The organism is Roseofilum sp. Guam (assembly GCF_017746735.1).
GTDB classification, from domain to species: domain Bacteria; phylum Cyanobacteriota; class Cyanobacteriia; order Cyanobacteriales; family Desertifilaceae; genus Roseofilum; species Roseofilum reptotaenium.
Window position 1 is genome coordinate 1 of sequence record NZ_JAGHZN010000038.1, and the last position, 48939, is coordinate 48939.

Consider the following 48939-nt stretch of genomic DNA (forward strand, 5'->3'; position numbering starts at 1 on the left):
GGGGGGTGGGAGTTGGAACGGGTGCGGGGGTAGGTACGGGGGCAGGTGCGGGTGTTGGTGTGGGCGAGGGCGTGGGTTTAGGTGGGGGTTTGGGTGAAGGTGCTGGTGTCGGAGTGGGCGAGGGTGGAGGTTTGGGTGTCGGAGTGGGCGAGGGTGATGGAGAAGGTTGTGGCGTTGGAGTGGGTGATGGAGAGGGTTGGGGACTGGGGGACGCAATGGGTTCAGAGGGACGGTTAGCCCGTTGTAGGGTGGCGGTTACTCCTCCGATTAAACCAGCGATCGCCACTAAAATCACTATCGGCAGCCAAAGCCATGGCCGAGGTTCAGTCGTACTACTCGGTTTCACAGTTCCCGATGTACCTGTAGTACTCGGACGAGGCACAGACGGCGGAACCAGGGCAATAGTGGCGGCTTGGCTGGTGGATGAAGGGGTGGGGGTAGTGGCTTGAGGAGTAGTTGGAATAGCCGTAAGTGATGTTTGGGGCAATAAATCCAGCCATTCCCGAATAGTTTGGGGTCGGTCTTCAGCATTCAGCGCCATGCCCCGTAACACCGCTTGGTTCACCGCAGGACTCAGATGGGGTTGGAGGTCTCTGGGGCTTGGCATTTGGTGGCGATCGCGTAAAATAGAAGCCACGGGTATTCTGGCCGTCAGTATCGTATACAGGGTAGCCGCCAGTCCATAAACATCACTGGCAGCACTGCGACGCTGCGATCGCATATACTGCTCGATAGGAGCATAGCCTTCTGAAACTAAACTGGTATGGGTTTGGGTTAAATTCTGCTCATATTCTCGGGCAATACCAAAATCAATCAGCACCACGTCCTGAGTGCCTTCGTGCAACAGAATATTTTGGGGCTTAATATCTCGATGCAACACGCCCTTCTGATGGACAACCTCTAGCGCTGCTCCAATTTGATGGATATAATGAATCGCGAGATCCTCATTTAAGGGGCGATCGGGATACACCAACTCAGCTAACGTTGGCCCTGGAATATAATCCATCACCATATAGGGCATCCCATCTTCCGTAAAGAAATCGCTCACCCGCACAATATGGGGATGCACGCACAACGCCAAGCGGCGAGCCTCATCCTGAAACTTCTGCTCAAACTCCTGAAAATTAGGCTGTTTCCGAATCGACTCATTCAAAGTTTTAATCACCACTATCTGATGTAGATAATGATGGGTCGCCTTAAACGTTAATCCAAACCCACCTTGACCCAGCTCTTCATCAAGGGTATATTTTCCTCCTTGCAGTGTTTTGACCATAGTTTCAGATATGTCGCTGTTGTCTAAAAAGGATTTCAAGGTGAGATAGTTCGATTGTAATCCAAAGAAAGAGTTGATTAGAGAGGGGAAAACCACGGCCCATTCCCAACCCCCCCATTCCCATTTAGCACCCTCTCAACCAAAGCTTAACCTGAAGATTACCTGTTTATGAATGTAACGTCCTAGACTAGCAAGGGAACCGACATTAACTCATACACTAGGACTTTTGTATGGTTTCCTCACTTCTGCCTACCCGTGATTCTCAAATCCAATTCCGTGAACTGCTTGAAGACCTCTATCAAGGTCGGAGTTTAGTAGACTTTGTTGGTGGGCAAATGATTCCCCTCAATTCTAGTGATATTTGGGTGGTCTGTCGGGGTGTAGTGAGTTTAAGTTCCATTCAGACCAATGGTGAAGAATCCTTATTAGGCTTCGCAGTCCCTTCTATGCCCTTTGGTTTACCCTTAACTCGGATTGAAAGTTATCAAGCTATTGCTCTATCGAATGTGGGGTTAATGCGCTTTACCCTGACCGAAATTGAAACATCTCCCATCTTATGCAGCAGTTTATGGGAGCAATTGAGTCGTCGTTTACGGCAAACTGAATCAATTCTGGCTTTAGTCAGTTATCGACGTGTAAAAGAGCGCTTAGAACAATTATTGTTATTATTAGCTCACGAAATGGGCCAATCCACCGAAGACGGTCGAGGAATACGCTTACCGGTGAAGTTAACCCATCAGAATTTAGCCAAAACCATTGGTACAACTCGGGTAACCGTCACTCGGTTAATGAAAGAGCTGCGCCAAGATGAGTGGTTAACCCTAGACCCGGAGCGTCATATTACTCTCCAGAAGGATTAGTTGTGCTTGAGTTCTGGAGTTGGGCAAGAAACCAAGTGCCGACCGTGGTATTATCGGAAGTGCGATCGCGCTCCAAACCCATTTCCAGCAGTCCAATTGCTAACCCCGGTAACCGCATCGATTCTCGGATTCTTCGACTCCCACCATTGCTCATCATTTCAAAAGCAATAATTTCAGTTTTTTTCACATCCACTATCCAATTACCCATTACCGCGCGAAGCACTATATTGCCCAGAAGGTTGATAATCAAACAACCACTTAAACTGTAAATCTCCTAACCAAGTCGGTGTTAACCGGTAAATCCAGTTCCGCACCTGACAACTCAGAGGATTTTCTAATTGACCCAAAGAACTGATTTGGCGCGAAGATTCAAACACTTGGGTAATGCGTGGTGTACGGTATTGCTCAAATTGTCGTAGAGTTTGAGCAAGTTGGGATAAATCTGCACAAGTTTTAATTGAGTACACTAATTCATAGGCATCTTCAATGGCCATGCATCCCCCTTGACCAATACTCGGTTGCACAGGATGGGCAGCATCTCCGATTAAGGTAACTCGATTTTTGCCCCAAACTGGGGTTAGAGGTAAACGGTCATAAATGTTATCTTCATAAATATCGGTTTCTTCAAGGGCTTCAATAATTTGAGGCACTGGTGAACTGTAGTGTTTAAACAGTTGGCGCAAGAGCGATTTTCGGGTTCCGGGTTGACTCCTAGGACTTTCTAGAGGCACATTATCAAAGGCATAAAAAGAGCGTTGACCGTCACCTATGGTAAAATAAGCGAGGCGATCGCCTTTTCCCCAATATTCCATCCAAGTATACTCTGGATTAAAATTAATTCCTTCTGGGTTAAAATATCCACGCCAACATCGCATCCCACTATACACAGGGGGGTCTAGCACCTCGTCTGCATTCAAAGATACTCGAACTTGAGAATAGAGTCCATCCGCACCAACCAAAACATCACCCCAGGTTGTATCCCCATCCTCAAAACAAACCTCGATTTTTTCCTCCTTTTCCTTAACCTCCACAAACTTCTTGTTGGTTTGCACAATACCTGACGGCAGTGCATCATATAACAGTTTCTGTAAGACAGGACGACCCAGACAAACCCCTAAATCCGAGCAATTAACAAACTCAGGAGAGTTAATATATAAAGGCTTTCCTTGTGCATTGCTAAAGCCCCCTTTCTTAATTTTCCCCCCTTTTTCATACAGTGCTTTAGCCAAGCCCAATTTCTCATAGACACTCATGGCATTGCGTTGGATAAAAATACCTCCCGGCCCCGATACCATGCCTTCCCATGTCCGTTTTTCATAGAGTTCTACCTCTAATCCAGCTTGCACACAGGCAATAGCACAGGTTAATCCACCAATACCACCACCAATAATAATTACTTTTGGGGTCATGACTGATACCCTATAGATTTAAGGAATAAAATAATTGTAAATCACAATCCGATCGCCGTCTAAACCCCATGAATCCCACTCCCTTACCTCCTATCTGTGGCTCAGAAGCAGAAATTACCGCCATTGTCCAAGAACAAACCCCCATTTATCGCTCTAAAACCTGGAATATCAACCAGATTAGTGCTGCCTTTGCTTGTGCCCTGCATATGCACCAACCTACAATTCCGGCAGGAGAAAATGATGCATTAATCAGCAATTTACAATATATGTTTGAGCATCTCCAAGAAGGAGATAATCACAATGCAGCTCCCTTTGCTTGGTGTTATCAACGGATGGGAGAATTTATCCCAGAATTGATTAATCAAGGCTGTCATCCACGCATCATGTTGGATTATTCCGGTAACCTGCTTTGGGGATTACAACAAATGGGGCGCGAGGATATTCTAGACTCTCTAAAAAACTTGACAAAATCCCCTTATTCTGATTGTGTAGAATGGTTGGGAACGATGTGGAGTCATGCCGTAGTTCCCTCTACGCCCATTCCCGATCTTAAATTGCATATTCTAGCATGGCAGCATCAATTTAGAGCAATTTTTGGTACAGAAGCTCTAAAGCAAGTTAAGGGATTTTCGCCACCAGAAATGCATCTTCCCAACCATCCAGATACCCTCTATGAATATATTAAAGCCTTAAAAGAATGTGGCTATCGCTGGTTATTAGTGCAGGAACATTCAGTTGAGCGTTTAGATGGCAGCCCTCTGCATCAGGACGATAAATATGTGCCCAATTGTTTAATCGCTCGCAATTCCCAAGGGCAAGAAATCAGTATTATCGCTTTGATTAAAACTCAAGGTTCAGATACGAAGTTAGTCGCACAAATGCAACCGTATCATGAAGCGAAAACGCGCTCTAGAAGAACCTTGGGAAATGTAGATCTGCCCAGTTGTGTCACTCAAATTGCCGATGGTGAAAATGGGGGCGTGATGATGAATGAGTATCCCCGTGATTTTAATCCAGTATGGCATCAGATTAAAGGCAATGGTCAAGAAAGTAATGGAGTTGTTGGCTTAAATGGGACAGAATATTTAGAATTACTCGAAAGCGCCGGAGTAAAGCCGGACGATTATCCCGTTTGTCAAGCTGTAGAGCAACATAAAATCTGGCACAAATTGGGGGATGATATGACTCCAGAGAAAGTGCAAGGGGTGTTAACTCAATTAAAGGAAAATGACCCCAATTTTCATCTGGATGGAGCCTCTTGGACAAACGATCTGAGTTGGGTAAAAGGGTATGAAAATGTGTTGGAGCCGATGCATCATTTAAGTGCTTTGTTTCATCAAAAGTATGAGGGTTTAGTAGCCCAAGATTCAACCGTTACTCAACAGGAAGATTATCAACAGGCGCTGCTCTATGTTCTACTGCTGGAAACCAGTTGTTTTCGCTATTGGGGACAGGGAACTTGGACGGATTATGCAAAGATGTTGTACGAGCGGGGAATGGAGATCCTACATGATTAAGAGCGATCGCACTTTTCTGAACAGATGTTAATATCAAAGCAGTATAACCCGATCGCTTGTAAGAATAGAGATTGCCTATGAGTTCTTTTGCCATCTCTCCTTCTATCCTCCCCACTGCCGAACAACGCCTAGTTTTGTCAGGAGTCAGTTGGCGGCAATATGAACTCTTGTTAGCCACTCTGGGAAATGATTTTCCTAACTTGCGACTGAGTTACCTAGAAGGAGTCCTCGAAATTATGGCGACTTCACGAGAGCATGAAGAACTGAAAACGATGATTGGAATGCTTTTGGAGGCCTACTTTCAAGAAGTGCGGATTCGTTTTCATGCTATCGGTTCAGCGACGTTTCGTAGGGAGATGGCGCAAAGAGGACTGGAACCCGATGAGTGTTACTGTCTGGATCATAAGAAAGAATTCCCGGATCTAGCGATCGAAGTGGTCGTCACAAGCGGTATGGTGGATAAATTGCAGATTTATCAAGGTTTGGGAGTCCAGGAAGTGTGGCAATGGAAAGAGGGGAAGTTTTCGTTGTATCGCTTGCGTTCTACAGGATATGAGGCGATCGCCAAAAGTGAGCTTCTCCCCAACTTAGATGTATCTCTCTTAGTCAGTTATGTCAAACCTAGCGAACAATTCGATGCCGTAATGGATTTTCGCGATCGCCTTCGCCCATCGAGTTAAAGCCTAGTCTACCACTAAAAAACCCGCCGTAGCGGGCAAAACAAACAACAGAGAACAGACAGAGATGAATGATCTTAACTCATACTCAACACCATACCCATCAAGGTCTCTAAATGACCGGTACAAGCTTGTACCATCTGATGGGTCATGGGGAGGCTATCGATCACCATTCCCGTACACAATACCATCATATACAAAATCGAATACTTAAACATGGACTTGGCTAACGGCAGATCCTTGGGATTTTGGTATAAAACCCAAGCTTTTTGGAGGAAAATTCCTCCTAAAACCAAAGCAAACCCGCCATAGACTGCTCCACAGACTCCCAAGGGATAAATCAACATCAACGAAACGGGAACCACCAATAAAGAATAGATCCAAATTTGCTCGGTGGTCACTTCTTCCCCTTCTACCACAGGTAACATGGGCACGTTTACGCTGGCATAATCTTCCCGAATCATCAGAGCTAAGGCCCAGAAATGGGGTGGAGTCCAAAGGAAAATTAAGGCAAATAATAACCAAGCAGCCCAACTTAATTCCCCAGTAACTGCGGCCCAACCGACTAAGGGGGGGATTGATCCAGCCGCTCCACCAATCACAATATTTTGGGGGGTATTACGCTTGAGCATGTGGGTATAGACGACCATGTAAAAGACAATGCCCATCATGGCCAAAAGAGCAGCTTGCAGATTAGCAAATCGGGTTAATAATCCAAAGGATAATCCAGCCAAAATTAAGGCAAAAATTAGTGCATGTCGCGGTTGAACTTTTCCAGAAGGAAGGGGACGCTTGCGCGTGCGTATCATCGCATAATCAATATCCAGGTCATAAATGCAGTTGAGGGTTTGGGCGGACGCAGCAGCTAAGGTTCCCCCAGTAAGGGTAACGAGTAAGAGGATGGGATCGATTTTGCCTTCTGAAGCAATCCACATACTGGCGGCTGTGGTAATCAGGAGTAGGGGGATAATACGAGGTTTAGTGAGTTGATAGTAATTGCGCCAGGTCTCCAGAAGAGCATGTTGAACAGAAGAGATGGAAAGTCTTGCGGTGTCTTGCATAGATCAATATGGCGCTTTGCGCTGATATAGGGCATTAGTGATCGAAGAAATGTTTTTCCTACTGGAGATCGGGGAGAATGCGGCGATCGCGAAGCGAAACGGAGTTTTATCGCCTCAGTGATTCGGAACATTATCGCGCCATGCTAAAACTGAAAAGGCAGTTAAAATCCCCAATAAACATGCGCCAATAGTTTGATGAGCAACGGTTAGGGGTTCCACTTGTAGATGTAACCACAACGTCCCCACTCCCAGCAGAATTTGTAAGACTAAAAGACCTGCTGCATAGTGAATTAAGCGCCGTAGCAAGGGGTGCAGCGCAGGAGTGCGCCGGGCCCAGATAATCAGAATAGCAGTGGTAATCAGGGGAGGAAGTACGCCAGCAATATGGCTATGCATAATTGTACAGAGCTGATTTCCGCCTAAGCATTGATGAACGGCCCATTGGGACGCGACGAGCGCTCCTAAAATACTTTGAATGTAGACCAAGCTGGCGGCTACTGTGCCCATCCAGGGCAGTTTTCCGGTTGCTCCTGTGCCGTTATAGGGGAGCAACAACATCCAGATGATGACCAGACTGAGGAAGAATAAGAGAGCAGTTCCCAGATGAGCGGCCACAATATCAAACCGCAAGAGTTGAGTAACCGTGAGGCCTCCAAGCAGTCCTTGGAAGACTACTAACCCTAAACTCCCCGTTGCGGCCCAGGGTAACCATCGGGGGAGTTCCTGACGATACCACCAGGACAAACCCATGAGGAAAATTGCCCCTAAGCCAATTAAACTGGCATCCAAACGATGGAACCATTCCAGAAATACCTGTAGATTCATCTGTTGGGTTGGCACTAAGGTTCCGTAACACAGGGGCCAATCTGGACAAGCTAAACCCGCATTCATCACCCGAGTCGCGCTACCCACTGCCATTAAAAGCACTGTGGCTACTACAAGCTTGACGACTAAATTGAGGATTCTTTGTTTAGGGTGAACTTGATGCTTGGATTCTATTTGTTCATGGAGAGTGAAATTAGCCATGTCCATACTCACGCTCGTTTATGCAATAAATTATCAATCCATGTTAAACAATTCGTGAGCGAATGCTCACCAACCGAAAATAGAGGGTAAGACCATTTGGCCTAATGCCACTGGTCTACTACTGTAATCAGGCGATCGCCAATCCCAGCCAGGCTTTTGTTTTTCTTTCGATTCTCAATCATCGGTAATGGGTACGTGACTCTCTTTACGTCTGGAGTGTCTCCCCATTCCTGAAAAAAGTATTAAGGATAGCTTAGGATAACGCCTGGATCGAGAAGACCTGCTCTAACGTAAGTAGAGAAGTGAAGATTCTTTTCTCTGAAAAAGGGATCTCATTGTTCAGAACCGCGTGGCTCGCGGGAATAGTCTGTGGAGCGAACATAAGACCATAAACTCGCGACTAGGGTGGAGGCAGTTCTCAGACGCAGAAATCTAAAGCCTCCTGCGGAGGGTAGCTCTCGCTAACGTGAGGTTTCCGCTTCGCGGACATGAATTAGGAATCACCGTGGCAACAGCGCCCGGTGAGGATGTCAAACGTTCAACCCCTTGAAGATGGATCAGCATAATCACTGTGAATATTCCGAGTAACATTATCACCCTAATTGCTGGTATTCTCTTAACTCTGATCAGCCTCTGGTTTGGTCAACATCATGGTTTAATGCCTGTGGCTGCTTCCGAGGAAGCGCCCTGGATTGATGGACTATTTAATACTATGATGACCATTTCCATTGGTCTGTTCTTACTGGTTCAGGGTATTCTGATCTTTTCGATCGTGCGCTTCCGCCAGCGACCGGGAGACGAAACGGATGGCCCCCCTATTGAAGGCAATATTCCCCTAGAAATTGTCTGGACAGCAATTCCAGCGATGATTGTTTTAGGCTTGGGGGTCTATAGCTTCGATGTGTATACCAATATGGGCGGACTCGATCCGATGGCATCCCACGATCATGGTCAACAGGTAGCCCATATAGAGGGAGCCGCGATCGCCGCGCCCTTGTCACAAGAAGCACCGACACTGGAAAAAGCAAATCGTCGAGTGGCGATCGGTATCGGCGCAGATCCCAAAGAAGTGGGCAAAGCCCCCGATCTCGTTGTGGATGTTCTCGGCCTCCAATATGCTTGGATCTTCACCTATCCAGAAACCGGAATTGTCAGTGGAGACCTACATATGCCTGTAGACCGGGATGTACAACTGAACATTAAAGCTGCTGACGTGATTCACTCCCTGTGGATACCCCAATTCCGGGTCAAACAAGATGCCATCCCCGGCCGGGAAACAGAACTGCGCTTGCGCCCCAGAGAACTGGGAACCTATCCCGTTGTCTGCGCTGAATTGTGCGGTTCCTACCATGGAGGGATGAGAACCCAAACCATCGTTGAATCCGCAGAAGACTTTGACCAATGGGTAAATGAGCAAATTGCCTCAGTGGATGGGGACAATCTGGGAACTCCAGTAGCCAACCTCTCCTCCGAGGAATATCTAGTGCCTTATACCCAAGAAATGGGTATTGATGAAAACGCCCTCAAAGCCATGGGTACTATGGGCCATGAACACCATCATGCCTTGTAATCTTAGGTCTAGCTCATTCCTTAAAAGGGAGATTTTTAAGGGAAAAATTGGTTTCCCTATTCCCTATTCCCTATTCCCTATTCCCTAATATCTATGTCACAACCACAAGAATCAGCCGCTGTTGAAGCCTATCGTCCCAGTTGGCGAGATTTCTTAAGCTTCAGCACCGACCACAAAATAATCGGGATGCAATACCTGGTGACCTCCTTTGTTTTCTACATTCTCGGAGGACTCTTAGCCGTTGGTATCCGTACTGAATTAGCCACTCCAGAAGTGGATTTTGTCAGCCGAGAACTCTATAACGGTTTGTTTACGGTTCATGGAACCGTGATGATTTTCCTTTGGATTGTTCCTGCTGGTGCCGGTTTAGCCAACTACCTGGTTCCTCTGATGATTGGGGCTAAGGATATGGCCTTTCCTCGGCTCAACGCTGTTGCCTTCTGGTTAATTATTCCAGGGGGCATTTTGTTGATGTCAAGTTTCTTTGTTGGCGCTCCTGGAGCAGGCTGGACGGCCTATCCGCCCTTAAGTACGACAGGCGATAAGGCCGGGGAATTCATTTGGATTATCAGTGTGCTGTTGTTGGGAACCTCTTCCATTCTGGGGGGGATCAACTTCATGACCACGATTGTGAACATGAGAATGCCTGGCATGGGGATTTATGATATGCCCCTATTTTGCTGGGCAACTGTCTCGGTTTCCATCTTGATTTTGATGTCTACCCCAGTTTTAGCGGGCGCACTGGTCCTGTTAGCCTTTGACTTAATGGCGGGGACTTCCTTCTTTAATCCCACGGGGGGCGGCGATCCGATTGTTTATCAGCACCTGTTCTGGTTTTATTCCCATCCAGCGGTGTACATCATGATTGTCCCCCTGTTTGGTGTAATTTCGGAAATTATTCCCGTGCATTCACGTAAGCCGATCTTTGGGTATAAGGCGATCGCCTACTCCAGTCTCGTCATCAGTTTCCTGGGTCTCATCGTTTGGGCGCACCATATGTTTACCAGTGGCACACCCGGCTGGTTACGCATGTTCTTCATGGTTGCCACTATGATCATCGCCGTACCCACTGGAATCAAAGTCTTTAGCTGGATCGCCACCCTTTGGGGCGGTAAAATTCGGCTCAATAGTGCCATGCTATTTGCCCTCGGCTTCGTTTCCCTCTTCGTGGTGGGTGGCTTAAGCGGCATCATGTTAGCTTCTGCTCCCTTTGATATCCACGTTCACGATACCTATTTTGTCGTCGCTCACCTGCACTATGTCCTATTTGGTGGCAGTGTCTTCGGCATTTATGGCGCGATTTATCACTGGTTCCCCAAAATGACCGGCAGAATGCTCAATGAAACCTGGGGTAAAGTACATTTTGTACTAACATTCCTCGGCTTTAACCTCTGCTTCCTCCCCATGCATTGGTTAGGCTTACAAGGAATGCCTCGCCGGGTAGCCGAATACGATCCTCAATTTGCCACCATTAATATGGTGTGTACAGTGGGTTCAATTCTTCTGGCGATCTCCACCTTACCTTTCTTAATTAATGCCACTTGGAGTTGGTTAGCTGGCTCTCTTGCACCGGCTAATCCTTGGAATGGCTTAACCCTAGAATGGTTAACCGCTTCTCCACCGCCAGTGGAAAACTTCTTAGAACCCCCCGTTCTTTGGTCTGGTCCCTATGATTATGGGATTGATACTGAAGAATCAGAAGAGGAAAAATCGGTGGATGAATTGTTAGCAGAAATGAAACCCTCTGCTTAGTTGGGCACGGAAACTAGAAACCGGGTTTCTACGAAAATCTGGCATAGAATCGCAAAACTTGCCAGAAACCCGGTTTATCCCAAGCCCCATTCCCCATTCCCTATTCCCTAAATTGGAGGATTTTTGTATGCAAAGTTCTGCTGAAGCCACAGCAACTGTAATGGGATATGCCGAAGAAACTCACGGGGTATCCCATCATGAAGAACATCCAGATCATCGCATATTCGGGATTCTGATGTTCCTGATTGCGGAGTCGATGATCTTTTTGGGATTGTTTGCCGCTTACCTTACGTTTAAGCTCACCTCACCCGACTGGCAACCGGAAGGCACAGAACTGGAATTGCTTCTACCTGGCATTAATACCATCATTCTGATTTCCAGTAGTTTTGTCATTCATAAGGCTGGGGATGCGATTAAAAATAAAGGTGATGAAAAAGGACTCCGACTCTGGTTTGGAATTACTGCCCTGATGGGAGCTGTGTTCCTCATCGGACAGTTGTATGAGTATTTCCATCTCAGCTTTGGCTTAACTGATAATGTGTTTGCCAGTACGTTTTATGTACTGACGGGCTTCCATGGTTTGCACGTTTTGTTCGGATTAGTGTTAATTTTGGGCGTATTGTGGCGATCGCGCGTTTCCGGTCACTATTCCCAAGAGTCCCACTTTGGTGTAGAAGCCGCCGAGATTTACTGGCACTTTGTTGATGTGGTCTGGATTGTCCTCTTTACTCTGTTATATATCCTGTAGATAATCCACTATTTGCCCACATCATGTTGGAAAAACAGGGTTTTTGGCAAAAACCCTGTTTTTCCTTTTTCCTATTGCTATTCGTGCCTATTGCCTCAAATCATAACCTAATCGTCCTTACTCGCTCATTCACTGCTATCGTAAAGAAAAAAGGCTAACATCAACCCTTCGTATAACCATTGATCAATTGAATAATCCCTTGATCGTCAAATTCATCCAGTTTTTGCATGATTTGCTGACAAAATCCATGATAACCGATATTGTTTTTTTGAATCGCTTTCACCTCTATTTCAATAGCCTCAATATCGCCAATTTTCGCCACTTCAATAATTTTTTCCAACGATTCTAGAGGCGGGATTTCTTGTGATTTTGGAAGATTGATCGGTTCAACAGCCAGGTTGGAAGGGACTAGAGAGCGAGTTTCCCACTCCAAATATAGATACTTTTTCAACAGAGAAAACAATTGCTGAAAATCAATCGGTTTACTCAAGAAATCATCACACCCAGCCTCAAGACTGGCGACTTGATCTTGACTTAAGACGCTGGCACTCGAAGCAATAATCGTAAGTCCTTCAAACTGAGGTTGAGTGCGAAGTCTACGGGTCATTTCAAAACCATCTAAAACAGGCATGACTAAATCGGTAAGAATCAGATCAGGATGGAACTTTTCTGCTTGAGCTAATCCGATTTCTCCATCGGCCGCTTCGCAACAGTCAAAACCTAGAGAGAGTAACACTTCTCGTAGCATTTGTCGATTGACTTCCTTATCATCAACAATCAGCACTTTGCGTCGATGGCCAACATAACCTACAATTTCGTTCTGTTCTTGATGAATAATGGTTCCCCAAGATTCAGCCATGGGCAGTTCTAAGTCAAACCAAAATTGACTCCCTTGACCAAGAATACTGGTGACTTGAATTTCGCCACCCATTAAGCGCACAATTTGCTGGCTTATGGCTAAACCCAGTCCAGTCCCTTGGGCTTGTTGACTTTTCGAGCCGACTTGTTCAAAGGGCAAGAAGATTTTTTCGACTTGCTCTAAGCTCATGCCCACTCCAGTATCTTGGATACTAAATCTTAACCAGATGTTTTTTTCGCTAGTCGTCGGTAAGTCTTCAAGGGGATAAACTTGTAAGATAGTGCGCCCTTGATGGGTAAACTTAATTGCATTTCCTAATAGATTTAAGAGGACTTGACGCAGGCGTTTGTCATCTGCCATTATGGCATTGGGTAGTCCTGGGTGTTCGCTATATTGAAATTGAATTCCTTTGTTATTTGCACGAACTCTAGACATTTCTGCAATACCCGAAAGAAAGGCTGGCAAATGGAATTCTTGGGGAATAAGGTCGAGTTTACGGGCTTCAATTTTGGCTAAATCGAGGATATCGTTGATCAGATTCAGTAAGTGAGTTCCACATTGTTCAATAATTTCTATTCCGTGCCGTTGGGTATTGAGGTCTTGGGTACGTTCCATGATTTGGGTATAGCCGAGAATGCCGTTGAGGGGAGTTCGCAGTTCATGGCTCATATTGGCGAGAAATTCACTTTTGGCTTGATTGGCTTCATCAGCAGTGAAGCGAGCTTGTTCGAGTTCCTGGGTATAGATACTGATGCGTTCTACCAGTTGGTTAAAGGCTTGGGCAACGGTAGCGACTTCATCTTGGGTGGTGACTTGGCAACGGAGGTTAAAGTTAGATTCTTGGGTGATTTGGGTGGCGACTTGTTCTAGGGACTGGAGGGGACGAGCGATCGCCGAACTGGTTAAGAAAACCAGTAAACTAGAGAGGAGGAGAGAACTGGCAATACTGACAACAATAATCCACCGCCGCAGATATTCGGCTTGTATGCGTTCATGTTCTGCTCTGTGATATTGGTTATCAATGACTTCTTCAATCCAAACCAAATTTTCGAGCAAGCGGTCAAATTCAATTTCAATTTTTGTGGCTTCTTTGGAGGTGAGAGTATTGATAATTGTTTGCCGTGCGGGTGCAATTTGGTTGGCGGTGAGACTAGGGGGGTCAAGTTGTTGCCAAAGTTCGAGAATGAGATCTTTATATTGTTGGGTTACCTGACGGTATCTAGCTAGGGTGTCTTGCAATTTTGGCAGATCAACATCGGAAGCATAAGCATAGTTTTGCAAAAACTGCTCAAAGGCTTGGTTGGCTTGTTCTACCCGGTCGATATCAGCAATAAATTTATCCGCTTCATAGCTAAACCAAATGGTGTCTCCGAGGATGCCAATGAGTCTTTGGGGATGTAAACGGATGGCGAGGATGGCATTTTCCTGATCTTTTAGGAGAAGTTGTTGGCGCGAGGCGATCGCCAATTCTTCGTTTGCTCTATGCTGATAATATTCTCCAATAAACAGCCCAGCTAAGGAACCACAAATGGCAACTCCCAAGGAGAATCCATATCCGATCGCAATTTTCTGACCAATACTCAGATGATTGATCTGCTCCACCACCCGATCCCTGAAGGATGAGTTAGTCCACCACTGGTTTAATCGATCAATCATCGTCCAACGTAGGGAGTTACTGACCATTGCTATACTCAAACCTTCTGAGATCGAAAAAGACCAATTACCTTAGAGGAAATTCCCTTCTCCGATCGCGCGATATACATTGCGTATCATATCGTAATCTTGATCGTCTACAGCACTTAACGTAGATGCTTTGTACTTGCTTTTGTTGGCTGTAGTAAACCCTAACGCTCTCACGATGGACTCTTGATCGGCTAAGATGCGATCGCGCAGATTTTCTACTTCCTCTGGTTTCATCCGACTATTAACAATTAATACATCACTGGGTAGAGCAGGCCCCTTAGCTAAGAGGCGAAACTCACTAGGAGAAACCCCTTCTGCTTCTAAAAAGTCTTCATAATCGGTAATTGGCCCCGCCCAAGCCTCTACTGCCCCATTTTTTAGTGCGGCTAAGGAGCCTTCTCGACCTAACATTTTGACTTGATAATCGGTTTTGGGATCGAGTCCCGCACTGACAAACATATCAGTTGGCCCTAAATGACCGCTAGTAGAACCTACTTTGATCATGGCAATGGTTTTCCCTTGTAGATCTGGGATCGATTGTACTGGCGAGTTGGGGGGAAGGGCGATCGCTGCATGATAATTCGGTCGAGTAATGCCAATCACAGGAATGGCATTCGTCCGAGCGCGAATTAACACATATTCAGACGGCCCAATAATTGATAGATCGACTGCTCCTGCTTGCAAAGCTGAAGCTACTTCTGTATAGCTATCAACTGCATAAAATTCTACCGACTTCTCAAAGCTTTGCTCTAGCGCCGCCCGAAAGGGTTCATAGTCTCTTTTGAGGTCTTCAAGTCCTTGAACATCGCTGATGGCTAATTTTAAGGGGGCTACAGAAGCATTGTCCACAGGGGTGGTATTGTCTGAAGTCTGCCGGTTTGCGGCACAACTAACCAACAGTCCGAGGGAGAAGGTTAGGAAATAACGTCTTTTCATGGTCTTCAACCCAGTTATCCTCTCAAGGAGAAAAAACGAACATAGATGACCCCAGTATAGAAGATGGATTCTCTGAGTGAGGTTATCGTTTGGATAAGAGATGGATAGGGTATGGGGGAATGGGGACGTGGGGGGAGGGAACGGCTATAAGTACTAAGGATTAAGGGTTAATTGCTTTCGTCCATAGGCACTGAGGGCATCGATCGCACTCACCATGGCTAAAATCAATAACAAAATTGTGGTTAAGCGGGAAAAATCCAACAGTTTCAGGCTCACCAGCACTTCATAACCGATTCCTCCTGCACCGACAATACCGAGAATGACAGAGGAGCGCACGTTAAATTCCCAGAGGTAGAGCGTAATACCAATGAGTCCAGGGAGGGCTTCGGGAAGAACCGCAAAAATAAATGTCCGCAGACGATCGGCTCCTGTTACTTCGATCGCCTCTATCGGCTCTAATGGCAAAGTTTCTAGAACTTCAACATAGAGCTTGGCCATTGATCCAGTTGTATGAAAAGCGACTCCTAAAACCCCAGCAAAGGGGCCTAATCCGACAATGGAGACGAAAAAGAGGGCAAAGATCGCTGTATCAATACCCCGCAGAAGATTGAGTAGCAAACGCAAGACGGGAGCGAGTTGGGGAATGGGAGAGAGGGGTCGAGCGATACAGACAGAGAGGGGAATAGCGGCGATCATGGCGGTGAGGGTTCCCATAATGGCGATCGCCAAGGTTTCAGCCGTAGCGATGAAAAAATCGGGTAATTCCGCAAAATCCGGGGGCCAAAGTCGCGTTAACCAATTCCCCAAGCGCGGTAAACCCGTCCAAAAGTCTGCTGGAGAGATTTCCGATAACCGCCAACTAGCGATTAAAACGGCGATCGCCACGACTCCCCAAAATCCTCGTTTCAGCAGTCGTCCTAAACTGCGCTGCTCTTGCTCATGGGTATTGAGAATAGACTCCCACTTGGAGAAAGAATGGAGCGATCTCGGTTCGAGTTTAGTCATTTAGGGAATAGGGAATAGGGAATAGGCAAAAGGCAAAAGGCATAGAGGGCAACCCATTACCCATTACCCATGACCAGCATTAGAGCTTACCGACTGATTTACCGGCTGCTTGGATGGGTGAATAGTTACTGCCATCGGAAGGTACAAACCCGGTATAGTTTTCTGGCAATAGGGTTTGTGCTTCTTCTACTGAAAGATTCGCTAACTGTTGTTGCAATTGGGCTTTAAGCTCTGGAGATAGTCCACCACGCACGGCAATCGGATCATTGGGGAGAGGATCGGATTGCCAGATGATTTTCAGTTGGGAGCGGTCGATGCGTCCGGTGCTATTGAGGACATCTATATTCCGGTCATAGTCAGAGGCAATGTCAACTTGACCTTCTAAAACGGCGATCGCCTGGGCTGCGTGAGATGCCCCTTCATTGTAGTCAAATACAGCTTCTGGATCGATACCGCGTCGCTTAAATTCTCCTTGGGGAATCAGCCAGCCGGATGTAGAGCCAACGTCCGCTAAACTGAGTTTAAGTTTGGGGCCGTTCTGACTTTGGGCGATCGCTTCATCGAGGGTATCAAAGGGCGCATCCGCTTTAGCCATGAGAATAGAGTAATAAACCGGTTGTTCTTTATATTTTACGGTGGCGATCGCTTCAATCGACGGATCATTATGGTTGGCCAAGACATAGCCCCACGGGCCTAACCAGGCTACATCTAGGGTCCGCGATCTCAAGGCTTCGGAAATTCCCACCCAGTCTTCCGTCACCGTCACATCAGCTTTAAGAGTTATCCCTTCTGCCAGTTGGTTAAATAACGGTTCAAATTGGCTTCGGTTTTCACCAGGAGTCGGAAAATACGGCCCAACTCCAAATTTCAATTCTGTCAGTTGAGCATTATCAGGATTAGATTGACTACAGGAGATAATGGTGATTAGGGTTAAGCACCCCAGTAAAATCTGTTTGATCCAGCGTTGCATAAAATTGATCGGTTTGTAGGACATCATTTAGACCAAACCTACTTAACCGGTCTGGTCAGCAATTCATCTTATTCATTCAATACCTAATTTTCCTGAGTTTACGCTGAGAATAACATCCGATCAAATCCCCAGTCCTCCGTGAAAATTTTACCCACGTCTCTCTTTCTTGCAGAAGGTTCATGGAGTAATTATCTAATTGTAATTAACCAGATTACTAGTATAATCATTTTTTACATTACTTAATTTTTCTTCGAGTTCAGAGCATGGCTCATAGAGCATGGCTCGATATCCGCTATTAATGGGCATAACCACAGCCTTAAATCCTTCACCTTTGACCGTCACTTTTTGGCATCCTTCTAAACCCAGAAAAGAAGCCATCAACAGTTTCAGAGAGATGGTCTGGAAAATGACTCTGGCCCAATCTACCTTGAGACTTTTGTTGAGTACAACATAGTCATTCAGGATGCCATGGCGGTCAAAATAAGCAACAATGCTGATGTACCGCTTTTTACGAGGAGACTGTTGGTAAATGTCAAACTTCCTTAATGGATTTTGATGAACAATCATGGCGTTAAGTTAAAAAAAGTTAAGTTTTTAGGGAAAAAAATTTCAAAGGTTGAATTTTAAAGAAACTGAGACTCCTGACACCCATTTTTTCTAGGACAAAGGAAGCTCTTAATATTGTCTCTCTTTCAGCATACAGTATTTTTTAGATTCAGTTCAGTTTTCAGGAATAACTATACAGGGAAACCAAGAGTCACTAATATTCTTTAAGTTTTCCTACATATTTTATTTTTTGAAGAGTGAATGTACTGAAAACTCTAAATATAAATTGATTTCTTGCCCTATATAATAACCAGGGGTTTAAGCCCCTTGTCAAATGCAAGATCATACAGTAGTGATACAGCACTTCGCGCGGTAGTGGGGGAATGGGGGAGTGGGGGGAGTGAATAGCATACTCAATCTAGCTTTGAGCTATTCTGGCTATCGTTAAAAACCGCCATTTATGTACCGCATACCAGAGGAAACTGCTGTATCCCTCTTCTGTCAAACTGGGAAAACACTTGTCTTGACTGAATTCTAGAACTCTTCCCGCATCCGCGATCACGACGTTTTTTCCTAACAGAAACTCAAAAATCTAGTCAGATCGGCAAATGTCTCTGTCTATAGGGGATACAGCGATCGCGATTTCCGAAAGTGACAGAAGAGGGGTATATGGCCCTTCGCACTAGGGAATAGGGATAATAGCTTGTATTGCTTAGGGTCTAAGGTTTCAAGCTGTACTCCTCCAGAAGAGAGAAGTGCTATAGCAAGGGAAGGGAGAGTTAAGACATTTTTTGTTCTCCATTCCCTGTTTCCTAAACCCACAATTTAGCTGTCCTAACTTAAGGAGTTCCTTGCTATATAAAAGCGATCGCTTTTCAGGAAAATACTCCAGTAGGGTCCGTTCATGATTCCCCCTACTGGCTAAGATTTTGAGTCAAGTTAACCGGCTGTCGTGGCTGCACTTACGGCTTCCTTAAGTAATTCCACTTTATCGGTTTTTTCCCAGGGTAGATCTAAGTCATTTCGGCCGAAATGACCATAGGCGGCTACATCCTGGTAGAAACGTCCTCCCCGTTCCTGGGGTAGGGTACGCAAGCCAAAGGTTTCAATAATTCCCGCTGGACGGAATTCAAAGACCTTTTGGGCTGCTTCTAGCAATTGGTCATCATCGACCTTACCCGTGCCAAAGGTTTCAATCATAATGCTCACGGGACGAGCAACCCCAATGGCATAACCCAATTGCACTTCACATTTATCGGCTAACCCAGCCGCAACAATATTTTTAGCTGCATATCGGCAAGCATAGGCAGCAGAACGGTCTACCTTAGTGGGATCTTTACCGGAAAATGCGCCACCACCATGACGAGAATAGCCACCATAGGTATCAACAATAATTTTACGTCCCGTTAGACCGGCATCCCCTTGGGGGCCACCAACTACAAATTTACCGGTAGGATTAACAAAATATTTGGTTGCACTGTCGGGTTTGATCTCTAAATCAGAAAATGAAGGAAGTACCACGGCATCCCAGAGATCCGCTTTAATTTTTTTCTGAATTTCCGTGTTGTCAGTCACTTCACCGATGGTGGCTGCATGTTGGGTGGAAATCAAAACGGTATCAATAGCAACAGGCTTACCGTCTTCATAGGCAACGGTCACCTGGGTTTTACCATCAGGACGCAGATAGGAGAGTTGCCCTGTTTTGCGGACTGCGGCTAACCGACGAGAAATGCGGTGAGCCAAACTAATAGGCAGGGGCATTAATTCGGGGGTTTCGTTGCAGGCAAAGCCAAACATTAACCCTTGGTCTCCTGCACCTGTGGAGTCAAATCGCTCTTCACTCGACATTTCCCGTTGTTCGGCAGCAGCATCAACCCCTTGAGCGATGTCAGGAGATTGGGCATCAAGGGCAACTAGGACGGAGCAACTGTTGCTGGTGAAGCCGCCTTCACTATGCACATAGCCAATTTCAGCAATTTTTTTCCGCGCCAGATCAATGTAGTTGACTTGGGCTTGGGAGGTGATTTCACCCGTGATTAAGACTAATCCAGTATTGACCGCAACTTCGGCGGCTACGCGGCTGGCAGGGTCTTCGGCCAGCAGAGCGTCAATGATGGTATCTGAGATTTGATCGCAGATTTTATCGGGATGGCCTTCAGTTACAGATTCTGAGGTAAATAAATAGCGACGAACCAAGGAAAAATCTCCTTTTGTTTAATGAGGTTGAACTCGAATCAAGTGATTTTATCTCTTGTCTAAGAGAGCCTACAGAAACTAGGAACTGGTTTCCATAAAGTTGATTCAATTGTGTAGAGTCAGAAAATCCTTAACTCCAGCTAACATCCCAATTTAACCGATCGCTTGTATTTCGTCTAATTTGGCGATCGCTACATCCGCTTGGTCTAGATTCGGTGATCGGCTCCATCCCCAAGCCACACCAATGCTTCCGGCGGCTTGGGCATTGCGCGCCATGGTAAAATCTCCCGGAGCATCACCCACCATCAGTACCTGTTGGGGAGAGACTCCCAACTGTTCGCAAGCAGACCAAAATACTTGAGGATTGGGTTTGGTTAAGTGGGGTTCTGCTCCTTGAATAATTTGAATATAGTCTCTGAGTTGATAAAAATCGAGAAATTGTTCTATATTTTCACGGATATCGGAGGAGACTACGCCTAATTTTAGATGCGATCGCCGCAAACGGTCGAACACTTCGGCCACTCCAGGCAGTACTACTGTTTCTTTGGCCTTATTCTGCATGACCTGATCTGCTTCCTGGAACGCTTGGTTAATTATTTCCAACGATTCCAGCCAACACCGTCCCGTTTCAGCCACATAAGCCGCTGCTGCAATTTTATTTTCTTGACGACTCCCCACAGCCGTTAATCCGGCTGGATTAAACCCCTGTTCGTCCAACCCAAAGGCCATCAGTAGCGGTTCTCCGACTCCAGGGATTTGGGCATCAATAAGGCGCGCTCTTCGCTGGGCCAGATGGCGTAGATAAGGTTCTGAGTGGGCCAGGGTTCCATCCTTATCGAATAGGATAGCGCTGATGTTCTCAAACTGGCGATCGTGACATACAACCGTTACCATACTTCGACTCCCTATTCCCTAGCGCGAAGCGCCATAACAAAAAGTTGGGTGGGACTCGCCCACCCACACCAGGGTCTCATAGCTCCTTCCTTGGTTTCTATTCAGCAGCCGCTAACTGTTCTTCTGGGATGTCTGAAACCGTTTCTTCCGGCTCCGATGCCTCAGCCTCAGCCTCAGCCTCAGCCTCATTTTCTACCTGGGGTTCTGCTGGGGCTTCTTCTACAGCCTCAACCGACTCTTGTGTCTCTTCTGCTGTCCCTTCCTCTACAGGAGTTTCAGCCGTTGGAGTCGAGCCTTCTTGAGGAAGTTCAATCCCTTCAGCTTGAGCGCGGAGTTTTTGGCGATAGCGCTCTGCCATTTCTTCGGCTTTATCGTAAACCAAATCGGGATTCTTAACCATATCGCCCGGTTCAGGTTCGAGTTGCTTAGTAGACAGAGAAATCCGGCCTCGCTCGGCATCCAAGTCAATAATCATCACTTTGATCTCATCATTGACATTGAATACACTATGGGGTGTATCGATATGGTCGTGGGAAATCTCGGAAATGTGCAGCAGACCACTGACTCCACCGATATCGATGAATGCTCCATAAGGTTTGAGACCGCGTACCATCCCTAAGACGACTTCGCCCACTTCCAAGCGGTTCATCTTACGTTCTACGAGCGCTCTTCTGTGGCTGAGAACTAAACGATTGCGGTCTTCATCCACTTCCAAGAATTTTAAGGGCAACTCTTCACCCATTAAATCCTCTTTCGGTTTGCGAGTGCTAATATGGGAACCAGGAATAAATCCCCGGAGTCCTTCAATTCTGACTAAGGCTCCACCTCGGTTTGTGGCGAATACCTGGGCCCTAACTGTTGCATCTTCTGCTTGCAGTTGCCGGACTCTTTCCCACGCTCTCATATATTCGATGCGGCGAATGGAGAGGGTCAGTTGTCCATCTTCATTTTCATCGGTAAGGATAAAGAACTCACGGGTTTCGTTAGACTGTAAGACTTCATCTGGGGTATCGATGCGGTTAATGGACATTTCCTGAATGGGAATGTATGCTGCGGTTTTCGCGCCGATGTCAATCAGAGCGCCCCTTGGCTCCAGACTGAAAACCGTACCAGCTACGGTATCGCCGGGGCTAAAATGATAGTCATATTTATCGAGCAGTGCAGCAAAATCTTCGTGCGTAAAACCGATGTCTGTAGCCATTAATTCCTGATTGACCATGCGAATGATTTCCTAGTAATTATCTCCGTATCTTTTGCTGGGGTTTACAGTGGGGACGCATTTTCGCAGCCTCCAAACCTCTACAAGGGGGTTGTACCAGTTACCCTGGGAATAACCCGAATCTGCTTATAACACAGACATTCTATAATACCCTATTTTTGTACTTCAATACCAGTCCCCTAGTCTAAAACTTGTTGAGGGGGAGTCTGAGAAGAAGACAGGGGGACACGGGGACACTCCGGACGCGGAGACGATATGGGCGCGCAGATTGGGAAGAGGGTCAGTCTACTAGGAGGGTTGAGACTTAGGGATTTGGCGCATGAGGGTGGCCATTTCTAGGGCATTCATGGCATAATTCCAACCCAGGTTACTTTTAATTCCAGCCCGTTCTAGGGCTTGTTGTAGGGTATCGGTGGTGAGGATACCAAAGATAACTGGGACTCCGGTTTGAAATCCAGCCGCAGCGATGCCTTTGGACACTTCAGCCGATACATAGTCAAAATGGGGGGTGTCGCCTCGGATCACGGCTCCTAAACAAATGATGGCATCATATTGATTGGCGATCGCCATTTGCCGAGCCACTAGAGGGATCTCGAAACTCCCCGGAACCCAGATATAATCGACTTGAGTCCCATTTGGATCGATATCTACCCCATGTCTTTTTAAGCAATCTTGACACCCAGCGAGTAGTTTTCCAGTTACGAGGTCGTTAAATCGACCAATAATAATGGCAAATCTTAGTCCCTCGGTCTGAGTAAATGTTCCCTCAAAAACGGTCATAGTTATAGCACTTTGCTCAGTAATCAGTAATCGGTAAGGGGAGAACTATGTTTCACGCTATAGTCCCCATTTCTAAGGCTTGCTCTCATCCAACTTTTCAAGTCATTGCCCTTGAAAAGGCTTATTTCTAGGGAGGGACAACAGTTAGTCTCAAAGATAACTAAGGATTGCCCCCTGCCCAGAATCTTAAACCACAAAAAAATTCAAGATGCCAACCAGGACAACTAGGATCGCCCAGAATCCAGAACCAACATACAGCAAGGGTTTAGATTGTTCCCAGTTTTGGGGAAGAGCATAGGCAACGGGAACAGCCACTACTAAGACAAAGGATAAAAGAACTAAGGCAAATAGGGATAGTTGAAATAGAATTGACATAATGTACTCTCCTAACACGAGCAAGCAAATAGGTTGAGCCAGGTATGGCCTTTGTTTTACTATAGTGCCTCATGGCACCAAGCAAAAGAGTTTTGGCGGCTGGGGCGATCGCATCAGTAGGCAATCTGTGGCCAAACTCGTCATACTAGAGTTTAGAGTGGCTCAACCCCGCTTCTCCCGTTCCTCTGTGCTAATCTAAAATTTATGACTCGAACCAGCTCAAGACGCAAATCAACCGGTAATTTTGGCCCCAAATCTTCTCCATTTAACTATACGTTGGTGGCTTTGATGGGAGGGATCTTTGTTCTGGGGATCGGGATCGGGATCGCCTTTAGCTCCACGACTACTCTATCCCCCGAAAATGTGGCTTCCCGTGATTTTATCGATCGCAGTGCCCCAGATCCAGAATTATGTGTGAAATTTGGAGCGAGTGCGATGGTGATGGATGCTCGCCTGTATGTTACCTTAAACCCCTTTAGCGTCTATATCTCTCAACCCGCGATGCAACCAGGATGTGTACTCCGGCGCAATAACTGGGTGATTTTGGAACAGCGCAATCTCCTGCCCCGTGATAAGTTTAATGATTGTAAGAATCGGATGAATACCTTTGCTTATACGGGCAGTATTGACAGTAATCCCAAGGTCAATTGTGTGTATCAAAATGATAGTGCTGAAAACTTCTTCCTCAGTCAGCCCGGACTCAATCCTGGAGGAACGGCTCCAGAGAGCGATCGCTTTTAAGAGACTTCTTGCAGAAGTCCTATCCAAGAGTTTTAATGATCTTTCTTAAGTACTGTGAGTGACGGAAGCTTAAAACAAACCTAAAAAATCCCTTCCCACTCAAAAAATATGATACGCCTGTCGGTAAATCAAGATTTATTGTACAGGGGTTTAAACATTGTGTCCTATGAAATTCGCTATAAACCCGCATTCGCGTCTGTGTTTGTCACCCTGAACCCTGGAGAACAAATCATTGCTGAAGCGGGAGCGATGACGAGTATGGATGGGGCATTATCCATGAAAACCGAGTTTTCTGGGGGCTTTTTCTCTGCCCTACTGCGGAAGTTTTTCGGGGGAGAATCCCTATTTGTCAATCGCTTTCAAAATAAGACCCAAAAGCCTTTAACTGTAGTATTTACTCAATCCTTAATTGGCGATATTGAATGTGTCAAATTAACGGGAAATGCCCTTTGTTTACAACCGGGGGCTTATATTGCCAGCGATCCTAATATTCAATTAGGGGTACGTTGGGCTGGTTTTGCCAGTTGGTTTGCTGGAGAGGGATTCTTTACGTTGAAAGTAAGCGGTAGCGGAAAAGTTTTTTTTGGTGCTTATGGTGGCATCTCTCAAGAGAGTGTATCGGGAGAATTTATTGTTGATAATAGCCATTTAGTTGCCTATAGTCCCAATATCAAAATGAGCATTGGTTTATCAGGGGGCATTTTTAGCTCAATCGCTTCTGGGGAAGGCTTGGTTAATCGTCTAAAAGGAAAAGGAGTGATTTACCTGCAATCAAGAAGTATGAGTGGTTTGGTCAGTTTTTTACGTCCGAAAGTCCGCAATTAAGAGATGGTTTAATTATCGCTTATGGATATTCAATTACTGAAGCAGCCTGATAGTGCGATCGCCAAAGTGACGCTCAACAGTGGTGAAGAAGTCATTGCTCAAGCGGGAGCCATGGTGGCGATGAGTGCTTCTATCAACACCAGTACTACCCTTCGCCAAGGAAAAGGGGGCGGAATTATGGGAGGACTCAAGCGCATGTTAGGCGGAGAATCCCTCTTTTTAAGTGTATTTCGATCGCCGACTCCTAATGGTGAAGTTTTTCTGGCTCCTACACTGATGGGAGATGTCATGGTTTACGAGATGACAGGACAAGAATTAGTGGTACAAGCCGCCTCTTATTTAGCTTGTGCGTCTGATGTGATTATTGACCTTGGCTTTGAAGGCTTAAAATCCTTATTTTCAGGTGAAGCCATTTTTTGGCTAAAAATATCAGGAGTAGGTCCTGTGATTCTTACCTCATTTGGTGGAATTTATGAGATTGATGTCAATGGGGAATATATTGTAGACACAGGTCATATTGTCGCCTTTGAACGGAGTTTGGACTTTGAAATTGGTAAAGCCAACTCCAGTTGGTTGGGGGCATTCTTTGGGGGAGAAGGATTTATTTGTCGATTCAAAGGCAAGGGAAAAGTGTACTGCCAAACCCATAATTCAGGTAGCTTTGGATTGACGGTAGGATCGCAATTACCTGAGCGTAAATAATTGCCAATTATCGTAGGATGGGCAGGGCAAGAGGGACTCTTGCAATAGCTTATATTGCTAAGGATCTAAGCTTTCAAGCTGTACTCGATAGAAGAGAGACTTGCTATAGAAGCTCAATCATATTACTTACAGCACTTTGCTTGCGTTATGAGGGACAGTGTTGAATCCCCAAAATCATGTATCACAATCCTATTCCCTATTCCCTATTCCCTAGTGCAAAGCGCTATATTTTCCTGCCCATCCTACTCACTGACCTTTTATTACCCATTACCCATTATCATGTCACAATTTACTTATCAAATTGACCATTCCCCAGCTTATGCCTCCCTGGTGTTGAATTTACTTCCCCAACAGAAGGTATTAGTGGAAGCTTCTGCCATGGCAGCCATGGATAGCAGTATCACTATGCAGTCAAAAATGAAGGGCGGTATGCTCAAAAGTGTGGGCAGAATGTTAGGGGGTGAGTCTCTGTTTATTAATGAATTTACAGCCGAAAAAGCAGGAGGATCGTTATATATTTCTCCTGGAGTGCCAGGAGATATTCAGTATTATGCCCTCGATGGCAGTAAGGGGTTGATCGTACAATCTTCTGGGTTTGTAGCTTGCAGTGAGACGATCGACATAGACACGAAGTTTCAAGGGCTAAAAGGCTTTTTTAGCGGTGAATCTTTGTTCCTGTTGCGAGCCAGTGGAACCGGTGATTTTTGGTTTAGTTCTTATGGGGCAATTATCGAAATTCCGGTGGAAGGAGCTTATGTAGTTGATACGGGTTATATCGTTGCTTTTGAGGACACTTTGCAGTATAATGTGGAGGTGATTGGCGGATTAAGTTTTAAGAGTTTGAAAACGGGAATTTTAGGGGGAGAAGGTCTAGTTTGTCGCTTTAGTGGACAAGGACGATTGTGGATTCAAACCCGTGGAATTTATCCGTTACTAAACTTTTTATATCCGTTTCGTCCGGTTAAAAGTAGTAGCTAACGATGAGAGATCGCAATCCTCCCACCAGCAACCGTCAGTTACTGATTCTCGCCGGTCTATTTGTGCTGGCGATCGTCTGCCGGACTCCGGACGCATTTATATTGCTGGTCACAAGGTTACGTTATGGCCAACCCAAAAACGAGCTAAAAAGATTCCAACCCCTCAAAATCAACGATCAGAGGAGTTCGATCTCTCAAGCCAGGCTTGCTCATCCCGCTCTCCACAGATTTCTTCATTCATCTCGCTTAAGGTCTCACCCCGTGCATCACTTGTTTCCAGCATATACTGCTGGATTTCTGTCGGTAGCATCCAGTGCATACCATCCACTGGAGCTTTTTCAAGAGTAAACCAATAAAAATCCTGAGGAATACCCATATCGCTGTAATAATCCAGATAGGGTTGATGCACATCCGCATCACGAGGGAAGTCTCGGCCGTCAAGGCTATCACCATCCCCCCAGGAATGCACGCCGAGACAAGCTCCTTGCTGAATATCTCTTTGCACACCTGCTAGAAATAGATCGGTACCGCCTGAAGACACTAGTCCATCTTCTGGGACTACGGTTGTAAACCCCATATCTCGCACCGTTCTCGCCAGCTCTAGATTAGCCGTATCATCAATGGAACCAGGCACCCACTGCAAAACCAGTGTTTTGATCGCTGGATTGTCCTTGGTTGCCATCTCAAACGTGGAAATGGCACTGCGGTCTATAACGCCATAGGCAACGAAAGAGCCATCATTCACTTCAATTTCAAGGAGGGGAATGTTAGATTCTGCGCAGCCAGTAAGTATTATCAGTCCTAGAGAGACTATTGACGATAGGCTGTAGATGCTTCTGTTATCTGTCATGATGCATTTAAATTTATTATTGGCCAACGGCTGTTCGCCCTTGTTTCCCGAGGCGAATCAGGAGAAAATAGCTCAGATAAGCCGTATAAATCAGCAATCCTAGGATACCCACAAAGCCTAAGAAACGTTCGCTGGTGGCATTGTGGAATAATAGTTTATAACCCCAAGGTGCTTCTAACCAGAGTCGGCAAAAGTCATTTTGGATTAATTCTTGCGTAGGTAAAAAAGCGCATTGTAGCGAGGGTAATTGGGCGATCGCCCCAATCCCCATAAATACCGTTACCGCCCAGCGCCAAGCCGTAAACGCCAGTTTCAGGGCACGAGACGGGGGCATATCCTCAATTTCCTCATTCAAGTCAATCCAAAACCAGAGGGATATGGGAATCAAAATCCGGGCGGATATAGAACTGACAAAGCCAATGGGCGCTCCCCCAATCATCAAATAAAGGGAGATAATCAGTAAACTAGCCACCCGCCAATAGATAATCATCAGGCGGATCAGGGGGGCAGACTGTTTCACCAGCGACCAAATCAGCAGTACCAAGGGAATACCGATCCCCACCAGTGCCACTAACCGATAGTCCATCCAAATCAGCGATCGCATCCAATCCATTCCCGCTTTGCCTCAATCTCAGAGCAGCCACATTTAACCATACCAGAACAATCTGTTTCTCACCCCATCTCCAGAGTGCAAACATTGACAAACCGATATTAAGTCTCAATAATACCATGCAAATTGAGTAGGGTGTGGGCAGTGGGGAGCAGGAAAAACCGGTTGTGCCTCTTGTTTGTTGCCTCTTGCCCCTTGGACTGTAGATAGGCATTATGATTTGAAAGGCACAACTGCTAGATGCAAGCCCTCTGCTCGACTTTCGGCATCACAAAGGCTTATAACTGTACATTTTCTGGACATTTTTCCACCGAACTGACTGGATCTTACCTATGGGACATATTATTTCAACTGTCAATATGAAAGGAGGGGTTGGCAAAACCACCCTCACGGTTAATCTAGCGGCGTGTCTTGCCAAATACCACGACAAGCGGGTTTTGATTGTCGATTTAGATACTCAAATCAGCGCCACCCTCAGTATGATGTCGCCCTCCGACTTTGCTAAACTCAGGCGAGATCAACGCACGTTAAGAGAACTGGTCAAAAAAGCGATTAATCCAGCCGCTAAAGCTGCTTTTCCGATCCAAGATATCATCATTCCCTATGCCTGTAACGTCCCCAAACTCCATTTGCTGCCTGGGGACATTGATATGTATGATGAATTTTCAGTTTCAGAAATGATTTATGAAAAAGCCGTTTATCGGGAACAAGTCAGTTTTGAAACTGTGTGGAATCGCTTTGAGAGAGTCTTGGTTGAGGGGATCTTAAAACCCATCATCGACGAATATGATTACATTATTTTAGATTGTGCCCCTGGCTATAATCTCTTAACTCGCAGTGCCCTGACTGCCAGCGATTTTTACTTACTCCCCGCTCGTCCAGAACCCTTATCATTAATCGGGATTCAGCTTTTAGAGCGTCGGTTAGCCAAACTGCGAGAAGTCCATCAAGATGAACATCCCCTAGATATTCAAATGCTTGGCATTGTCTTCACCATGGCTGGCGGATTTATCGGCCGCTATTATCGCCAAGTCATGAACCGGGTACGTACAGATTATAGTGAGGCGAAACTGTTTAAAACTCGCATCCCTTCCGATGTAAATGTCTCGAAATCTGTCGATAGTTATTTACCAGTGGTCATAGCTCATCCCCATAGCCGTGGCTCTAAAGCCTTTCAAAAATTGACGGAGGAATTATTAGATAAACTCCATACTACCATTTCCCGAAAACAACAACAATCCTCAGTGAAAATGTCGGATTTGTAATTGGGATAATGTTTAGAATAGGCAAGGGGCTTAAGCCCTTTGCCTATTCTAAACATCATAAAGACAAATCCTTAAAGGTCTAAAGCTTCTCCTTACAATTACGCTACAGAAAACTTGGTGACAGGGCGATTTTGGGGTCGAATAAATCCCCAAACAATATCTTCTTGAGGAATTCCTAACTCCATTAATTCTAAGGCAATCCCTTTTTCTGTACCATCGACCTCAATCCAAATTTTATCATCAACAATCCTCAGATGAAAAACAACCACATGAACCCGTCCAGTCCGATCCCATCCGGCATCGAGTAATAAGCAATTATTCGCCATTTCATCTTGAATCATGAACGTTTTTATCTCTCCATGACTCGGTTTATATTGACCGTGATTTTGGAGAATCTGAGCAATGATTTTGCGATAATCCTCCAGCTTATTCTCTAGTTGAGCCATTGACAAATCACCTCCTGTTCTGGATCGAAAATCATTAAGTGCATCTTTTGATTATTGATAATATCGTGAATCACTGGTTTCGGTAAACTAAATTGGTTAAAATAGTGAATGACGTTGAAGCGTTAAAAAAGATTAAGAATTATGACCGTTCAGATTGATGAATGGGGACGCATCCAACTCCCCGAAGCGGTACAAGAACAACTCGGTTTAGGGGTTGTTACCGCTCTGAATTTAGAAGTAAAAGATGGAAAAATCATCTTAACGCCCATTCACGAAGAAGCGAACGTTTCCTATGAAGGGAGTGTGCTAGTAGTGAACTCAGAAAGAAACGATAACCTTGATATTATCCATGCTTTACGAGAGGAACGAATTCAGGAGCAAATGAATTGGTAAAAGTCCTGTTTGATACTTCTATCTTGGTGTCAGCGTTTGTAGTGAGCCATCCCCATCATCAATCCTGTGCTGATTGGCTAGATCAAGCAAAAGTAGGAGAAATTGATGGGTTTGTTGCTACCCATACTCTAGCAGAAACTTACTCGGTACTCACTCGTCTTCCCCTGAGACCGCGTATTTCTGCTCATTTAGCTCAACAGTTAATTACAGAAAATAAATTTAGAGAGATTAGAAACAGTTCCTCTAGAAGCGAAAGATTATCATGTGGTGATGACCAACATGGTGAGTCTAAATCTGACTGGAGGTTCTATTTATGATGCATTGATCGCGCAAGCAGCTATCAATGTCGGTGTAGATATTTTATTGACTCTAAATCCTAGAGACTTTATTCGTTTCGGGGAAACTATTGCCCAAATCGTTCAAGTTCCATGATTCTCGTCTTTTTAAATGCAGTACATTCAAAACTTCTGGGTAATGGGTTCAACAATCAACGTAATGCTGTGCATATCAACAACACGGCAAACTTGGCCAGGTAAGAGGGTAACTGGATGCATACAGCGAGCATGCCAAGTCGTTGAACGCCATTGTACCCTTCCAGGACAAGTGGGAGAAATGGTTTGATCAACTATAGCTTCGAGTTCTAAATCATCGACATAGAAAGGATAGGGAAAATGAGAGGGTTGGGATTTTTTAGCAGAGTTGAAGAAGTTAAATATTTCTGGAGTTCTCCTAATATAATTGAAGTTAATGAAGTTAAAAAAGCGGTCAGTCTAGGAAGAGATGCCAGATTAGGGCGATCGCGCTTAAGCTAAAGCCGATCGGTGTACCCAAATAAAGACCGGCTAAGTTAATCAACAGACATTCACAAACTAGAAAGAGGCACTGTCGAGGGGATTGTCGGAGCTTCATGGTATTTTTTCTGAACGCTATAGGTAAAATTTTAGGGGTATAGAATTCTTGCGTCAGTCCGATTTCGTTAGCCCTTTTTAATCGATAAATTCCACCCTAAAGTTAGTTAGGGTGACCTGGCAGAAGTTAGATTTAGTTGATCGAGAAAGTTAGAAAAAGTTAGGACTTTGAGAAAAGGCTAGCTATTGAAGCTTGACGGTATTTACAATGGAGGATAGTCCATATAAGACTATGCCGATTGGAAAGAGGTCAATTATGCAAGCAGTAGAGGCATTTAAGTATGTCTGCAACAGATATCGTAAAGAGTACGGAAAAGAGCTGGAGGTAACCACACTACGGAATGATATTTTCTGCTTGTCTTGGGAATCAAGAAAAACATATCCAGCAATTGCAGAGCAAAAAAATTATGACGAAGGTCATGTTAAGCAGGAGGGAATGAGATTATGGAAAGAACTGAGCGATCTGTTTAATCAAAGAGTCACTAAAACTAATTTTCGATCTGTAATTGAAACAGAATTTCAATCTGAGAATAATGAACATCCGTTTCTCCTGCCTCAAGATATGAGAGAATGGTTTGAAATTTTGGATTATCAATTTGAATCGAATTACAGCATTAGAGGAGTTAACCAAAGAAAACGTTTTTTTGAATGGATTATTAAAGTTAAAGCGCGGCGAGGATGGGATCGGATTCTAGTTCGAGGAGTAGAAGGAGAAGCGCAATGCTACGACCTCAATATGTTACGTCAGTCGGTGGACAATCAGAAGACTGATGAGGGATGGTTAGTGGCGGTTCGTCGTATTAGTAAAGCGGCCCGCCATCGAGCGAATAAGGAAGAAAATAAAAAAATATTTTGCTATACATTTGATGAAGTTCTTGATATAGAAGCTGATTTTAGTAGTTATTGTGAATGGCTGGAACAGGAAGTGCAACGGCGAGAAATTGATGAAAAATATGTTCCCTTAGCCTGTAGGAAAGAAGAAGTCGATCCGGAAAATCCACCCAAAATGGTGGTTAGTCATTATGATGAAGAAGATGGCTGGATTGATGGGTATGTTGATCAATGGCAAGGTGACCCAGCGAAAAAGCATCTTTCGGTCTTGGGTGAATTTGGTACAGGTAAAACTTGGTTTGTCTTTCACTATGCTTGGGTGCAACTGCAACGGTATTTAGAGGCTAAAAAAAAAGGCGTTGAACGTCCGCGCTTGCCGATTATTATCTTGTTGCGCGACTATGCCAGAGCAGTTAATATTGAGTCGCTATTTTCTGAATTCTTTTTCCGGCAACATGAAATCCCTCTACCCGGTTATTCTGCGTTTGAGTTGCTGAATAAGATGGGTAAATTGTTGGTTATTTTTGATGGCTTTGATGAAATGGCTGCGAGAATAGACCGGCAACGGGTGATTAATAACTTTTGGAAGTTAGCGCAAACGGTTGTATCTGGAGCAAAAGTGATTCTTACTTGTCGGACTGAGCATTTCCCAGAATCGCAGGAAGGTCGTGCTTTACTGAATGGGGAGTTACAAGCTTCTGTGGCTAATCTGACTGGGGAACCTCCACAATTTGAAACCCTAGAATTGAAGAAATTTAACCATGACCAAATTCGTCAAGTTCTTTCTGGTCAGATTCAAGGGAATACGGTAGAAAAAATTATGGGTAATTCTCAGCTTTTAGATGTGGCTCGTCGTCCTTTAATGAGCGAGTTAATTCTAGATGCACTCCCGGACATTGAAGCCGGAAAAGCCATTGATTTACCTCGGATTTATTTGTATGCCGTGAAACGGAAAATGGAACGAGATATTGAGCAAGAGCGCACATTTACGTCTTTAGCTGATAAGCTCTATTTTCTCTGCGAACTCTCCTGGGAAATGCTTGCAAAGGATAAAATGAGCCTGAATTATAAGGAATTTCCAGATCGAATTCGTCGCTTGTTTCAACCCATTGTGCAAAAACAAACTGATTTAGACCACTGGCATTATGACATGATGGGTCAAACGATGTTGATTCGGAATGAGGACGGTGACTATAGTCCAGCTCATCGTTCTTTGCTAGAGTTTTTTGTCGCTTATAAATTTGCAGCAGAGTTAGGGATTTTGCCTGCTGATTTTTTGGAAGTGGCGCAACCACAGTCTCATCGTCATCCCCAAGATACTGCTCAAACGTACACTTGGTCTAGTTATTTCCAACGCCAAGTCGATGCTCAAGGTAATATGATTTCTCTCCCACCTCTGGAAACTTTGGATAGAGAACCTGTAGAAAATTTATTGACTACTCTGGGACAGAGGTGCTTAACCCAGGAAAAGGCTGTTCTGGATTTATTGTTGCCGATGATCTCTCCAGGAGAAGCAACCGAGGAGCAGTTACGAAAGGTGATACAAGCAACACAAGGTAAAACACCAGAAGAAGTGGGTTATGTGGGTGCAAATGCAGCAACGCTACTACTCAAAATGAACCCTCTGGCGTTGCGAGGGTGCGATCTTAGGGGGGCAGTGTTGCAAGGGGCGAATCTGATTGGGGCTAACTTCCAGGATGCTAATCTGACCCATGCTCATCTCAGTAACTGTCTGTTTACAGAGTTAGTTGGTGAAGTCCGAGCGTTTGCATTTACTCTAGATGGTCAATTTTGCGCGACTGGGGATGAAGCGGGCAAAATTCATTTGTGGGAAGTCGCGAATGGTCAAAAACTATGGACTTGGGAAGGTCACAATCATGTTATTAGAGCGATTGAATTTGAAGCTGATGGTCAAACATTGGTAAGCATTAGTGCGGATAAAACAGTGAAGCAATGGAATCGGACAACAACTCAGTGTATTAACAGTTTATCTATTGACTCTAATGAACTCAAAACGGCTTGCTTAAATCTGAAGAGGCAACTGTTAGCAACTGGCAATCACGATAGCATAGCGCAACTCTGGAATATTACCAATGGTGAATGCTTGCTGACATTGCCAGGGCATACGAGTTGGATTAGTAGAGTTGTGTTTAGTTCCGATGAGAAGATTTTAGTGACTGCCAGTCATGATCAGACGATCAAACTGTGGGATCTAACTCATGGTCAGTGTTTGACGACTTTATTAGGTCATGAAGGGGAAGTATTTGCTGTAGCCATCAGTCCGGATGGCAAGCTCCTAGCTAGTGGCAGTGGTGACCGAACCCTCAAGCTTTGGAATATTGCCGATCTCAATGATATTCCTCACCCCATCACCAAACACGACCATCAAAATGAAGTAAGAACGTTAGCCTTTACGCCTGATGGGACAATTCTTGCCAGTGGTAGTGGCGATCGCACTGTAAAATTGTGGAGAGTTAGCTATTTCAATCTGGAGTTACTCGATACATTACCTGGATATACCGCTTGGATAATGCAGATTGCATTTAATCCAGATGGGACAATGTTAGCCACTAGCGCTTCCAATAAACAAATCCATTTGTGGAATCTCCAAAATAGGAACGAGCCTAAGCTAAATCTGGTTTTAGAAGGTTGGAAGAATTGTGTACGCTCAATCTATTTTAGTCCCAATGGTCGCACCTTAACCAGTGCGAGTGATGATTCGGTTGTTCGATTGTGGGATGTCGAGACCAGAGATCTCAGGCGTGAGTTGCGACAACATCAGGGGCGTATACAGTCAGTGAGATTTAGCCCAGATGGTCAAACGCTCGTCAGTGGTAGTTGGGATTTGACGATCAAGTTCTGGGATGTGAATACCGGTCAATGTTTAGAAACCTTAAACAAGCATACGGATAATATCTATGTGGTTGCGTTTAGCCCAGATGGCCGTTTTCTGGCAAGTACGGGAGACGATCGCAAAATTGAGTTGTGGGATGTTCAAACCAAAAAACATCTTACAACCAAAATGTACTCCCAAAAACTGTTTGCATTAGCCTTTAGTCCCGATAATAAAACCATCGCAACTGCTGGAACTGATCCCAAGGTTGAACTCTGGAATATGGAAACAGATGACACTCTCACTGGTTTTTCAGGACACACAGGATATATTACATCAGTTGCCTTTAGCCCAGATGGAACCTTATTAGCGACAGGGAGCTATGATTGTACTGTACGACTATGGGATATGAACACCCAGGAATGTCAAGCCATTTTTCCCAGTCAGCAGGTCTGGGATTATATTATTTCATTCAGTCCCAATGGTCGATATTTAGCCAGTGGTGCAGAAAAAAATACGGTACACATTTGGGATGTCTACACTCATGAATCCTATAGAATCTTGAGCGGTCATCAGAGTTTGGTATTAGCAGTTTCCTTTAGTCCAGATGGTCGAATTCTTGCCAGTAGCAGCGCAGATGAGACGATCAAACTCTGGGATATGGAGACAGGGGAATGCATCAAAACTCTGAGGGTTCCCAGACCTTATGAGGGGGCGAATATTTCCGGAGTCGTGGGTTTAAGTGAGGCACAAAAAGCCAACCTAAAAGCCTTGGGTGCTGTGGAGAGTTGATGATTGATTTAGATGGTCTATTAAAGGTCTAATTCGTCCAATTCCAACTCGGACTCTGGTGAACCTTCGGAGGGAGGTTGTACGGGAATGGCAGAAACGATCGCATCCAAAACCCGCCCCACTGGGATAATGGTTAAGCCTAAGTCGGGTAAGGATTGACCTTTGGGAATGATCGCCCGTTTAAAGCCGAGCTTCGCCGCTTCCTTTAATCTCAGTTCTAATTGCGACACGGCTCGCACCTGCCCACCCAATCCCACCTCGCCAATAATCACCGTGCGCGGATCGACGAGGCGATCGCGGAATGAAGCAACCACGGACACCGCAATTCCCAAATCTGCCGCTGGTTCCTCCACCCCTAACCCGCCAGCAGAAGCCACATAAGTATCGAGCTTGGATAAAGGAATACCCACCCGCTTCTCCAACACCGCCAAAATCTGCAATAAGCGATTATTATCCACCCCAGTCGTCGCGCGACGGGGGGAACCGTAGCTCGTCGGACTCACCAGTGCTTGCAGCTCCACCACAATCGGACGCGTCCCCTCGCAGGCGACAATGGTACAAGTTCCCGACACCTTCTCATCCCGATTCCCCAAAAACAACTCTGAAGGATTCGATACTTCTGCTAACCCTTGAGCTACCATTTCAAACACGCCAATTTCATGGGTAGCGCCAAAGCGATTTTTCATCGATCGCAACAACCGATGGGAGGCAAAGCGATCGCCCTCAAAATACAATACCGTATCCACCAAATGCTCCAACACCCTCGGCCCCGCTAAAGAGCCATCCTTGGTCACATGACCGACAATAAAGAGGGTAATATTTTCCCGTTTCGCCACCTGCATCAGTGCCGAAGTACACTCGCGCACCTGAGCAACCGAACCCGGAGCAGAGGACAAAGACGGAAAATAAATGGTTTGAATACTATCAATCACCGCTAAACGGGGTTTCAGCGCTTCCAACTCCCGTAAAATTTCCTCTAAATCGGTTTCGGGTAACAGAAAAAACTTCGATTGTGGCTCTTCCGACTTTTCCCCTTTTTTGCTCTTCGGTTTCGGTTCGATGACGGCATCAAATCCATGCTTAAGTTTCGGTTTCTCCTCTTCTTCCTCTTCCTCTCCCACTCCTAACCGCGCTGCCCTTAATTTCACCTGTTGTCCCGACTCTTCCGCAGACACATATAACACCGCATGACGTTGGGAGAGCTGATTAGCCATTTGCAACAGGAGCGTCGATTTCCCAATCCCCGGTTCTCCCCCAATGAGTACCAAAGACCCCTGCACAATTCCACCACCGAGTACCCGATCTAACTCTGAATATCCCGAATCCATGCGTAAAACCGCTTGGTCAGAAATCGCATCCAGGGTAATGGCAGCACGAGGCTGACCGCTCTGGGTCGGCGATCGCCCCCCATCCTTTCGCCACTCCTGATTGAGTAACCCCAAACGGTTATTGGTGGTCACCGGGCCGCTCACCTGTTCAATCAGAGAATCCCAACTGTTGCAAGCAGAGCATTTACCGAACCATTGCGAAAATTCTGCCCCACATTGATTGCAAATGTAGAGGGTTCGAGACTTGGCCATAACTGTGATTTTACTCTTCTTGTTTGCATTATGGCAGATCTTGCCCTTATCCCTCATCAGAGCAAGAAAGTACTCCCTCAGAACAGCCAGAGCAGATCGGGACTTGATGTTACAATATAATTCAGATTCTTGACTGCAAACCGATTCCTATGCCTCTAACTCTCCAGCTCCAACAACTCGATATTCCCCCGGGTCAAAGACTCCTCATTCATGACCTAAACTGGGAAGAATTTGAGCAGTTTTTAATTGAACTGGGAGAAAAACGTGCCAGTCGCATTGCTTACAGTCACCCTACTTTAGAAATCAGAATGCCCCTACCAAAACATGAACGAGCTAAATCTTTCATTGGAGATATGTTGACATCCTCCCCGCCCGCCGCTTCGCTCTGGACGGGGATTCCCTGTCTATTCAAGCAGTATCAAATAACGATAACTGCTTGAATTCCAGATGAGTTGACGCTTCAACGGTTGCTGCTCCCTTGACGGAAGTCTTACGCTCTCCTCTACGTCCGTTTAGAGTCTCCGAATACCCTCCGGCGACTAGAATATTCACTGCGGCATTAACATCGCGATCGTGGGTTGCACCGCAGTTCAAGCAAGTCCACTTCCGGATCGATAGATCAAGCTTGCCACCTTTGAACCCACAGCACGAACACCTTTGAGAGGTAGGTTCCCAGCGATTAATGACTCGAAAATCGCGACCATATTTATCAGACTTGGACTCTAAGAAAGTCCGAAATTGCCGCCAACCTAAATCGCTAATTGCTCTAGAAAGGCGACGATTTTTAACCATTCCTGCTACGTTTAGATCTTCGAGGACAATCGTTTGGTTTTCACGGATCATCCTTGTTGATAGTTTGTGCAAGAAATCATTGCGAATATCTTTTATCTTGGCATACAACTTACCTCGGCGTTTTTTAGCCTTCTCATATCGTTTACTCCCCTGCTGTTTTCTGGACAGATTTTTGTCCACTCTCCGCAGTCTTTTAAGTTGTTTTTTTAACGGTTTAGGGGCATCAATTTTTTCACCCGTCGATAACGTGGCAAAAGTGGAAATTCCTAAATCAATGCCCACTGAATGTTGATTAGGAGCAAGGCTCTCTGGCGCGATTTCTACCACAAAACTGAGGAAATAGCGCCCAGCCGCATCCTTGATAACCGTGACCGATGAAGGTTTAGAGGGCAATGGACGCGACCAAATCACTTTAAGTAAGCCAATTTTTGCCAAATAGACTTTATCCCTTTTGATTGAGAAGCCATGCCGAGCAAATCTTGCTGATTGGCGTGACTGTTTCTTCTTGAATCTAGGCGGTCGCACTGGTTTCCCTTTCCGCTCACCTTTGCTCGACTTGAAGAAATTCTGATAAGCCGTATTCAGATCTCTCAAAGATTGTTGTAAAGGGATATTAGAAACTTGAGATAGCCATTGGCGGTTAGACTCTTTTTTGGCTTGAGTAATAAACTTTTTCTGTAATTGACTATTGCTTGGCTTCTTCTTTCCAGAGCGATATTGATCGACAGAGAAAGCTAACGCATCGTTCCACACCACGCGAACGCAACCAAACAATCTGGACAATAAGATTTGTTGTCCAAAAGTTGGATAGATTCGGTAGCGATATCGAGCTTTCATTAGGAATTTTTTATGCTACAGTATTGAGTGTAGCATATTGGGTCTGCATGAATCAACAATCCTATAGACGCGGTAGACATAGCATTACGCTTCTTCATGTTCACTTGGTCTTTGTCGTAAAATATCGACGAAAAGTTCTTTCAACACAGATTAGGCTGCGAATAACTGAGATCTTGAAAGAGTTAGGGAAGAAGATGGATTTTGCTGTTCTGGAAATTGATGGAGAAGAAGATCATATTCACTGGTTAATTGAATATCCTCCAACGTATTCAATTTCCAAGTTGGTTAATCATCTGAAAGGTGTTTCTAGCCGTCTTCTTAGAAAGGAGTTCAACTTAGTTCCCCATTCAGATCATCTTTGGTCTCCGAGTTATTTTGCTATTTCTTGTGGAGGTGCGCCGATAGAAAAGATTAAGCAATACATTCAACAACAAGGAGAAAAGCCGCCCACAGCGAAGCTAAAGGGCGGGGCTTGAAACCCAATTTTTGGGTCAAGATTTTGTTAGAAGAACTTGAGATCGATTGTGAATGCTTTGGATCGACTACATTCAAACGTAAAGAAATGGGATTTGGACTTGAGCCTGATGACTGTTTCTATATCGACCATCATCAACAAATGAGTGGCAAAGATTGGATTAATTTAGCTATCGATCCGCCTCCTGATTTGGCAATTGAAGTTGATGTTACCTCTAAAACTCAGACCGATGCTTATCTCCGCTTAGGGGTTCCAGAATTGTGGATTTATGGCGAAAATGAACTAAAAATGTATGTTCTAGAAGATGGGGAGTATAAGCCAATTGAACAGAGTAAAAGTTTTCCAGAGTTTCCAATAGCAGATTGGGTGAAAGAGGGGTTGAAAAGAAGTTATGACATAGGGCGAAGTCCTGCCTTACGGGAATTTCGGCAACAGATTCGACTTTTGGAGAATTCAAACGATCTCAACTCATTGGCATCCAACTCGATCGCCATGTTAACATAGAACTCAACTCTCTCCTTTCTGGGGCCACAAGCGAGATCGTCAGCTATGGCAACTAAAACAAAAACCCAAGTTCCGGTCACTCCCACTCCCGCAGTTCCGGCCAAAAATGCTCTCCCTACACCGAAACCCTTTACTGAGCATATTCCCTTACTGGAAACCGATACTGAGAGTGCGACTGTACAAATGACGGCGATGAGCGAGCCGCCTCCTAACGAGCAGGGGAAAAGTGCAGTGCTAAACTATCAGGGGACAGGCGATCGCCCCACGCTATCTCCCCTAGGGTATCAATTTAGTCAAATTGATGTAGCTCCCAGGAAAATTAATCCGGCTTTGTTGCAATCTCAAACCGAGGATGAAGACCGACATAAATTGCGGCAAGATGGAACATTCGAGACCAGTCAAACAGTAGAAAAACGGATTCAAGCCAAACGGGGAAAAGGACAACCCTTACCCAATGGGACGCGATCGTTTATGGAAGATCGCTTTGGCAATGATTTTGGCCAAGTGCGAATCCATACCGATAGCACAGCCGTCCAGTTAAGCCAAGACCTGCAAGCCAAAGCCTTTACCCACGGTCACGATATTTACTTTAATTCTGGGCAATATAACCCAGGTTCAACGAGTGGGAAACGGCTTTTAGCCCACGAATTAACCCATACTATTCAGCAAAAAGGGGCGAAACTCAAGCCCAAAAAAGTCGATCAAAAAACGACTAAATCGAATAAAATCTCTTCGGAAACTGCCCAATCAACAACCGAGAAGCCAATTAAACGTAAACCCTTAGCCCAAAAGATTCAACGAAAACAAACAGCTAAGGGGATTGAAGTGAATTTAAAGCCTTTAGAGGGTCAGATTCAGCGTAAAACATCCATGAGTGGCATTGATGTTAACCTCAAACCCCTGGGCAGTAATGTGCAACCGAAACAAGAGTACAGTGGTATCGATGTTAACCTCAAACCGCTGCCGAAACAAATTCAACAGAAATCAGAAAGTGAGGGGAATGGAATTGACGTTAACCTAAAACCCCTCACCCCTAAGGTACAACCGAAAGAAGAATACAGTGGGATAGATGTTAACTTAAAACCATTGGCAGCTAGAATTCAACGAACACCAGGAAAGAGCATTAAGATCCAACCTGAACTGATAGTCGGTGCGCCAGGCGATCGCTACGAACAAGAAGCCGATCTCATGGCCGATCGAGTCATGAAGGCTTCTACTCCAGTACAGCGAGACGAAGAACCCGAACAACAACCCGATAACACCACCCTACAATCTTCCCCGGAAACCCTGCAACGGATCAATGGTCGCCCCAACCGTCGTCGCACCAAAGCCATACCCTATGCAGCCATATTAGGTAACCAAGAAGAAAGCGAAGACGAACAGAACGTTAATATCACTCTGAAACGGGAAGAGGAGGCAGAAGAGTCTCCTGCACCACCCCCAGAGCCTCAATTTCCACAAGTGAATACCGATGAACAGAATGTTAATATTACTCTCAAACCCGAACCTAACCCAGCCATTGAATCCCCTGTAGAAATCAATGATTCACCCGCTACTGTGCAAGCCGATAGCGATGGGTCATTTCAGGCCAGTAGTGGCATAGAAAGCAAAATTAAGAGTAAAGAAGGGGGCGGTTCCTCCTTACCCACAGAGACCAAAGGCTTCATGGAATCCCGCTTTAATAATGACTTTAGTGGGGTTCGGGTGCATACCGACAGCGATGCGGTGCAAATGAACAAAGACCTAGGAGCCAAAGCCTTTACCCACAAGAAAGATATTTATTTTAATTCTGGACAATATAACCCCGGTTCTACCAGTGGGAAACATTTACTGGCCCACGAACTCACCCACACCATTCAACAAACGGGCCCCAGTGTGAAAACTCAGCCGGATGTTCAGAAAGCAGACGATCAAGACACGGAAGATGAAACCGAAAACAAAGATACCAGTACAACGCCAGTAGAGCAGAAGACTGAGATCACTGAAGAGGACATGGATGAAAATGAACGGGAAAAACTGGCTAAGAGGGCAGAAAAGACAGAAAAAGATGTAGAGAAAGGCAAGAAAGACGAGCAAGGGAAGGAAGAGGGAGACAAGGAAGGGAAGGATAAGGAAAATCAGCAAGAAGATGTCACCCCGAAGGATGAGAGTGAGTTAACGACACCCGATATTAAAGATGAACTAGAACAGGGCCTGCAACCTCCAGTGCAAGGGCCTCCGATGCCGATTATGGTGCCACAGGTTTCTTCGGATCAGGGTGATTTTAGCGACCCGATGCAAAATCCGGCCTTTAATGCCGTTAAGCAACAAATTGAACAACAGGGCGACCAGTTTTCGAGCCATGACGATCCGCAAAAGGAAGTGGTGGAAACCCAGGAATCGGTGGTTGACCCGAATAAACAAGACCGGGATGCGAAGGGGAAGAAAACGGACACTTCATCGAGTTTAGACCCGGAAACGTTCGATCGCGAAGCCTTTGTGCAACAACTTTTAGCCGCATTGGGTATTGAAGAACCCAAGAACATGAAAGATGTTGAAGGTGGGGGTGGAGTCGGATCGGAAGTTGAGGGAACCGTTAAAGATGAGGTAGGAGGGGCGACGACAAAAGCGGGAGGAGGGATGCCGGAGTCTACCCAAGTGCCTCCCGATCCTACGGTGGAAACGCCCAAAATCGTTAAGGAAATGCCGCCTGTCGAGGACAAGATAGCGGTTGATGAGCCGCCGGTGAATCCAGAACTCGCAGTTCCACCAAAGACTTCTAACAAGGATGTTGAAGAGCCGTTGAAGGAGCAAACGGAGAATTTAGAAGATACCTTTGGCCCCATTCAACCGAAGTTGAGGGTTGGAGGGCCTCAAGATAAGTACGAGAAGGAAGCGGACTCGATGGCGGATCGGGTGATGCAAATGGGCGATCGCCAAAGCGATCCGCAGCCGAAAGTGCAGCCGGAAGTTGAGCCAAAACGAAATAAGTTAAAGCAGGCCAAACTAGAGCGAACCGTCGATCCCCATGTGATACGGGCAAAATCCTTAGCGGAAATGATCCAGCGATCGCCCCAGTGGATCATCCAGCGCAAAAATTCTGTTGAACCCCAAACCATCGAGCAGCCCAATAGAGAGATTACCCTGACCACCGAGAACATGGAAACCTTCGGGGATATGGGGGGCGATAAGGCGATCGATAGCTTGAAAGAGTCCAAAGACTTTAGCGAAAAAGGCCCCAAAGAGTTTCGAGAAAAGGAACAGGGAAGCATTTCCGAAACCCAAACCCGGAACAAGGAAAAAACCCAACAGACCAAAGAGCAACAAAAAGGGGTTCGCACCCAAACCATGGTCGATATGACCACCAAAAAACAAGAAACCAAGGGTGCAAATGAAGAGGCTCGGCTCAAAATTACCGCCAAACTGAATAAGATTTACGAAGAATCCCAAGCCAAAGTAAATGGTATCCTGGCGGAAATGGATGCCGGAGTCCAAGCACGCATGAAGAGCGGCTTAAAGTTAGCTCGTCGAGCCTTTGAAAGGGTGCAAAAAGCTGCGTTCAAAAAATGGCAGAAAAATTATTACTATCATCGCCACGGTATTAAGATTAAAATTCTCTGGAAAAAATTCAAAATCTTCAATATCTTTCTCTGGGCGAAAGAAAAACTGTTTACCGGTCTTCCCGATGAAGTCAACGATATCTATAGCGATGCCAGAGAAGTCTATGTCGGTTTCTTAAGGCAATCCATTGGTGGCACAGGAGACTTTAACCCAACCATAAAAACGAAGGAAGTTAAAAGTGTCCTGAAAATCACCAAAGGGTTGTATGACCAACTCGACCCCATTGCTCCCTTTGTGGAGCAGAAAATGATCGAAGCCAAAACCGCCATTGATGAAGGAAAAACCAATTTTCAGGCAGCCGTGGATGAGTTGGGGCCAGAAGAAAAGCAACTGGCGGAAGGTGCGATCGCGAATATTCAAGGACAGTTCGATGGTTTAGAAAATAACGTTAAAGCTTATCAAGACAACTTAATTAATGATATCACCGAGAACTATAAGCAAGGTCTGCAAGAAATTGATGACCGCATTGAAGAACTCAAAGCTGCCAATGAAGGATTAGTCAAGAAAGCCCTCGCTTTTATTGGGGATTTAATGATCGCCATTATCAAAGCCCTATTGACTCCCATCAAGTGGATACTATCGAAATTTGGCATCGATAGCTCAATTTTAGATGCCATTATTGAAGATCCCGGCGGATTTATGAAAAATCTATTTACCGGACTCAAAGATGGTTTTCTCAACTTCGCTAAGAATTTCCCCAAACACTTCATCAATGGGATGGTTGAGTGGTTATTTGGTAATCTTGGCCCCATTACACTGCCGAAGAAATTTGATATTCAAGGCTTTTTCCAGATCTTCATGCAGATCATGGGTCTAACGGTTGATTCCATTTTTGACGTAGCGTCTGGAGTTTTTGGCAGTGACCTGATTGGTGCAATTCGGAGCGCGATCGAAGGAGCCGATATTGAGGGAATAATTGCCGGTTTAGATGAAAAAGTGGGCATGGTGGTTCAGTTGTTTTATACCTTGGTTAAAGATGGTATTGGCAAAGCCTGGTCATTCCTGATTGATATCTTTAATGAGATGAAAATGGAGTTCATCAAAGAACTCACGATTATGGCAAGCATTGAAGTTATTAAAGCCGCAACAACTTGGTTGATTGGGATTTTGAATCCAGCGGCCGGTATTGTGAAAATCATTAAAGCGATTGTCGATGTGATTATTTGGTTTGCCCAGAACTATGAACAGGTGGTTGAGTTAATTAAAACGATTTTTGCGGGAATGACGGCGATCGCCAATGGGGATACCGCAACCTTCTCGCTGTCCGTGGAAATGGCTCTGGCTCGGATTATTCCCATTGCCTTGGGATTCATGGCGAGTTTGATTGGTCTGGGAGGTATTGTTAATAAGATTCGTGGTATTCTAGAGAAAATTACCGGATTTTTCCGCAGAAAACTAGAGAAGCTGTTCCAAGCTGTGGTTGCACCAATCAAGAAGAAAATTGATGCGGTTAAAGCTAAGGCGCGGGAAAAATATGAGGCGGCTAAAGCGAAGGTGAAAGAGAAGTATGAGTCAGTCAAGGCTAAGGTGAAAGAAAAGTATGAATCGACGAAAGAGAGAGTCAAAAGTGCGTTTAAGAGCGATAAAGAGGAGACGGAAGAAGACCGAGAACGCAAGCGCCAAGAAGCAGAATATAAGCGCAAACTAGAGCAGCAAAAAGATGAAGTCAAGGACATGGTTTCCGAGGGAGAAACCAGAGGCGAACAGTTAATTAAATCGGAACGCAATCCCAAGGAAGTCAAACAAGGGCTAGGCGGACTCGAACAATCGATAGAACAAGGTCACGAGTTTGCCACAGTTGGTAGTCTCAAAGTTAAACAAGGGATATTTGATTGGAATGAGTATAAGCTGGTTGGAACGATCAAGAAAGAGAAAATTTCTAAGACCAGCACAAGCAGTGGTACAGTGCAACGGAAGACGGATAAGTGGAAAGATAAGAAAAATAAGCTGATTGTGGAAGATGATTCGGTCAGCAATGAGTTTACTCTCAAAGCCAAATTGATGGATGAATCGGATGTTTTACCCAATTTGGGTCGGGACTTAGAGAAAAGGGCCCGTAAAGATAAAGACCCGGACAAAATCAGGCCAGTTTTACCCAAGTTAAAACGACAGTATGATTTAACCTCAATTGAGTTGAATAATAAAACGGGGATTTTCGATCGCCTCGCCCGTGAGGTTGAGTATGAAATTGTCGCGCAGGTGCCCAAGGAAGAAACGGAAGCGAATCGGAAAGCAGCCCCCGGAAAACTACTCAATGCGCCCATTCAGGGGAATCTGGAACAGGCGATCCAGCGATCGCAAGGAAAAGGCGAACCCCTGAGCGAACCCGTGCGCCAACCCATGGAACAGGCCTTTGGGGTAGACTTTAGTGGAGTCAGAATTCACCGCAAGAGTGAAGGCGATCGGCTCAGTCGCTCCCTCAACGCCCAAGCCTTTACCACCGGCAAAGACATCTATTTCCGCAAAAACACTTATCGTCCCGATACTCCCTCTGGAGGTCATTTACTCGCCCACGAACTCACCCACGTCGTTCAACAATCAGGTGATAAACCCCAAGTCCAGCGCACTCCCTTCTTCCCCGATCGCCTCGTACAGCGCCAAGGAGACGGGCCACCCCCCAAACCCCTAGCCAGTCATGGGAATAACTTCACCCTTATCCAGCGTAAAGAAGATGATAGTGATGAGAGTGAAGAAGGCAGCTCGGACTTTCAACGCACAGCCACTGCTGTTGGAGTGGTTGCCGTCGGTACAGCCATAAAGCTCCACGAAGCTCGCTCTCGTACCAAAACTGATGTTGATGTTTACAAAGACATCGACAAAAAGAAAGGTCGCCTAGAAGTATTTGTGAGAATCAAACGCACCAAAATAAAAGCTAAAAAACAGAAAATGCAAGCCGTTTCAGCAGGCGAGGAACCGGGCATTCCCGAATTTACTCGCACCCTGATTGCCAAACATATCGAAACCATTGTCCGTCAAGACCCCAGCCCGGAAGTAGTGCAGAAAAAACTGGCTGAAGTGACCCTCAAATTTGACCTCGATCTGGTCAAAGTCGTGGGCTTTGCTGCCGTTGGTAAAAGCTTTGAATATAAAGTCCTGGCCCAAGGAAATCCCAGGGCTGTTGCCCAGAAAAAAATTGAAGCCATGCTCAAAAAAATGGCTAAAATGAGCGGCCCCAACCAACAGCCAGATACGGTTACTGAACAAGACACCCCCACAGATATTCCCACAGAAACCCCAGCACCAGACCCCACTCCTGACGAGACAGAAACCAAGAAAAAATCCTCTAAAGACACTCAAGAGGGTACGACGGAAACGACCTCACAGAGACCCCCAACGACCACTACACCCGTAAAATCCCAAAAAGCTAAAACGACCAAAATGAAAGGGTCTGGGCAAGAAACCGATGAAGGTGGCCCCCAACAAACCTTGAGTGCTAAAACTCAAATCAAACCTGGAGGCGATCCTAAAACTCTCTTTGTCACGGTTCGCGTCGATCCCGAAGACAAAAAGTGACACTTCTCGGTCTAAGGCCATAGAAATCGCCATGCTGAAATAGCAAGCCAGTTTCTTATTGTATCAAATCCTTAAATTCTTGTGACAATGCATCGCTGGGAGACAAGGGGCTTACAGCTCAAAGCGCTGTATGATTTTTAATTTTTAATTTTTAATTGCCTGGCATTGGGGACAAAAATGACTCGATCGCCCCCCCAACTTCACCCGCTCAATCACCTTGTCACAACGGCGACAGAGTTGCCCCCTGCGACCATAGACCCACGCCACCCCCGCATAATTGCCATTCACCCCTTGCACATTCAGGAAATGACTAAACGTCGTTCCCCCCTCCCTTAAGCTATCTTCCAGCACCTGAACCACCGCTCTTTTTAACTCCTCCAACTGGGAAACCGACAGATCGCAACAGCGCGTTTCCGGGTGGATTCCACTGAGAAACAGCGCCTCATCCGCATAAATATTACCCAATCCAGCAATTAAACTTTGATCCAAAAGAGCCGTTTTAATCGCTCGTTTCCGGCGCTCTAGGGTGCGGCGCAGGTATTCCACCGAAAAGTCCTCAGAAAGAGGTTCTGGCCCTAATTTTGCCAATCCCGTCATAATCTTCTCTGGAGCCAGATCAGCCGGAACCCACCAAACTCGACCAAAGCGACGCTGATCCACAAACCGCAATTCTTTCCCGGATTTAAACTCCAACCGTACCCTCGTATGTTTCGCCAGAGGTTCTTCAGGAGCAACCCATAACAACTGTCCCGTCATCCGCAAATGCACGCCCAACCATCCGGATGCATTGCCTTTCCGTCTTAACTGTGCCAACAAATACTTACCGCGACGATGCCATTGTACAATTCTCGCTCCTCGCATCGCCTGCAAAAATTCATCCACAGAAGGAGGGTGGGCAATGCTGTGACTCAAGCCTGATGGCCGGCGATCGCACAACACTTCCCCACCCTCAATCTCCTGCTCTAGCGTCAGTTGATTGAGTCCTTTCCGGACAGTCTCAACCTCTGGTAGTTCAGGCACAACTCTTACTCATCCCAATAAGCTTTGCCAAGAAACGATTACACTTCTTCAAGTTCGCTTTCTGCAAAGTTATTGGTATTGACTCCAGAAGCGCTACCGCTGAAACCGGTATAGTTGACTTTGTCAAAGCGAACAATAACGGGGTATTTGATTCCGCTTTTGTCTACACTCGCTACCGTACCAACGTCGTTGTACCAATAGGACTCTTTGCGTTTAATACGGACTTTAGAACCACGCTTAACCATGATGACTGTTTCCTTTGAGTATTTGTTAACGGGCATTGTCTCTCAGGGTACTACTCAACGGTTCTCATCTGCACGCTTAGTTTTTTAAGTTTTGTTACTAATCCTGCCATCGGACGCGCACAAAATGGGCGGGTTTACCCCACATATCTTGACTTTCCTCAATTCTGACGATTTCCAGGTTAAAGGGAATAGCTGTAGTCACGTAGCGTTGAGCAATCGGCCCTAAATCAGGGGCCAACTCGGAAGCACTCATCGCAGCAACTCCCACCCCCAACAATTGTCCGAGGGGATCTTTGGGCATCAGCCAATTCACACCCAGGGTAAAACCAGCCGTGAGTAGCAACGCTACAGAAAGATTGGTTCCGCATCGAGGATGAACCGCTAGGTTCCATTCTCCGCTGGTAATACGGTTTAGGGCGCTATAAACGGCTTGCTGTAAGGTTTGAGGGTTAACGCTACCATACAGGTAAAATCCCTGTTCTGTAGACATGCCACCCAACAGTTCGCCCCTGCGATCGGACTCCGTCAAAACCCAGACGGTTGCATGTTCTAAGGCATGAACTTGGCGCACCATTAAGAATTCTTTGACACCAGGCAGAAAGCCCAAGTGTTCTAGGATTTCTCGATCTTGAGTGGCTTGAGGCACAAAGTCAAAAGAAGAGGCTGTTTGTGTCATGGTTACCGGTTGCATGGATAAGATCTATTTAGAATGGTAGCGCGTTGGGCTAGAGGGAGGACGCGATCGCCTCAGCCATTCCCTATTCCCTGTTATCTAAGCTAAAAGGTCACCCTTTTAACTCGACTTCAGAACGGAACGTGAAAGTTTCCCTTCATTCCGCTCCTG

The 48939-nt window shown here is 45.6% G+C and carries 42 protein-coding genes and 1 pseudogene; 18 read left to right on the top strand and 25 right to left on the bottom strand.

What is annotated here, in order from left to right; translation table 11 throughout:
• Positions 1-1273: serine/threonine-protein kinase (locus J7529_RS15460; protein ID WP_318729737.1), on the bottom strand; the 1273-nt coding region annotated here is incomplete at its 3' end.
• A gap of 230 nt (positions 1274-1503) precedes the next feature.
• Here J7529_RS15460 and J7529_RS15465 point away from each other — a divergent pair.
• A complete protein-coding gene (locus tag J7529_RS15465) occupies positions 1504-2133 on the top strand; it encodes a Crp/Fnr family transcriptional regulator (protein WP_318729739.1) in 630 nt (209 codons plus the stop codon).
• Here the strand turns inward: J7529_RS15465 and J7529_RS15470 are convergent.
• The gene (locus J7529_RS15470; RefSeq protein ID WP_271940675.1) at positions 2114-2320 is read right to left on the bottom strand and encodes a hypothetical protein; all 207 of its coding nucleotides are present in this window, start codon (positions 2318-2320) and stop codon (positions 2114-2116) included. The genes J7529_RS15465 and J7529_RS15470 overlap by 20 nt on opposite strands.
• A gap of 13 nt (positions 2321-2333) precedes the next feature.
• A complete protein-coding gene (locus tag J7529_RS15475) occupies positions 2334-3542 on the bottom strand; it encodes an FAD-dependent monooxygenase (RefSeq protein ID WP_318729740.1) in 1209 nt (402 codons plus the stop codon).
• Positions 3543-3610: 68 nt separating this feature from the next.
• On the opposite strand from J7529_RS15475, the gene J7529_RS15480 reads away from it, so the two are divergent.
• Both J7529_RS15480 and J7529_RS15485 read left to right on the top strand, forming a co-directional pair.
• Complete coding sequence (locus tag J7529_RS15480) at positions 3611-5059, top strand: glycosyl hydrolase family 57 (protein WP_318729742.1); 1449 nt, start codon at positions 3611-3613, stop codon at positions 5057-5059.
• A gap of 77 nt (positions 5060-5136) precedes the next feature.
• Positions 5137-5739 carry a Uma2 family endonuclease gene (locus J7529_RS15485; protein ID WP_318729744.1) on the top strand — a complete coding sequence of 201 codons (603 nt, stop codon included), beginning with the start codon at positions 5137-5139 and terminating at the stop codon, positions 5737-5739.
• Between the two features lie 74 nt (positions 5740-5813).
• Here J7529_RS15485 and J7529_RS15490 read toward each other — a convergent pair whose 3' ends face one another.
• Both J7529_RS15490 and J7529_RS15495 read right to left on the bottom strand, forming a co-directional pair.
• Positions 5814-6797 carry a heme o synthase gene (locus J7529_RS15490; protein WP_271940664.1) on the bottom strand — a complete coding sequence of 328 codons (984 nt, stop codon included), beginning with the start codon at positions 6795-6797 and terminating at the stop codon, positions 5814-5816.
• A 114-nt stretch (positions 6798-6911) separates the two neighbouring features.
• Complete coding sequence (locus J7529_RS15495; RefSeq protein WP_318729745.1) at positions 6912-7823, bottom strand: heme A synthase; 912 nt, start codon at positions 7821-7823, stop codon at positions 6912-6914.
• Positions 7824-8394: 571 nt separating this feature from the next.
• Here J7529_RS15495 and J7529_RS15500 point away from each other — a divergent pair.
• The 3 genes from J7529_RS15500 (at position 8395) to J7529_RS15510 (ending at position 11893) form a co-directional block, all read left to right on the top strand.
• Positions 8395-9393, top strand: coding sequence for a cytochrome c oxidase subunit II (locus J7529_RS15500; protein ID WP_271940660.1), 999 nt, complete (start codon positions 8395-8397; stop codon positions 9391-9393).
• Between the two features lie 93 nt (positions 9394-9486).
• Entirely contained in the window at positions 9487-11145 is a 1659-nt protein-coding gene (gene ctaD, locus J7529_RS15505) for a cytochrome c oxidase subunit I (RefSeq protein WP_271940657.1), read from the top strand.
• A 127-nt stretch (positions 11146-11272) separates the two neighbouring features.
• The gene (locus J7529_RS15510; RefSeq protein WP_390890010.1) at positions 11273-11893 is read left to right on the top strand and encodes a heme-copper oxidase subunit III; all 621 of its coding nucleotides are present in this window, start codon (positions 11273-11275) and stop codon (positions 11891-11893) included.
• Between the two features lie 160 nt (positions 11894-12053).
• Here J7529_RS15510 and J7529_RS15515 read toward each other — a convergent pair whose 3' ends face one another.
• The 10 genes and pseudogenes from J7529_RS15515 to psbZ form a co-directional block, all read right to left on the bottom strand.
• On the bottom strand, positions 12054-14435 hold the full coding sequence (locus J7529_RS15515) for an ATP-binding protein (protein ID WP_318729747.1): 2382 nt from the start codon (positions 14433-14435) through the stop codon (positions 12054-12056).
• 42 nt (positions 14436-14477) lie between these two features.
• Positions 14478-15371, bottom strand: a complete 894-nt coding sequence (locus tag J7529_RS15520; protein WP_318729749.1) for a PhnD/SsuA/transferrin family substrate-binding protein — start codon at positions 15369-15371, stop codon at positions 14478-14480.
• Positions 15372-15524: 153 nt separating this feature from the next.
• Complete coding sequence (phnE, locus tag J7529_RS15525) at positions 15525-16376, bottom strand: phosphonate ABC transporter, permease protein PhnE (protein WP_318729750.1); 852 nt, start codon at positions 16374-16376, stop codon at positions 15525-15527.
• Between the two features lie 79 nt (positions 16377-16455).
• Positions 16456-17373 carry a phosphate/phosphite/phosphonate ABC transporter substrate-binding protein gene (locus J7529_RS15530; RefSeq protein WP_318729751.1) on the bottom strand — a complete coding sequence of 306 codons (918 nt, stop codon included), beginning with the start codon at positions 17371-17373 and terminating at the stop codon, positions 16456-16458.
• Positions 17374-17538: 165 nt separating this feature from the next.
• Positions 17539-17913, bottom strand: coding sequence for a hypothetical protein (locus tag J7529_RS15535; RefSeq protein WP_318729752.1), 375 nt, complete (start codon positions 17911-17913; stop codon positions 17539-17541).
• Positions 17914-18831: 918 nt separating this feature from the next.
• On the bottom strand, positions 18832-20088 hold the full coding sequence (gene metK / locus J7529_RS15540) for a methionine adenosyltransferase (protein ID WP_318729754.1): 1257 nt from the start codon (positions 20086-20088) through the stop codon (positions 18832-18834).
• A gap of 153 nt (positions 20089-20241) precedes the next feature.
• A complete protein-coding gene (locus J7529_RS15545; protein WP_318729756.1) occupies positions 20242-20982 on the bottom strand; it encodes an HAD family hydrolase in 741 nt (246 codons plus the stop codon).
• Positions 20983-21079: 97 nt separating this feature from the next.
• A complete protein-coding gene (locus J7529_RS15550) occupies positions 21080-22201 on the bottom strand; it encodes a 30S ribosomal protein S1 (protein WP_271940633.1) in 1122 nt (373 codons plus the stop codon).
• Positions 22202-22510: 309 nt separating this feature from the next.
• Positions 22511-22981: pseudogene (gene ribH / locus J7529_RS15555) on the bottom strand (6,7-dimethyl-8-ribityllumazine synthase); the annotation flags it as partial.
• Between the two features lie 186 nt (positions 22982-23167).
• Positions 23168-23356 (bottom strand): photosystem II reaction center protein PsbZ, encoded by a 189-nt coding sequence (gene psbZ, locus J7529_RS15560; RefSeq protein WP_271940630.1) that lies wholly within the window; start codon positions 23354-23356, stop codon positions 23168-23170.
• A 204-nt stretch (positions 23357-23560) separates the two neighbouring features.
• Here psbZ and J7529_RS15565 point away from each other — a divergent pair, with 204 nt between their 5' ends.
• The 4 genes from J7529_RS15565 (at position 23561) to J7529_RS15580 (ending at position 26602) form a co-directional block, all read left to right on the top strand.
• A complete protein-coding gene (locus tag J7529_RS15565; protein ID WP_271940628.1) occupies positions 23561-24097 on the top strand; it encodes a DUF3172 domain-containing protein in 537 nt (178 codons plus the stop codon).
• 159 nt (positions 24098-24256) lie between these two features.
• Positions 24257-24922: a TIGR00266 family protein gene (locus J7529_RS15570; RefSeq protein ID WP_318729760.1), complete on the top strand. Its 666-nt coding sequence runs from the start codon at positions 24257-24259 to the stop codon at positions 24920-24922.
• A 21-nt stretch (positions 24923-24943) separates the two neighbouring features.
• Positions 24944-25624, top strand: coding sequence for a TIGR00266 family protein (locus tag J7529_RS15575; RefSeq protein WP_318729761.1), 681 nt, complete (start codon positions 24944-24946; stop codon positions 25622-25624).
• A 279-nt stretch (positions 25625-25903) separates the two neighbouring features.
• Entirely contained in the window at positions 25904-26602 is a 699-nt protein-coding gene (locus tag J7529_RS15580) for a TIGR00266 family protein (RefSeq protein ID WP_318729762.1), read from the top strand.
• 168 nt (positions 26603-26770) lie between these two features.
• Here J7529_RS15580 and J7529_RS15585 read toward each other — a convergent pair whose 3' ends face one another.
• Positions 26771-27451 (bottom strand): hypothetical protein, encoded by a 681-nt coding sequence (locus J7529_RS15585; RefSeq protein ID WP_318729763.1) that lies wholly within the window; start codon positions 27449-27451, stop codon positions 26771-26773.
• Positions 27452-27467: 16 nt separating this feature from the next.
• Complete coding sequence (locus J7529_RS15590; RefSeq protein WP_318729764.1) at positions 27468-28064, bottom strand: DUF3177 family protein; 597 nt, start codon at positions 28062-28064, stop codon at positions 27468-27470.
• A gap of 329 nt (positions 28065-28393) precedes the next feature.
• Between J7529_RS15590 and J7529_RS15595 the strand changes: the two genes are divergently transcribed.
• Positions 28394-29326, top strand: a complete 933-nt coding sequence (locus J7529_RS15595) for a ParA family protein (protein WP_318729765.1) — start codon at positions 28394-28396, stop codon at positions 29324-29326.
• Between the two features lie 98 nt (positions 29327-29424).
• On the opposite strand, the gene J7529_RS15600 is transcribed toward J7529_RS15595, so the two are convergent.
• Positions 29425-29772 (bottom strand): XisI protein, encoded by a 348-nt coding sequence (locus J7529_RS15600; RefSeq protein WP_318729766.1) that lies wholly within the window; start codon positions 29770-29772, stop codon positions 29425-29427.
• Between the two features lie 141 nt (positions 29773-29913).
• Here J7529_RS15600 and J7529_RS15605 point away from each other — a divergent pair, with 141 nt between their 5' ends.
• Together J7529_RS15605 and J7529_RS15610 are read left to right on the top strand one after the other, a co-directional pair.
• Positions 29914-30165: an AbrB/MazE/SpoVT family DNA-binding domain-containing protein gene (locus tag J7529_RS15605; protein WP_318729767.1), complete on the top strand. Its 252-nt coding sequence runs from the start codon at positions 29914-29916 to the stop codon at positions 30163-30165.
• Positions 30159-30482, top strand: coding sequence for a PIN domain-containing protein (locus J7529_RS15610; protein WP_318729768.1), 324 nt, complete (start codon positions 30159-30161; stop codon positions 30480-30482). Before J7529_RS15605 ends, J7529_RS15610 begins: the two co-directional genes overlap by 7 nt.
• Before the next feature lie 141 nt (positions 30483-30623).
• On the opposite strand, the gene J7529_RS24750 is transcribed toward J7529_RS15610, so the two are convergent.
• A complete protein-coding gene (locus tag J7529_RS24750) occupies positions 30624-30914 on the bottom strand; it encodes an NfeD family protein (protein WP_413038898.1) in 291 nt (96 codons plus the stop codon).
• Positions 30915-30930: 16 nt separating this feature from the next.
• Positions 30931-31074, bottom strand: a complete 144-nt coding sequence (locus J7529_RS15615) for a hypothetical protein (RefSeq protein WP_318729769.1) — start codon at positions 31072-31074, stop codon at positions 30931-30933.
• Between the two features lie 255 nt (positions 31075-31329).
• Here J7529_RS15615 and J7529_RS15620 point away from each other — a divergent pair, with 255 nt between their 5' ends.
• On the top strand, positions 31330-35529 hold the full coding sequence (locus J7529_RS15620; RefSeq protein WP_318729770.1) for an eIF2A-related protein: 4200 nt from the start codon (positions 31330-31332) through the stop codon (positions 35527-35529).
• A 20-nt stretch (positions 35530-35549) separates the two neighbouring features.
• On the opposite strand, the gene radA is transcribed toward J7529_RS15620, so the two are convergent.
• Entirely contained in the window at positions 35550-37109 is a 1560-nt protein-coding gene (gene radA / locus J7529_RS15625; protein ID WP_318729771.1) for a DNA repair protein RadA, read from the bottom strand.
• A gap of 149 nt (positions 37110-37258) precedes the next feature.
• Between radA and J7529_RS15630 the strand changes: the two genes are divergently transcribed.
• Positions 37259-37549 (top strand): hypothetical protein, encoded by a 291-nt coding sequence (locus tag J7529_RS15630; protein WP_318729772.1) that lies wholly within the window; start codon positions 37259-37261, stop codon positions 37547-37549.
• Here the strand turns inward: J7529_RS15630 and J7529_RS15635 are convergent.
• Positions 37518-38738 (bottom strand): RNA-guided endonuclease TnpB family protein, encoded by a 1221-nt coding sequence (locus tag J7529_RS15635; protein ID WP_318729773.1) that lies wholly within the window; start codon positions 38736-38738, stop codon positions 37518-37520. The two genes, J7529_RS15630 and J7529_RS15635, sit on opposite strands and share 32 nt — an antisense overlap.
• Before the next feature lie 47 nt (positions 38739-38785).
• Between J7529_RS15635 and tnpA the strand changes: the two genes are divergently transcribed.
• The 3 genes from tnpA to J7529_RS15650 are packed head-to-tail and all read left to right on the top strand — an operon-like array spanning position 38786 to position 46830.
• On the top strand, positions 38786-39214 hold the full coding sequence (gene tnpA, locus J7529_RS15640; RefSeq protein WP_318729774.1) for an IS200/IS605 family transposase: 429 nt from the start codon (positions 38786-38788) through the stop codon (positions 39212-39214).
• Positions 39215-39237: 23 nt separating this feature from the next.
• Complete coding sequence (locus J7529_RS15645; RefSeq protein ID WP_318729775.1) at positions 39238-39717, top strand: Uma2 family endonuclease; 480 nt, start codon at positions 39238-39240, stop codon at positions 39715-39717.
• A 45-nt stretch (positions 39718-39762) separates the two neighbouring features.
• A complete protein-coding gene (locus J7529_RS15650) occupies positions 39763-46830 on the top strand; it encodes a DUF4157 domain-containing protein (protein WP_318729776.1) in 7068 nt (2355 codons plus the stop codon).
• Between the two features lie 144 nt (positions 46831-46974).
• Here the strand turns inward: J7529_RS15650 and J7529_RS15655 are convergent, their stop codons facing one another.
• The 3 genes from J7529_RS15655 to J7529_RS15665 all read right to left on the bottom strand — a co-directional run bounded on the left by J7529_RS15655 (position 46975) and on the right by J7529_RS15665 (position 48771).
• A complete protein-coding gene (locus J7529_RS15655) occupies positions 46975-47850 on the bottom strand; it encodes a DNA-formamidopyrimidine glycosylase (protein ID WP_318729777.1) in 876 nt (291 codons plus the stop codon).
• Positions 47851-47888: 38 nt separating this feature from the next.
• Complete coding sequence (locus J7529_RS15660; RefSeq protein WP_271940587.1) at positions 47889-48095, bottom strand: photosystem I reaction center subunit IV; 207 nt, start codon at positions 48093-48095, stop codon at positions 47889-47891.
• A 97-nt stretch (positions 48096-48192) separates the two neighbouring features.
• Positions 48193-48771, bottom strand: a complete 579-nt coding sequence (locus J7529_RS15665) for a DUF6391 domain-containing protein (RefSeq protein WP_318729778.1) — start codon at positions 48769-48771, stop codon at positions 48193-48195.
• Between the last annotated feature and the right edge of the window lie 168 nt (positions 48772-48939).

Bases quoted from the DNA above. Each gene is read 5' to 3' on its own strand.
- J7529_RS15485 (WP_318729744.1), top strand. From the start codon at position 5,137: ATGAGTTCTTTTGCCATCTCTCCTTCTATCCTCCCCACTGCCGAACAA.
- J7529_RS15475 (WP_318729740.1), bottom strand. From the start codon at position 3,542: ATGACCCCAAAAGTAATTATTATTGGTGGTGGTATTGGTGGATTAACC.
- J7529_RS15515 (WP_318729747.1), bottom strand. From the start codon at position 14,435: ATGGTCAGTAACTCCCTACGTTGGACGATGATTGATCGATTAAACCAG.
- J7529_RS15520 (WP_318729749.1), bottom strand. From the start codon at position 15,371: ATGAAAAGACGTTATTTCCTAACCTTCTCCCTCGGACTGTTGGTTAGT.
- J7529_RS15465 (WP_318729739.1), top strand. From the start codon at position 1,504: ATGGTTTCCTCACTTCTGCCTACCCGTGATTCTCAAATCCAATTCCGT.
- phnE (WP_318729750.1), bottom strand. From the start codon at position 16,376: ATGACTAAACTCGAACCGAGATCGCTCCATTCTTTCTCCAAGTGGGAG.
- J7529_RS15565 (WP_271940628.1), top strand. From the start codon at position 23,561: ATGACTCGAACCAGCTCAAGACGCAAATCAACCGGTAATTTTGGCCCC.
- J7529_RS15600 (WP_318729766.1), bottom strand. From the start codon at position 29,772: ATGGCTCAACTAGAGAATAAGCTGGAGGATTATCGCAAAATCATTGCT.
- J7529_RS15660 (WP_271940587.1), bottom strand. From the start codon at position 48,095: ATGGTTAAGCGTGGTTCTAAAGTCCGTATTAAACGCAAAGAGTCCTAT.
- tnpA (WP_318729774.1), top strand. From the start codon at position 38,786: ATGAATCAACAATCCTATAGACGCGGTAGACATAGCATTACGCTTCTT.
- J7529_RS15510 (WP_390890010.1), top strand. From the start codon at position 11,273: ATGCAAAGTTCTGCTGAAGCCACAGCAACTGTAATGGGATATGCCGAA.
- J7529_RS15615 (WP_318729769.1), bottom strand. From the start codon at position 31,074: ATGAAGCTCCGACAATCCCCTCGACAGTGCCTCTTTCTAGTTTGTGAA.
- J7529_RS15495 (WP_318729745.1), bottom strand. From the start codon at position 7,823: ATGGCTAATTTCACTCTCCATGAACAAATAGAATCCAAGCATCAAGTT.
- J7529_RS15530 (WP_318729751.1), bottom strand. From the start codon at position 17,373: ATGATGTCCTACAAACCGATCAATTTTATGCAACGCTGGATCAAACAG.
- J7529_RS15490 (WP_271940664.1), bottom strand. From the start codon at position 6,797: ATGCAAGACACCGCAAGACTTTCCATCTCTTCTGTTCAACATGCTCTT.
- J7529_RS15575 (WP_318729761.1), top strand. From the start codon at position 24,944: ATGGATATTCAATTACTGAAGCAGCCTGATAGTGCGATCGCCAAAGTG.
- J7529_RS15480 (WP_318729742.1), top strand. From the start codon at position 3,611: ATGAATCCCACTCCCTTACCTCCTATCTGTGGCTCAGAAGCAGAAATT.
- radA (WP_318729771.1), bottom strand. From the start codon at position 37,109: ATGGCCAAGTCTCGAACCCTCTACATTTGCAATCAATGTGGGGCAGAA.
- ctaD (WP_271940657.1), top strand. From the start codon at position 9,487: ATGTCACAACCACAAGAATCAGCCGCTGTTGAAGCCTATCGTCCCAGT.
- J7529_RS15580 (WP_318729762.1), top strand. From the start codon at position 25,904: ATGTCACAATTTACTTATCAAATTGACCATTCCCCAGCTTATGCCTCC.
- J7529_RS15585 (WP_318729763.1), bottom strand. From the start codon at position 27,451: ATGACAGATAACAGAAGCATCTACAGCCTATCGTCAATAGTCTCTCTA.
- psbZ (WP_271940630.1), bottom strand. From the start codon at position 23,356: ATGTCAATTCTATTTCAACTATCCCTATTTGCCTTAGTTCTTTTATCC.
- J7529_RS15535 (WP_318729752.1), bottom strand. From the start codon at position 17,913: ATGATTGTTCATCAAAATCCATTAAGGAAGTTTGACATTTACCAACAG.
- J7529_RS15595 (WP_318729765.1), top strand. From the start codon at position 28,394: ATGGGACATATTATTTCAACTGTCAATATGAAAGGAGGGGTTGGCAAA.
- J7529_RS15635 (WP_318729773.1), bottom strand. From the start codon at position 38,738: ATGAAAGCTCGATATCGCTACCGAATCTATCCAACTTTTGGACAACAA.
- J7529_RS15550 (WP_271940633.1), bottom strand. From the start codon at position 22,201: ATGGTCAATCAGGAATTAATGGCTACAGACATCGGTTTTACGCACGAA.
- J7529_RS15650 (WP_318729776.1), top strand. From the start codon at position 39,763: ATGGCAACTAAAACAAAAACCCAAGTTCCGGTCACTCCCACTCCCGCA.
- J7529_RS15545 (WP_318729756.1), bottom strand. From the start codon at position 20,982: ATGGTAACGGTTGTATGTCACGATCGCCAGTTTGAGAACATCAGCGCT.
- J7529_RS15665 (WP_318729778.1), bottom strand. From the start codon at position 48,771: ATGACACAAACAGCCTCTTCTTTTGACTTTGTGCCTCAAGCCACTCAA.
- J7529_RS15605 (WP_318729767.1), top strand. From the start codon at position 29,914: ATGACCGTTCAGATTGATGAATGGGGACGCATCCAACTCCCCGAAGCG.
- J7529_RS15630 (WP_318729772.1), top strand. From the start codon at position 37,259: ATGCCTCTAACTCTCCAGCTCCAACAACTCGATATTCCCCCGGGTCAA.
- J7529_RS15590 (WP_318729764.1), bottom strand. From the start codon at position 28,064: ATGGATTGGATGCGATCGCTGATTTGGATGGACTATCGGTTAGTGGCA.
- J7529_RS15620 (WP_318729770.1), top strand. From the start codon at position 31,330: ATGCAAGCAGTAGAGGCATTTAAGTATGTCTGCAACAGATATCGTAAA.